General features: G+C 69.0%; 47 protein-coding genes (1 of these 47 running past the window's edge). 23 read left to right on the top strand and 24 right to left on the bottom strand.

Annotated elements, in window-relative coordinates; all coding sequences use genetic code 11:
- Together ASE35_RS15055 and ASE35_RS15050 are read right to left on the bottom strand one after the other, a co-directional pair.
- A protein-coding gene (locus tag ASE35_RS15055; protein ID WP_057164365.1) for a beta-ketoacyl synthase chain length factor crosses the window boundary here: on the bottom strand, window positions 1-584 show its 5' portion. 196 nt of this gene lie to the left of the window's left edge; 584 of the gene's 780 nt are visible here — the first part of the coding sequence; it begins with the start codon at window positions 582-584; its stop codon lies beyond the left edge, outside the window.
- Entirely contained in the window at window positions 581-1762 is a 1182-nt protein-coding gene (locus ASE35_RS15050) for a beta-ketoacyl-[acyl-carrier-protein] synthase family protein (protein WP_057164364.1), read from the bottom strand. The genes ASE35_RS15055 and ASE35_RS15050 overlap by 4 nt, the downstream gene beginning before the upstream one ends.
- A 200-nt stretch (window positions 1763-1962) precedes the next feature.
- On the opposite strand from ASE35_RS15050, the gene ASE35_RS15045 reads away from it, so the two are divergent.
- A complete protein-coding gene (locus ASE35_RS15045) occupies window positions 1963-2646 on the top strand; it encodes a YdcF family protein (RefSeq protein WP_056177808.1) in 684 nt (227 codons plus the stop codon).
- A 188-nt stretch (window positions 2647-2834) separates the two neighbouring features.
- On the opposite strand, the gene ASE35_RS15040 is transcribed toward ASE35_RS15045, so the two are convergent.
- Window positions 2835-3578, bottom strand: a complete 744-nt coding sequence (locus ASE35_RS15040; protein ID WP_235570081.1) for an XRE family transcriptional regulator — start codon at window positions 3576-3578, stop codon at window positions 2835-2837.
- Between the two features lie 172 nt (window positions 3579-3750).
- Here ASE35_RS15040 and ASE35_RS15035 point away from each other — a divergent pair, with 172 nt between their 5' ends.
- Window positions 3751-6057 (top strand): serine hydrolase domain-containing protein, encoded by a 2307-nt coding sequence (locus ASE35_RS15035; protein WP_157489503.1) that lies wholly within the window; start codon window positions 3751-3753, stop codon window positions 6055-6057.
- Window positions 6058-6148: 91 nt separating this feature from the next.
- On the opposite strand, the gene ASE35_RS15030 is transcribed toward ASE35_RS15035, so the two are convergent.
- Entirely contained in the window at window positions 6149-7942 is a 1794-nt protein-coding gene (locus tag ASE35_RS15030; RefSeq protein WP_057164362.1) for a DUF885 domain-containing protein, read from the bottom strand.
- Window positions 7943-8025: 83 nt separating this feature from the next.
- Window positions 8026-8499 (bottom strand): cytochrome c oxidase assembly factor Coa1 family protein, encoded by a 474-nt coding sequence (locus ASE35_RS15025; RefSeq protein ID WP_057164361.1) that lies wholly within the window; start codon window positions 8497-8499, stop codon window positions 8026-8028.
- A 113-nt stretch (window positions 8500-8612) separates the two neighbouring features.
- Between ASE35_RS15025 and ASE35_RS15020 the strand changes: the two genes are divergently transcribed.
- Both ASE35_RS15020 and ASE35_RS15015 read left to right on the top strand, forming a co-directional pair.
- The gene (locus tag ASE35_RS15020) at window positions 8613-9155 is read left to right on the top strand and encodes a hypothetical protein (RefSeq protein WP_157489502.1); all 543 of its coding nucleotides are present in this window, start codon (window positions 8613-8615) and stop codon (window positions 9153-9155) included.
- A gap of 40 nt (window positions 9156-9195) precedes the next feature.
- Window positions 9196-9735: a hypothetical protein gene (locus tag ASE35_RS15015; protein ID WP_057164359.1), complete on the top strand. Its 540-nt coding sequence runs from the start codon at window positions 9196-9198 to the stop codon at window positions 9733-9735.
- Window positions 9736-9744: 9 nt separating this feature from the next.
- Here ASE35_RS15015 and ASE35_RS21775 read toward each other — a convergent pair whose 3' ends face one another.
- The 3 genes from ASE35_RS21775 to ASE35_RS15000 are packed head-to-tail and all read right to left on the bottom strand — an operon-like array spanning window position 9745 to window position 13528.
- Window positions 9745-10593 carry a transglutaminase-like domain-containing protein gene (locus ASE35_RS21775; protein ID WP_056177821.1) on the bottom strand — a complete coding sequence of 283 codons (849 nt, stop codon included), beginning with the start codon at window positions 10591-10593 and terminating at the stop codon, window positions 9745-9747.
- Entirely contained in the window at window positions 10590-12785 is a 2196-nt protein-coding gene (locus ASE35_RS15005) for a S9 family peptidase (protein ID WP_057164537.1), read from the bottom strand. Before ASE35_RS15005 ends, ASE35_RS21775 begins: the two co-directional genes overlap by 4 nt.
- 47 nt (window positions 12786-12832) lie before the next feature.
- Entirely contained in the window at window positions 12833-13528 is a 696-nt protein-coding gene (locus ASE35_RS15000; RefSeq protein ID WP_056177823.1) for a glutathione S-transferase N-terminal domain-containing protein, read from the bottom strand.
- Window positions 13529-13718: 190 nt separating this feature from the next.
- On the opposite strand from ASE35_RS15000, the gene ASE35_RS14995 reads away from it, so the two are divergent.
- A complete protein-coding gene (locus ASE35_RS14995) occupies window positions 13719-14357 on the top strand; it encodes a TIGR00645 family protein (protein ID WP_056177824.1) in 639 nt (212 codons plus the stop codon).
- Window positions 14358-14434: 77 nt separating this feature from the next.
- On the opposite strand, the gene ASE35_RS14990 is transcribed toward ASE35_RS14995, so the two are convergent.
- Both ASE35_RS14990 and ASE35_RS14985 read right to left on the bottom strand, forming a co-directional pair.
- Complete coding sequence (locus tag ASE35_RS14990) at window positions 14435-14665, bottom strand: hypothetical protein (protein WP_056177826.1); 231 nt, start codon at window positions 14663-14665, stop codon at window positions 14435-14437.
- 165 nt (window positions 14666-14830) lie between these two features.
- Complete coding sequence (locus ASE35_RS14985; protein ID WP_057164358.1) at window positions 14831-15805, bottom strand: hypothetical protein; 975 nt, start codon at window positions 15803-15805, stop codon at window positions 14831-14833.
- Between the two features lie 54 nt (window positions 15806-15859).
- Here ASE35_RS14985 and uvrD point away from each other — a divergent pair, with 54 nt between their 5' ends.
- Window positions 15860-18037 (top strand): DNA helicase II, encoded by a 2178-nt coding sequence (gene uvrD, locus ASE35_RS14980; protein WP_057164357.1) that lies wholly within the window; start codon window positions 15860-15862, stop codon window positions 18035-18037.
- Window positions 18038-18100: 63 nt separating this feature from the next.
- On the opposite strand, the gene ASE35_RS14975 is transcribed toward uvrD, so the two are convergent.
- From ASE35_RS14975 to ASE35_RS14965, 3 genes are all read right to left on the bottom strand, one after another.
- Window positions 18101-19828 carry a hypothetical protein gene (locus tag ASE35_RS14975; protein ID WP_057164356.1) on the bottom strand — a complete coding sequence of 576 codons (1728 nt, stop codon included), beginning with the start codon at window positions 19826-19828 and terminating at the stop codon, window positions 18101-18103.
- 343 nt (window positions 19829-20171) lie between these two features.
- Window positions 20172-20609, bottom strand: coding sequence for a GNAT family N-acetyltransferase (locus ASE35_RS14970; RefSeq protein ID WP_057164355.1), 438 nt, complete (start codon window positions 20607-20609; stop codon window positions 20172-20174).
- Between the two features lie 13 nt (window positions 20610-20622).
- The gene (locus tag ASE35_RS14965; protein ID WP_056177837.1) at window positions 20623-20922 is read right to left on the bottom strand and encodes a DUF2782 domain-containing protein; all 300 of its coding nucleotides are present in this window, start codon (window positions 20920-20922) and stop codon (window positions 20623-20625) included.
- Between the two features lie 228 nt (window positions 20923-21150).
- Between ASE35_RS14965 and polA the strand changes: the two genes are divergently transcribed.
- Both polA and ASE35_RS14955 read left to right on the top strand, forming a co-directional pair.
- Window positions 21151-23919, top strand: a complete 2769-nt coding sequence (gene polA / locus ASE35_RS14960) for a DNA polymerase I (protein ID WP_056177839.1) — start codon at window positions 21151-21153, stop codon at window positions 23917-23919.
- A gap of 413 nt (window positions 23920-24332) precedes the next feature.
- Window positions 24333-24827: a YetF domain-containing protein gene (locus ASE35_RS14955; RefSeq protein ID WP_056177841.1), complete on the top strand. Its 495-nt coding sequence runs from the start codon at window positions 24333-24335 to the stop codon at window positions 24825-24827.
- Window positions 24828-24911: 84 nt separating this feature from the next.
- On the opposite strand, the gene hemF is transcribed toward ASE35_RS14955, so the two are convergent.
- From hemF to ASE35_RS14935, 4 genes are all read right to left on the bottom strand, one after another.
- Window positions 24912-25808, bottom strand: a complete 897-nt coding sequence (hemF, locus tag ASE35_RS14950) for an oxygen-dependent coproporphyrinogen oxidase (protein WP_057164354.1) — start codon at window positions 25806-25808, stop codon at window positions 24912-24914.
- A 69-nt stretch (window positions 25809-25877) separates the two neighbouring features.
- Window positions 25878-26558, bottom strand: a complete 681-nt coding sequence (locus tag ASE35_RS14945; protein ID WP_057160128.1) for a hypothetical protein — start codon at window positions 26556-26558, stop codon at window positions 25878-25880.
- Window positions 26555-27679 (bottom strand): hypothetical protein, encoded by a 1125-nt coding sequence (locus ASE35_RS14940; RefSeq protein ID WP_057164353.1) that lies wholly within the window; start codon window positions 27677-27679, stop codon window positions 26555-26557. The genes ASE35_RS14945 and ASE35_RS14940 overlap by 4 nt, the downstream gene beginning before the upstream one ends.
- Window positions 27680-27779: 100 nt before the next feature.
- Complete coding sequence (locus tag ASE35_RS14935) at window positions 27780-30170, bottom strand: S9 family peptidase (protein ID WP_057164352.1); 2391 nt, start codon at window positions 30168-30170, stop codon at window positions 27780-27782.
- A gap of 174 nt (window positions 30171-30344) precedes the next feature.
- On the opposite strand from ASE35_RS14935, the gene ASE35_RS14930 reads away from it, so the two are divergent.
- Together ASE35_RS14930 and cydB are read left to right on the top strand one after the other, a co-directional pair.
- The gene (locus ASE35_RS14930; RefSeq protein ID WP_057164351.1) at window positions 30345-31757 is read left to right on the top strand and encodes a cytochrome ubiquinol oxidase subunit I; all 1413 of its coding nucleotides are present in this window, start codon (window positions 30345-30347) and stop codon (window positions 31755-31757) included.
- Between the two features lie 70 nt (window positions 31758-31827).
- Window positions 31828-32835, top strand: a complete 1008-nt coding sequence (gene cydB / locus ASE35_RS14925; protein WP_056177853.1) for a cytochrome d ubiquinol oxidase subunit II — start codon at window positions 31828-31830, stop codon at window positions 32833-32835.
- A 438-nt stretch (window positions 32836-33273) separates the two neighbouring features.
- Here the strand turns inward: cydB and ASE35_RS22215 are convergent, their stop codons facing one another.
- Complete coding sequence (locus ASE35_RS22215) at window positions 33274-33396, bottom strand: hypothetical protein (RefSeq protein ID WP_255357145.1); 123 nt, start codon at window positions 33394-33396, stop codon at window positions 33274-33276.
- A gap of 289 nt (window positions 33397-33685) precedes the next feature.
- Between ASE35_RS22215 and ASE35_RS14920 the strand changes: the two genes are divergently transcribed.
- The 4 genes from ASE35_RS14920 to ASE35_RS21275 all read left to right on the top strand — a co-directional run bounded on the left by ASE35_RS14920 (window position 33686) and on the right by ASE35_RS21275 (window position 38712).
- Window positions 33686-33940, top strand: a complete 255-nt coding sequence (locus ASE35_RS14920) for a YcgL domain-containing protein (RefSeq protein ID WP_056177855.1) — start codon at window positions 33686-33688, stop codon at window positions 33938-33940.
- Complete coding sequence (locus tag ASE35_RS14915) at window positions 33933-37250, top strand: ankyrin repeat domain-containing protein (protein WP_057164350.1); 3318 nt, start codon at window positions 33933-33935, stop codon at window positions 37248-37250. Before ASE35_RS14920 ends, ASE35_RS14915 begins: the two co-directional genes overlap by 8 nt.
- A gap of 147 nt (window positions 37251-37397) precedes the next feature.
- Complete coding sequence (locus ASE35_RS14910; protein ID WP_157489501.1) at window positions 37398-38165, top strand: hypothetical protein; 768 nt, start codon at window positions 37398-37400, stop codon at window positions 38163-38165.
- Between the two features lie 52 nt (window positions 38166-38217).
- The gene (locus tag ASE35_RS21275) at window positions 38218-38712 is read left to right on the top strand and encodes a hypothetical protein (RefSeq protein ID WP_157489500.1); all 495 of its coding nucleotides are present in this window, start codon (window positions 38218-38220) and stop codon (window positions 38710-38712) included.
- 63 nt (window positions 38713-38775) lie between these two features.
- Here the strand turns inward: ASE35_RS21275 and ASE35_RS14905 are convergent, their stop codons facing one another.
- On the bottom strand, window positions 38776-40611 hold the full coding sequence (locus tag ASE35_RS14905) for a monovalent cation:proton antiporter-2 (CPA2) family protein (RefSeq protein WP_056177861.1): 1836 nt from the start codon (window positions 40609-40611) through the stop codon (window positions 38776-38778).
- A gap of 293 nt (window positions 40612-40904) precedes the next feature.
- On the opposite strand from ASE35_RS14905, the gene ASE35_RS14900 reads away from it, so the two are divergent.
- Window positions 40905-41804 (top strand): hypothetical protein, encoded by a 900-nt coding sequence (locus ASE35_RS14900; protein WP_157489499.1) that lies wholly within the window; start codon window positions 40905-40907, stop codon window positions 41802-41804.
- A 246-nt stretch (window positions 41805-42050) separates the two neighbouring features.
- On the opposite strand, the gene ASE35_RS14895 is transcribed toward ASE35_RS14900, so the two are convergent.
- A complete protein-coding gene (locus tag ASE35_RS14895) occupies window positions 42051-42248 on the bottom strand; it encodes a response regulator (protein WP_057164347.1) in 198 nt (65 codons plus the stop codon).
- A gap of 97 nt (window positions 42249-42345) precedes the next feature.
- Here ASE35_RS14895 and ASE35_RS14890 point away from each other — a divergent pair, with 97 nt between their 5' ends.
- Window positions 42346-43191, top strand: a complete 846-nt coding sequence (locus ASE35_RS14890; protein WP_057164346.1) for a hypothetical protein — start codon at window positions 42346-42348, stop codon at window positions 43189-43191.
- A 250-nt stretch (window positions 43192-43441) separates the two neighbouring features.
- Window positions 43442-45247: an XVIPCD domain-containing protein gene (locus tag ASE35_RS14885; protein ID WP_057160137.1), complete on the top strand. Its 1806-nt coding sequence runs from the start codon at window positions 43442-43444 to the stop codon at window positions 45245-45247.
- Window positions 45248-45371: 124 nt separating this feature from the next.
- Here ASE35_RS14885 and rho read toward each other — a convergent pair whose 3' ends face one another.
- Together rho and trxA are read right to left on the bottom strand one after the other, a co-directional pair.
- A complete protein-coding gene (rho, locus tag ASE35_RS14880) occupies window positions 45372-47075 on the bottom strand; it encodes a transcription termination factor Rho (protein ID WP_056177870.1) in 1704 nt (567 codons plus the stop codon).
- Between the two features lie 237 nt (window positions 47076-47312).
- Window positions 47313-47645, bottom strand: coding sequence for a thioredoxin (trxA, locus tag ASE35_RS14875; RefSeq protein ID WP_056177872.1), 333 nt, complete (start codon window positions 47643-47645; stop codon window positions 47313-47315).
- Between the two features lie 249 nt (window positions 47646-47894).
- Between trxA and rhlB the strand changes: the two genes are divergently transcribed.
- The gene (rhlB, locus tag ASE35_RS14870) at window positions 47895-49646 is read left to right on the top strand and encodes an ATP-dependent RNA helicase RhlB (RefSeq protein WP_057164345.1); all 1752 of its coding nucleotides are present in this window, start codon (window positions 47895-47897) and stop codon (window positions 49644-49646) included.
- Window positions 49647-49768: 122 nt separating this feature from the next.
- Here the strand turns inward: rhlB and ASE35_RS14865 are convergent, their stop codons facing one another.
- Window positions 49769-50206 (bottom strand): hypothetical protein, encoded by a 438-nt coding sequence (locus tag ASE35_RS14865; RefSeq protein ID WP_057164344.1) that lies wholly within the window; start codon window positions 50204-50206, stop codon window positions 49769-49771.
- 360 nt (window positions 50207-50566) lie between these two features.
- Between ASE35_RS14865 and ftsE the strand changes: the two genes are divergently transcribed.
- From ftsE to ung, 4 genes are all read left to right on the top strand, one after another.
- A complete protein-coding gene (ftsE, locus tag ASE35_RS14860; RefSeq protein ID WP_057160140.1) occupies window positions 50567-51253 on the top strand; it encodes a cell division ATP-binding protein FtsE in 687 nt (228 codons plus the stop codon).
- Window positions 51250-52194, top strand: a complete 945-nt coding sequence (gene ftsX, locus ASE35_RS14855; RefSeq protein ID WP_057164343.1) for a permease-like cell division protein FtsX — start codon at window positions 51250-51252, stop codon at window positions 52192-52194. The genes ftsE and ftsX overlap by 4 nt, the downstream gene beginning before the upstream one ends.
- 121 nt (window positions 52195-52315) lie before the next feature.
- Window positions 52316-53152 (top strand): response regulator, encoded by an 837-nt coding sequence (locus ASE35_RS14850; RefSeq protein WP_056177881.1) that lies wholly within the window; start codon window positions 52316-52318, stop codon window positions 53150-53152.
- Window positions 53149-53856 carry a uracil-DNA glycosylase gene (ung, locus tag ASE35_RS14845; RefSeq protein ID WP_057164342.1) on the top strand — a complete coding sequence of 236 codons (708 nt, stop codon included), beginning with the start codon at window positions 53149-53151 and terminating at the stop codon, window positions 53854-53856. The genes ASE35_RS14850 and ung overlap by 4 nt, the downstream gene beginning before the upstream one ends.
- A 367-nt stretch (window positions 53857-54223) precedes the next feature.
- On the opposite strand, the gene ASE35_RS14840 is transcribed toward ung, so the two are convergent.
- Window positions 54224-54844, bottom strand: a complete 621-nt coding sequence (locus ASE35_RS14840) for an XRE family transcriptional regulator (RefSeq protein ID WP_056177885.1) — start codon at window positions 54842-54844, stop codon at window positions 54224-54226.
- A gap of 870 nt (window positions 54845-55714) precedes the next feature.
- Here ASE35_RS14840 and ASE35_RS14830 point away from each other — a divergent pair.
- The coding region (locus ASE35_RS14830; protein WP_157489498.1) for a hypothetical protein at window positions 55715-57671 on the top strand (1957 nt) is incomplete at its 3' end.

The raw sequence follows: 57671 nt of genomic DNA, 5'->3' as shown, positions 1-57671 counted from the left end.
CGCGGCGTGCGCGACAGCACCAGCGCGCCGCCGATCAGGCCGGTGCTGGGCGCGACCGTGGCCAGCGCGCCGCCGGCTTCGCCGTCGTAGCCGACCAGCAACACCGCCTCGGCGTTGTCGCCCAACTGCGCCAGCGCCTCGATCAGGCCTTGGGCGAAGCTGGCCTGTCCGGCGCCGATCGCGGTCGCTGCGCGCATGCAGCCGGCGCCGATGGTCCAGTAGCCGGCCGCGGCGTTGTGCACCGAGTTGTGGAAGCGCGTGGGCGAGATCGCGCGCGGATCCTCGGCCAGGGTCGCGCACATGTAGTCGGTGATCGCCAGGTCGCCGTGCGCGGACGCGAACACCGAGGCCAGCGTGGCCGGGTCGCGTCCCGCCGCCTGGCAGGCCGCAAGCGCCACTTCCAGCGCCACCGCCACGGTTTCCGGCGCGCGCCGGCGCTCGTTGGCCGGCAGCAACTGCGGCGAAGGCCGCACGGGCGCGTCGGCGACCGCCTCGGCGCCGCCGGCGTAGTCGCGCGCGGCGGTCCACGAGGGCAGGCCGCGGCTCCAATAGGCGATGCCTTCGATGTAGGCGATGGCGGTCATGCGCGTCCGAACACCAGCGAGCAGTTGTTGCCGCCGAAACCGAAGGAATTGTTCATCGCGTAACGGATCGGCTTGTGCGCATTGTCGAAACGGATCTGCGGACCGCACACCGGGTCGGGCGCGGTGCTGTTGAGAATGCCGGGCAGCTCGCCGCGCTCCAGCGCGAGCAGCGCGACCGTCGATTCGACGATGCCGGCCGCGCCCAGGGTGTGGCCGGTCCAGCCCTTGGTCGAGCTGGCGTGCAGGCCGTCGGGGAACATTGCGGCCACCGCGATCGCCTCGGCCTGATCGTTGGCCGGCGTGGCGGTGCCGTGCAGATTGAGATAGCCGACCTGGGCCGCGTCGATGCCCGCGCGCGCGAGCGCGTCGCGCATCGCCAGCTGCGCGCCCAGGCCTTGCGGGTGCGGCGCGGACATGTGGTGGGCGTCGCTGGATTCGCCATAGCCGCGCAGTTGCAGCGCGCCGGCATCATCGCCGTCGATACGTTCGATCAGGGCGTAACCGCCCGCCTCGCCCAGCGACAGGCCCACGCGCGCGGCATCGAACGGCTTGCAGGGTTCGCTGGCGACCAACTGCAGCGAGTTGAATCCGAACAGCACGCTGCCGCACAAGGTATCGACGCCGCCGACCAGGGCCGCGTCGGCGTAACCGGCGGCGATCAGGCGTGCGGCTTGGGCGAATACCTTGGCGCTGGACGAGCAGGCGGTGGCCACGGTCACGCAGGGGCCGCGCAGGCCGGTCGCGCGTTGCACGAAGCCGCCCAGGGAATGCGGCTGATGGATTTCGCCGCGCGCGAGGTCGGCCGGAAAGCGGCCGTCGGTCAGGCGCGTATAGGCTTCCTCGGTGGCGCCGATGCTGGCCGTGGAGGTGCCCAGCACCAGCGCCACGCGCTCGGCGCCGCGGCGCGCGACCAGCGCGGTCAGGGCCTCGGGCAGGCCGTCCTGGTTCAGCGCCAGCCAGGCCAGGCGGTTGTTGCGGCAGTCCCAGTCGGCCAGCTCGGCCGGCAGCGCCAGGCTTTCCAGGCCGTCGACGCGGCCGATCCAGCAGTCCAGCGGGTCGTGGCCGAAGTCGTTGCGGCGCAGCCCGCCGCGGCGTTCGCGCAGGGCCTGGGCCTGGGCCTCGCGGCCGCGGCCCAGGGCGGTGGTCGCGGTGTACGCGCGGATCGCCAGCGCGGGCATGGGCGGGGGCGGCAACGACTCAAGCGACACGCAGGACTCCGGGCGAGACGAGGCCGGAGTATAGCCAGCGCGGCGTGGAGCGATTAGGCCGCGGCGTTCAGCTTGCTGTCGCTTGCGCCAGGGCGGGCCCGCGGCATGCGGCGCGGCGCTGGCGCAGGCGTAGACTGCGCATCCCACCGCCATTCCGTCCACCTGCGCGCATGTCCAGCCGTACCGCCCACCGCCTTGCCTTGTTCGGCGATCGCGACGTGCTGCACGCCTGCGCGGTCGCCGCCACGGTATGCGCCCTGAGCGCGGGCCTGGTCTATGTCGGCTACTTCGTGCACGTGCTGCGGGTGGCGCGCAACGCGCCTTGCCAGCCCGAGCGCGGCGAATGCGTGCTGCTGTTCGGCAAGCACGCGCCGCGCGGGCGCATCGACCGCGATTTCGAAGCGCGCCTGGACCGCGCGGTGTCGCTGTGGCGCGCGCGTCCGCCGGCCAGCGTGGTGCTGTTGGGCGGCGGCGCGCCGGACGAGCCCAGCGAAGCCGAGGTCGCGCGCGGCGGCCTGTTCGCGCGCGGTTTGTCGCCGGATGCGCCCTTGCGCCTGGAAGCCGAATCGCGCGACACCCTGCAGAACCTGCGCAACGCCCGCCATCTGCTGGGCGATGGCATGCGCTCGCGCGTGACCTTGCTCAGCAGCCGCTATCACCTCGCGCGCTGCGCCCTGTTCGCCCGTCAGCTGGGTTTCGATTGGGAGCTGTGCGCGGCCGAACCGCGGCTGCAGCTGGGCCCGCGCATGCTGCTGCGCCTGGCCGGCGAAGCGGCCTACGTGTGCATGAGCGACATCGGCGCGCGCTGGGCGCGCCTGATCGGCCATCGCCGCATGCTGTCGCGGGTGAGCTGAACCCGGCCGCGTCGGCGTTTTTGCGGAGGCGGTCGCGCCCTGGCAGGTAGGGGGGCGCGGCGCGGATTTACGCTACGGCGGCTGTTTTCCGATCAAGAAAGCGTCCCGACGCAACGCCGGTGCGCGCGCGATCCGGCGCTGTTTTCCAGCGCGAATCGGCTTGTGGCGGCGTGCGCGAGCGCGCCGGTTCAGCCGGCGGCGCGGCGCCGGGGCGGGGCGGGGCGGCTTGCGGCGGGAGCGGTCGCGCCGCGCGCGGAGCTCGCGCCGGCCTGATAGCTCGCGCGCAGGCTTTCGGGCGGTTCGGATTCGGTGCACACCGACAGCACCCGGCAGGTCGCATCGCCGACCGCGATATAGGCGTGGCCCATGTTGCTGTCGAAATAAATCGAGTCGCCCACTTCCAGGCGCGCGGGCGCATACAGATCGGTGTGCAGCTCCAGCGAACCTTCCAGCACCAGCGCGAATTCCTCGCCCGGGTGGCGGATCAGTTCGCCGAACTCCTGCAGCGAACGCGCACGGATCTCGGCCACGATCGGGGTGAAGCGCTTCTGGCGCAGCTCCGAGGCCGGAAAACGCTGGCCGTAGTTGTCGGTGTCGATCGCATAACCTTCGTTGGCGCGGGTGATGCTGCGCCGTCCGGTCGGCACCTGCTGCGGCGCCGCGGCTTGCGATGACGAGCCGAACAGGTCGGCGATATCGATCTCCAGCCCGCGGCTGATGCGGGTCAGCTTGTCGTAGGTCAGCGACATGCGGTTGTTCTCGACCTTGGACAGGGTCGAGATCGGCAGTCCGGTGCGATCGCTGAGTTCCGACAAGGTCCAGCCGCGCTGGGTACGCAAGGCGCGCAGCGTGTCGCCCGGTTGCGAGGCGATGCCGGAGACGCTGCCTTTCGGGTCACGCTTGGGGCGCACTGCGCGTGTGTTCGAGGTCATGGTCGAACTTTAGGGCCTAGACGAGAGGCCTGCCAAGCGATCATGGAGCGGTCCTTTTTAGAAAACGTTTGTCCGTAATGGCAAAATCCTACCGCAATCGCGGTCGCGACGGGTCCTGGCGCTTAGGATGTGGCGCGCCGCCGATCGCGTCGGCCGCACAGGGGGAGTCGTGGTGTCCAAATCGCTGCAGTCGCTGATGGGCCGGGTCGGCCTGTGTTCGCTGGTGCTGGTGCTGGCGACCGCCGGGCTGCGGCCGCCGCCGGCGCTGGCGGCCCCGCCGGCCGCCGCCGCGCCCGCCGCGTCGCCGCAGACCGGCGTCGCGCCGCCGGCGGACGCGTCCGTGCCCGCCGAGCCGGTGCCGGCCGCGGCCGATCCCGCCGCGGTGGTGTTCGAGCAGGAGACCCCGCGTCCCGGCGTGGCGCCCAGCCGCAGCTCCAGTACCGACGTGATTCCGCTCGCGCCGCCCGCCGCGCCCGAGCCCGCCAGCGCCGATCCGGCCGGCGCCCAAGACGGCGCCGCGGCGCTCGCGGTCATGCCCGTCCAGGACGAGGCGCCGGCGATCGCCTTGCCCGAGTTCCTGCCGGATCCGGCCGCGTTCGCGCCCGGCGCCGCGATCGCGCTGCAAGCCGATGCCGCGCCGCAACTGGAGGCCGCCGACGCCCTGGCCTATTTCGACGGCGTGATCGGCAGCGCGCTCGCACGCAGCGACATCGCCGGCGTGACCCTGTCCGTGGTCAAGGACGGTCGCCTGCTGTTGAGCAAGGGCTATGGCTACGCCGATGTCGCGCGCCGCACCCCGGTCGATCCGGCGCGCACCCTGTTCCGCCCGGGCTCGGTGTCCAAACTGTTCACCTGGACCGCGGTGATGCAGCAGGTCGAGCGCGGCCGCATCGACCTGGACGCCGACCTCAACCGCTACCTGGATTTCAAGATTCCGCCCTATCGCGGCCGGCCGGCGACCATGCGCCAGCTGATGACGCACACCGCCGGTTTCGAGGAATCGCTGAAGCATCTGTTCGCGGCCGACGCCCGCGCCCTGCGCGGCAACGCGCGCTATCTCAAGTCGGTGCAACCCGAGCGCGTGTTCGCGCCCGGCGAAGTGCCGGCCTATTCCAACTACGGCGCCGCGCTGGCCGGTTATGTGGTCGAGCGCGTGACCCGTCAGCGCTACGAGGATTACATCGAGGCCGAAATACTGCGGCCGCTGGGCATGTACCGCGCCAGCTTCCGCCAGCCGCTGCCCAAGGCGCTGGCGGCGGACCTGGCCGGCGCCTACCGCGACGGACGCGGTGCGCCGCCGCACGCGTTCGAACTGGTCAATCCGGCGCCCGCCGGCGGCCTGTCGGCCTCGGCCGAGGACATGGCGCGCTTCATGCTGATGCAGCTGGGCGAAGGCCGATTGGGCGAGGCGGTGCTGCTGCAGCCCGACACCGCGCGTCGCATGCACGCGCCGGCGTATCGCGCGTTCCCGGCCTTGAACGCGATGGCGCTGGGCTATTTCCGCAACGATCACAACGGCGTGCTCACGATCGGCCACGACGGCGCCACCGAGGCTTTCCAAAGCAGCTTGCTGCTGTTCCCGCAGTCGCAGGTCGGCCTGTTCGTATCGGTGGACGGGCCCACCGCGAGCGCGGCGGCGCTGCGCCGCGAAGTGGTGCGCGGTTTCAAGCAGCGTTATTTCCCGCGCGCGGGCAAACCCGAGCCGACCCTGGCCAGCGCCGCGACCCACGGCCGCCAACTGGTCGGCCGTTACGAAAGCAGCCGCGCCTCGTTCGACAACGTCTTCGTGCTCGCGCGTTACCTGTCGCAGACCAAGATAGCGCTGCACCCCGACGGCAGCCTCACGGTCTCGTCGCTGCGCGGCGCGGACGACAAGCCGCGGCGTTGGCGCGAGGTGCGGCCCTACGTCTGGCGCGAGATCGACGGCGACGCGCTGTTGGCGGCGAAGCTGGATCGCGGCCGGGTGGTTGCGGTCGCCAGCGACGCGCATCCGCCGGCGGTGTGGCTGCAGCCGGTGCCGGCCTGGCGTTCGGCGGGCTGGTCGCTGCCCTTGTTATTGGCCGTGTTGGCGCTGCACGCGCTGATGCTGTCGCTGTGGCCGGTGGCGGCCCTGGTGCGGCGTCACTACGGCCGGCGCCTGGTCCTGGATCGCCGCGCAGGCCGTCTGCGCCTGGCGACGCGGCTGGGCCTGCTTTCGAACCTGGCCATGGCCGGTCTATGGCTATGGCTGCTGGCGCGCGCCGACGCCGACATCGCCCTGCTCGACGGCGGCCTGGACGGCTGGATCCGCCTCGCCCAGTGCCTGGCCCTGCTGTCGCTGCCGATCGCCGCGCTCGCGATCGCCAACGCGATCCAGGTCTGGCGCGCGCCGCGCGACCGCTGGCATCGCCTCGGCGCCAGCCTGATCGCGCTGGCCTGCACGCTCCTGGTCGGCCTCGTGTTCGCCTTGCATGTGCTGACGCCGACGCTGAATTACTGAGACGGCGCGCAAGCGCATGCAATCGTGCGCGCCACCCTGAAAAAAACAGGCCGCGGGAGACGGGCTCCCGCGGCCTGCGCATCGCGGCCGATCAGCGCTTGCGTTGCGCCGGCACGAAGTTCTCGCGCACCGCCTTGGCCAGCTGGTCCGGCGGCAGCAGGCCCTGGTCGAGCAGGAAGTTGTTGAACGCCAGGCGGTCGAACTTGTCGCCCAGCGCCAGCTCGGTTTCCATGCGCAGCTCGAGGATGCGGCTGTAGCCGTAGAAGTAGCTGCCGGCCTGACCGGGTGCGTTGAAGGTGTAGCGGTCCAGTTCCTGCTTGGTCATCGCCGGCGACAGGCCGACCTGCTCGCGCAGCACCTTGCCCGCGCTTTCGCGGTCTGTCAGGCCCAGGTTGAGCATGGGGTCCAGCATCGCGCGCGCGGCGCGCATCAGGCGGAACTGCAGCGCGATCAGCTGGCCGTCCAACGGCTCGTACGGCACCATCTCGGCTTCGGCGTACAGCGCCCAGCCTTCGACGTTGACCGAGTTGAACGCGAACATGGTGCGCGCCAGCGAGATGCCGCGTTCGACCATGGCGGTGAACTGCAGTTCGTGGCCGGGGCGGCCTTCGTGCGCCGACAGGGTCCAGGCAACGGAGTCGAAGTTGAAATCGTCGTAGTGCAGGGTGCTGCCGTCGGGATTCGGAACGGCGATCGGCAATACGAACTGGCCCTGCTGGCCGGTGTTGCCGATCAGCGGCGCCGGCAGGAAGTGCGGCGCCGGCTGCGCCGCCGATTCGGCCTCGCTGCCCAGACGCATCACCATCGGGCGCTGCGGCACGTCGACGATCTTCTCCTTGCGGATGATCGGATCGATCGCGTCGATCACCGTGCGGTAGCGCGCTTCCAACTGATCGTTGGGGATGCTGTTCTTCTTCAGCGCATTGATGACGGCGACGTAGTCGTGGCTGTCGATGCCGGTGATGCCCTTGGCCTGGGCGACCAGCGGCGCGAGCTGGCGCATCGCCGCGCGGGTTTCCATGAACTCGACCTGGGCGCGGCGGATCAGCAGCTGCGGGTCGACGTCGATGCCGTACTGCTTGAGCCCGAATGCGTATAGCTCCGGCGGCAGGCGGTTGTCGGTGCGCGCCTGCGGCAGCACCGTGGCGCGCGCCCAGGTCGCGTAATCCTTGAATTGCTGCTCCATCGCCTTCAGTGCCGGCTCGGCGTCGGCGATCTTGTACTTCTCGAACAGCTTGCGGATGCCGGCCGCGTAGGTCTCGACGTTACCCAGGGCCTGTTCGACCTCAAGCTTGGTCGGACGCAGCTTGGCGGCATCGGTCGCGCGCTCTTCGTAGCGCTGGCGCGCGAGCACGGTGATCGGCGTGGCATCGGCGCCCTGGCCGACGTAGTTCTTCAGGCGCGCCAGCGCGCGTGCGCGACGCTCCGGCGGGGTCTGGTCGGACAGCAGGCCCTGCATGCCCTGGAACACCATCTGCGGGGCGTCGTTCCACGGCAGGGTCAGGCGTTCGTTGAGCTCGCTGCCGGCGATGCTCTGGTCGGCGGCGGCGATCATGATCTCCAGGTCCTGGCGCACGTCCGGGTTGCGCTCGAGCTGGAGCTTGCCGCGCAGTTCGTCGCGCGCCTTGGCGATGGTGGCGCGGTAGCGCGCGCCGGTGTCGGGCTTGAGGTCGGCGACGCGCTCGTCGAAGCCGGGCACGCCGAAGAACGACATCTGCTCCGGCGCGAACTCGCCTTGCGCCTTGAGCAGGATCTGGGCGTAGCCGTTGCTGGTGGTGACCCAGGCCGGTACCGGCTTGGTGGCGGCAGCGGCGGGTTTGGCGGCTGCCTGCGCGGCGGTCGGCGCGAGCAGCGCCAGGGAAATCGCGAGAGCGAGGGTCTTCATGGGCGACGGAGGGCCGGTGGGAGGTCCGCCGACCATAGGCCCAGACCGCGGCGCGGGCATGCGCCGTAGGTCACGAGCCTGAGTCAGGTGCCGTCCGGATCGTCCGAAGGCTCGCTGAAGGTGGCCGGCGGGGCCGTAAGCAGGGAGATTTCCTCGCCATTGCCCAGGCGCACCGTCATGTTGGCGTACTCCCAGCCCGAGCCCTCGCCCTGATTGCGGGCGGCCACCGACAGCTTGGCCTGCTGCTTGGGACCGGTCAGCGGGATCTCCAGGAAGGCATGGCCGCGGCCGTTGTTGGTGCTGACGTTGCCCATGACGAACCAACCGGCCTCGATCGGCTGGCCCAACGCGGCGACCACCTGCGGATTCGCGCGCGCCCGCGCCATCGACTCGACATAGGCGGGGTGGGAGGTCATCTGGCCGCGCACCATCGAGAAGATGCCGAACATCGCGCCGCCGACCAGGGACAGCCCCAGCACCACCAGCAAGGGCAGGAACCACAGGCGGTTGCGTTGCGCCCAATCGCGCTTGGGCAGGGGCGGCGGAGCGATGGACATGCGGGCGTTCCCTAGTGCGTATGGACGCAGTATCCGCAGTCGCGGGCTTCGCGCCAAGGCGGTGCGCCGGGGCGCTGGCGCCGTGGTAAAACGCAGGAAAAGAGGGGGATGCCATGGCTCAGGTACCGAAGATCGACTCGCCGTGTCCGTTGGGGATCGACGAGCAACGCCGGCTGGACGGGCATTGCGGGCGCTGCGACAAGCAGGTGCATCGCCTGGATGCCTTGAGCGATGGCGAACGGCGTGCGCTGCTGAGCGCCGCCGACGGGCCGATCTGCGTGGCCTACCGCGCCGAACGCCCGCGTGCGACCCGGCGCAGCGCGGGCTTCGGTATCGCGATCGCGGCGACCCTGGTCTCGAGCGGCGCGTTCGCCGCCGACTCGCCTACGTCGCTGATCTCGCCCGTGAAGGGGCCGCCGGTGTTGCTGGTGCCGCAGGACGAGACGAAGGACTGCGCCGATGAGGCTGAGGTCACGAGTATCGAGAGAATCGAAATGGTGGGCGGGGTCAACGACCCGGCCGACGCGCACTGGGTCGACGACAGCGACCTGCCCGAACTGCCGATGCGCGAGGCCACCGCGCTGGACGACGGGATGGCCGGGCCAGATCGCGCCGGCGCCGTTGAACCCAACGCAAACCCCGATTCCACGCGTTAGCCGTTAACGACGGTATCCCATCCTCGCAGGAACGCTCGCCATGGCCCTGGTACCCAAGATCGACCAGCCTTGTCCGCTCGGCATCGACGAACTGCGCCGCTTGAACGGCTATTGCGGCCACTGCAAGACCCAGGTGCACGCCCTGGACGGCTTGAGCGAGGCGGAGCGACGCGCCTTGCTGCAGGCCGCCTCCGGGCCGATCTGCGTGTCCTACCGGGTGCCCAGGCCGGCGCCCGCACGCCGCGGCGCCGGTTTCGGCCTCGCGATCGCCGCGACCCTGGTGTCGGGCGGCGCGTTCGCGGCCGATCCGCCGTCGCTGTTGGCGCCGGCCGCGACCGAGCCCGCCGCCACGCCGGTCGCCGCCACGCCTTTGCTGCCGGCCGCCGACGCCGTCGAATGCGAGTCGACCGAGCTCGATTTCGTCATCATCACCGGCGGTGGCGTCAGCGATCCGCAAGACGCGCAATGGGTCGACGACAGCGACTTGCCCGAACTGCCGATGCGCGATGCCGCCCATCTGGATGGCGCTTCGGCGTTGGCCGATCTCGACGACGAGAGCGTCGCGCGCCCCGAGCGTTGAATGCCGCGCTCAGCGCGCGTCTTCGATCACGCCGCTGGCTTCGATCACCTTGAGGCGGCCGATCGCCGCCAACACGCCGGCGCCGTCCTCGGGCAGGCCGTCGCCGATGCGCAAGGCGATATGGCCGCTGTCGAAACGGCCCAGGCCGGCGTCGTAGCTGATCCAGCGCCGGCCGTCCCAGGCCTGCACCCACACGTGCGGACCGAACACATGGCTTTGGCCGGTGAAGCGGCTGGCGTACGCGACGCCGTAGGCGACGCGGGTCGGGATGCCTTGCGCGCGCCCTAGCGCGGCCAGCAGCACGGCGAACTCGGTGCAGTCGCCGCCGCGCGAGGCCAGCGCCTGCGAGGCGCTGAGATAATCGCGGTAAGCGATAGGGCCGTTCATGTGCTGCTGCACGGCCTTGACCAGCGATTGCATACGGCGTTCGACGCCCTGGCCGCGCGCGTGCTGGCGTGCGAACGCACGCACGCTGCGCTGGTCGCTGTCGATCCAGGCGTTGGGCGCGAGATAGCGTCGCAGTTCGGCCGGGTCGGGCGCCGCTTCATCGCCGCAGTCGGCGCAGACGTCGATCAGCGCGGTCGCGGCGGCGGCATCGCGCACGCGCACGCGTTGTTCGCCGGTGGCCGGCCAGGGCCAGACCAGGGCGGGCTCGAACGCGAGTGCGTAACGGATGCGGCCGCTGCGCGCGCGCTCGGACATCTTGTAAGGCGAGGCGACCAGGCGCGCCTGGATCAGTGCGCGCGCCTGCGACTCGCTCGCCCCCAGCGTCGGCGCCTGCGCCTGGGCGACGGCGCAGGCCAGCAGGGCCGCCGCGCTCAGCGGCCCGCGCCAGGCGCGTAGCGCGGCCGCGATCACGGCTTCAGACAGCGCGCGAAGAAGTTTTCGGTGATGCGCATCCGGTGCAGATTGTCCTTGCCCTTGAGGCCGTGTTTGGCGCCGGGGTAGGTCATCAGTTCGAAGGGCTGGCCGCGTTGCTGCAGCGCGCTCATCAGCACGGTGGAATTGCTGAACAGCACGTTGTCGTCGGCCATGCCGTGGATCAGCAGCAGCGGCGACTTCAGCCCGTCGATGTGCTCGAGCACGCGCGCTTCGCGATAGCCGGCGACGTTCTGGTCGGGCAAGCCCATGTAGCGCTCGGTGTAGTGACTGTCGTACAGCGCCCAGTCGGTGACCGGCGCGCCGGCGACGCCGCAGGCGTAGGCATCGCTGGCCTTGGCCAGCAGCATCAGGGTCATGTAGCCGCCGTTGGACCAGCCGTAGACGCCGATGCGTTCGCCGTCCACCCAGGGCTGCGACTTCAGCCAGGCCACGCCCTTGAGCTGGTCGGCGACTTCCACCGTGCCCTGCTTGGCGTACAGCGCGCCGCCGAAGGCCGCGCCGCGGCGCGGCGTGCCGCGGTTGTCGATCGAGAACACCACATAGCCGTGCTGGGCCAGGTACTGGTTGAAGTCGGGCGCCCAGGTGCGCTTGACCGTCTGCGCGGCCGGACCGCCGTAGACGTTGACCACCACCGGATAGCGCTTGGCCGGGTCGAAGCCGCTGGGCTTGAGCACGCTGTATTGCAGTCGGGTCTTGCCGTCGGCCGCGGTCAGGCTGCCGAACTCGATTTCGCGATGGGCCTGGCGGTAGCGCGCATAGGGATGCTTGGCGTCGGCGGGATCGTTGTCGATCAGCGCGGCGATGCGGCTGCCGTCGTTGCGGTACAGCTCCAACTGCGGCGGAGTCAGCGGGTTGGACCAGTTGTCGACATAGACGCTGGCGTTGCGGGCGAAGCTGGCGCTGTGGATGCCGTCGGTCTTGGACAGGCGTTCGATCGCGCCGCCGCTCAGGGCCACGCGGTAGATCTGCACGTCCAGCGGCGAGTCCTTGCCGGCGGCGAAGTAGACCTGGCCGGCGTCCTCGTCCACCGCCAGCACGCTGTCCACCGGCCAGTCGCCCGAGGTCAGCGCGGTGGCCTTGCGGCCGTCGGCGGACAGCAGATAAAGGTGCTCATAGCCGCTGCGCTCGCTGTTCCACAGGATGCGGCCGTCCTGGAGGAAATGCAGATCGTTGTTGAGCGGCACCCAGGTCTGGGCGCGCTCGCTCGCCAGGGTGCGCTGCTTACCGCTGTCCAGGTCGGCTTCGATCAGTTCCAGCAGGTGCTGATCGCGCGATTGGCGCTGGAAAGTCAGGTGCCGCGGATCGCGCCAGTCGACGCGGGCCAGGTAGATGTCGGGGTTCTTGCCCAGGTCCACCCAGCGCGCAGCGCCGCCGCTGGGCGCGATCACGCCCAGCTGGATCAGCACGTTGCGGTCGCCCGCGGCCGGATAGCGCTGTTCGACCACGTCGGTGCGGTCGGGATAGACCTCGTAGCGCTTCTGCACCGGCACCGGGCTTTCGTCGATGCGCGCGAACGCGATCGCCGAATCGTCCGGCGCCCACCAGTAGCCGGTGTGGCGGTCCATTTCCTCGTCGGCGACGAACTCGGCGATGCCGTTGCCGATCGTGTCGCTGCCGTCGCGGGTCAGCTGGGTGGCCTTGCCGTCGGCCAGGTCGATCACCCACAGGTTGCGGTCGCGCACGAAACTCACGTAACCGCCCTTGGGCGAGAGCTTGGGGTCGGTGGCGAAACCTTCGCCATGGGTGAGCTTGCGCACCGCGGCCTTGCCGGTCTTGCTCAGGTCGTAGAGGTAGAGCTCGCCGCCGAGCGGGAACAGCAGGGTCTTGGCGTCGGGCGACCACTGGTAATCGACGATCCCCGACAGCGCGGCGATGCGCTGGCGCTCGCGGCGCGCCTTCTCGGCGTCGCTGAGCACTTCCGCGCCCGGCAGCACGTCGTCGGAATCGACCAGCAGCTTGGATTTGCCGCTGGCGATGTCGTAGGCCCACAGGTCCAGGCGGTTCTTGTCGCGCTCCTTGCCGCGCAGGAAGCCGACCCGGCTGCCGTCGGGCGCGATGCGCGGCTTGGTCAGGCTGGGGCCCGACAGCGGGGCGTCGCCGGCCAGGGCTTCCAGCGTGAGTTTTTCGGGAGCGTTCTGCGATAGCGCGGGGATGGCGGTGAGCGACATGGCGAGCAACAGGCAGGCGGCGAGGCCGCGGCGGGCGAAGGGAGTGTTCATGCGGTGCGGGCCGGGGTTCCGAACAGGTGTTTGCGCGCCTCGTCGGTCATCTCGCGAGACGGGCGGTAGGTTTGCTCCAACGCATACGCGCGCTGGAACGCGGGGCGGGCGGCGAGGGCGTCGTGCCAGCGCTGGACCTGGGGATAGTCGGCCAGGTCGATGTAGTGCCAGGCATGCGCATGCGCCCAGGGGTGGCAGGCGAAATCGGCGATGCTGAGGGCGTCGCCGGCGATGTACTCGCGCCCGGCCAGGCGGCGGTCGAGCACGCCGTACAGGCGCTGGGTCTCGCGCTCGTAGCGTTCGATCGCGTAGGGAATCTTGTCCGGCGCGTAGCGGTTGAAGTGATGGTTCTGACCCAGCATGGGGCCGTAGCCGCCGACCTGCCAGAACAGCCACTCGTCGACCTCGACCCGGCCGCGCGGTTCGGCGGGCAGGTATGTGCCGATCTTGGCGGCCAGGTAATGCAGGATCGCGCCGGACTCGAACACGCTGATCGGCGCGCCGCCGTCCGCGGGCGCGTGGTCGACGATCGCGGGCATGCGGTTGTTGGGCGAAATCGCCAGGAATTCGGGCTTGAACTGGTCGCCGGCGCCGATGTCGACCGGGCGGATGCGGTAGTCCAGCCCCGCTTCTTCCAACAACAGGGTGATCTTGTGGCCGTTGGGCGTGGGCCAGTAGTACAGGTCGATCATGGGCGGGCCGAGCGGGGACGAAGGGCGAGTGTAAGCGCAGCGCCGGGCGGCGGTCCCGGCCGGCGGGGAACGCCGCGTTCCGGCCGCGCGGGCCCTGAAGCGGCGCGCTTCGTTCAGCCGCCGACTTGGCGCGGTCATGGGCGCGCCGTTACCCTGGACGACCTTTGACACCAGCCCGCCAGGCCCTCGCATGACCGTCGAGCGTACCGAACGCCTCAATCCGCTGCCCGCGCTGATCTTCAGCTCGCGCTGGCTGCAGCTGCCGTTGTACCTGGGCCTGATCGTCGCCCAAGGCGTCTACGTGTTCTTGTTCATCAAGGAACTGTGGCACCTGATCCACGGCGCCAACACCCTGAACGAGCAGGGGATCATGCTGATCGTGCTGGGCCTGATCGACGTGGTGATGATCTCCAACCTGCTGGTGATGGTGATCGTCGGCGGCTACGAAACCTTCGTTTCGCGCCTGCGCCTGGAAGGGCACCCGGACCAGCCGGAGTGGCTGAGCCACGTCAACGCCTCGGTGCTCAAGGTCAAGCTGGCGATGGCGATCATCGGCATCTCCTCGATCCACCTGCTCAAGACCTTCATCGCCGCAGGCGACCTGGGCCTGCCGATGTGCAACACGCTGGAGGCGATCAACGCCAGCCGTGCGGCCGCCGACGCGGTCGCCGCCGGCATGAAGGACGTGGTGGCCAAGTGCACCACCTCGACCTCGACCGGCGTGATGTGGCAGACCATCATCCACATGGTCTTCATCGTCTCGGCGATCGGCATCGCGATGACCGACAAGCTGATGGCGCACGCGCCCAAGGCCAAGCCGGCGCACTGAGCCTGTCGGGCGCTTCTAGAGGCGCGCGACGGGATGGAAGACGCAGAGGCGCTCGCCTCTGCGTCCGGCGCCCGGGATCAGAGCGGTATGCAGTTGTTGCCGTTCCAGTCGCAGACGTACTGCAGCATGAAATTCCACTGGCTGCCGTCGCATTCCCAGACGATGTAGCCTGAACCGAACTGAGTGGCGGTTTGCGCACCCGCGTTGGAGGCGTTGCAGGTGTCGGTCGGCGGCGGCCACGCGTTCGCGCTGGAGCTCATTCCCAGGCCGATCAGCGCGATCGTCGCGCCTAACAAGATCTTGTGCATCTGTAAGACTCCTTGTCCGATGCCGCTATGCGAGTGGTGGGTACCGGCAGCCAGCGGCGTCTCTGCCGATTCCATGGCCTAACGCGTCACCGTCGCAATCTATCATCTGGTATCCAGGCCTCGGCGGGACCGGTCGCGCCCATGCGCCGAACCGGGTCGATGCGTTCAAGGCGCCGCGTCGTGCGCGCGTGGACCCATGATCGCAGTGCGCAATTTTTGCGCATCGGCGCGCGGCGAATAGCCCAGTCCGCTGCCGCCATCTGGCTCCAGGCCCAACGCGGCGTAGGTCGCGCTCAGATCCGGAAACTCGCGCGAACGCGCATAGCGCCGGTACAGCCGCGCGAACACGCCGTCGCCGCCCAGGCGATCCAACTCGGCCGCGAAGTCCTGCGGCGATACCGCATCCATGTCGTCCGCGGTCGCGTCCAGACAACAGCGGGCGTAGCGCGACAGCACCGTGTCCAGGTCCAGTCCGCGCTCGCGGCGCAGGGCCAGGTCCGCTTCCAGCCAATACGCCGCGCCGGCCCAATACACGCGCATGGTCCCGCCGCGCCCCAATTCGGCCAGGGCGGGGCCTGGGCCGAGCCGACGGCCGCGGCCGAAACCGGCGTCCAGCGCGCGCCAGGCCTGGTCCTGGCTGAGCAGGCCCGCACGCGCGCGCAACACGTTCTGGTAATAGCTGGCCAGGCCTTCGGCCATCCAGCGGCCCTCGCGGCCCAGATAGGGATGAAACAGGTGCGACAACTCGTGCACCGCGGTCCAGTCGGCGCGCAGCTGGGCCAGGCTGGCGTCGCGGCGCACGAACAGCAGCACCGCCACGCCATCGCCGCGCCGGGTCTGGCCCCAAGGCACCGGGCTGGGGTCGCGGCTGTCGATCTCGCGCACCCGCACCTGCGCCGTGCGCAGCGGGTAGCGCCCGAACGCGGTCAGGGCCGCGTCCGCGCATTCGGCGACCCAGGCTTGCAGCAAGGCCGCGCGTTCCGGGTCGGCCACGCCCTCCACGCGTACCTGCAGCGCATTGCCGCCGCCGCTGCGCAGGGTGCGCGCGACGCCCGCGTCGTCGTCGGCGCGCGCGGGCGGGCTGGCCAGGGCCAGAGCGCAGACGGTCAGCAGCAGACAGGGCATGAGGCGCATGCGCATTGGATATCCAGGCCCGAGCAAGGTTCCCGCGGGTGCGGCCGCTACAATACGACGATGGACGTATCGCACCTGCTCGACGCACTCAATCCCGCTCAACGCGAAGCCGTATCGGCCGCCCCCGGCCACTATCTGGTCCTGGCCGGCGCCGGCTCGGGCAAAACCCGCGTCCTCACCCACCGCATCGCCTGGCTCAACGAAGTCTTCGGCGTGCCCACCCACGGCATCCTCGCGGTCACCTTCACCAACAAGGCCGCCGGCGAGATGCGCAACCGCGTCGAGCTGCAGCTGCGCAACGGCGCGCGCGGCATGTGGATCGGCACCTTCCACGGCCTGGCCCACCGCCTGCTGCGCCTGCACTGGCAGGACGCCAAGCTGCCGGAAGGCTTCCAGGTCCTGGACAGCGACGACCAGCTGCGCCTGGTCAAGCGCGTGGTGCAGTCGCTGGAACTGGACGAGGCGCGTTTCCCGCCGCGCCAGATCGCCTGGTGGATCAACGCCCAGAAGGACGAAGGCCGCCGCCCCGAGCACATCCAGCCGGCCGCCGATCCCTGGGCCGACGCGATGCGGCGCGCCTACGAGGCCTACCAGGAACGCTGCGAGCGCGCCGGTCTGGTCGACTTCGCCGAGTTGCTGCTGCGCGCGCACGAACTGCTGCGCGACAACCCGGCCCTGCTGGCGCACTACCGCCACCGCTTCCGCGAGATCCTGGTCGACGAGTTCCAGGACACCAACGCCATCCAGTACGCCTTCGTGCGCGTGCTGGCCGGCGACAGCGGCCGCGTGTTCGTGGTCGGCGACGACGACCAGGCCATCTACGGCTGGCGCGGCGCCAAGGTCGAAAACGTGCAGCGCTTCCTGCGCGATTTCCCCGGCGCCCAGACCATCCGCCTGGAGCAGAACTACCGCTCCAGCGCCAACATCCTGGAAGCCGCCAACGCGGTGATCGCGCACAACCCGGACCGCCTGGGCAAGAAGCTGTGGACCGACACCGGCCAGGGCGAGCCGATCGATCTGTACGCGGCCTACAACGAAATGGACGAGGCCCGCTTCGTGGTCGAGCGCCTGCGCCAGTGGGTGCGCGACGGCGGCAGCCACGGCGACGTCGCCATCCTCTATCGCAGCAACGCGCAGTCTCGCGCCTACGAAGAAGCCTTGCTGTCCGAACAGGTGCCTTACCGCGTCTACGGCGGCCAGCGCTTCTTCGAGCGCGCCGAGATCAAGGACACCCTGGCTTATCTGCGGCTGGTCGCCAACCGCGCCGACGACGCCGCCTTCGAACGCGCGGTCAACACGCCCACGCGCGGCATCGGCGAACGCACCCTGGACGAAGTGCGCAAGCGCGCGCGCGCCGACGGCGCGCCGCTGTGGGTGGCCGCGCGCTGGATGGCCGGCGAGAGCCTGCTGGCCGCGCGCGCGCGCAACGCGCTGGCCGGCTTCGTCAAGCTGATCGACGAGCTTGAAGCCGAGCTGGTGTCGATGCCGCTGCCGGAGAAGATCGATCACGTCCTGCAGCGCTCGGGCCTGCGCGAGCACTACGCCAACGAATCGCGCGGCCAACTCGATTCGCGCACCGACAACCTGGACGAACTGGTCTCGGTGGCCTCGCGCTTCACCCGCAGCGACGAAGACGACGCCGCGGCCATGCCGGAGCTGATCGCCTTCCTCAGCTACGCCGCGCTGGAGGCCGGCGAAGGTCAGGCCCAGGCCGGCGACGACGGCGTGCAGCTGATGACCCTGCACAGCGCCAAGGGCCTGGAATTTCCGCTGGTGTTCCTGGGCGGCCTGGAAGAGGGCCTGTTTCCCAGCAACCGTTCCACCGAGGAGTCCGGACGCCTGGAAGAGGAGCGCCGCCTGGCCTACGTGGGCATCACCCGCGCGCGTCAGAAGCTGGTGCTCAGCTACGCCGAGACCCGGCGCATCCACGGCATGGACATGTACGGGGTGCCCTCGCGCTTCCTGCGCGAGATCCCGCCGTCGCTGCTGCACGAGGTGCGGCCCAAGGTGCAGGTCTCGCGGCCGGTGTTCGGCAACCAGCCGCGCCGCGACTACGGCCACGTCGCGATCGAAGCGCCGCCGGTCAAGCTGGGCGCGCAGGTGCGCCACGCCAGTTTCGGCGTCGGCACCGTGACCGACTACGAAGGCAGCGGCGCGCACGCGCGCGTGCAGATCAACTTCGACGACGCCGGCAGCAAATGGCTGGTGCTGGCCTACGCCAACCTGCAACCCGCTTGAGCCAGATGCGATGCGCCGGGCCCTAGCCCGGCGCATCGACGATGAAACTAGCGCTTCAAAGCATCACTGCGCCGGCCTGGCGTCGTCCGGAACGCCGTTGCGGTCCTCGTCCTTGGACACGCCGGTGCGGATGTCGATCAGATCGTCCTGGCCGTTGCGGTTGAGGTCCGGCACCACGCCGCCCACCTGGTAGTAGATGGTGTTCTGCTGCGGCCCCTGCACGAACTTGCGCAGACGCGGATCCCAATAGGTCGCATTGGGCTGGATCACGTTCGCGACCAGGTAGGTGTAGGTGTTCGGGAACAGGCTCAGCGCGTTGCCCTTGTGGCAATACTTGATCTCGCCGCTGGCATGGTCGCCGGGCCCCTGCCTGGACGCGCCCTTGGCGCCTTGCGGGCAGTCCTCGGGCTTGTAGACGATGTCCACGGTGCGCGGATCGGTGAGCTTGCCCAGCGGGATCTGCAGGCGGTCGGCCACGATCTGCTTGCGGATGATGCTGCTGGAGTGGAACTCCACCGGTTGCCCGCGCACGTCGACCGGGCGGCCGTCGCGCATCATCGCCGAGATATCCAGCATGCGCGGCGAACGGAAGATCTGCACCTCCGACAACTCCAGCGCGCCCGCGGCGGGGTTGGTGTTGAAGAAGTTCAGATTGAACGCGCCGCTGGCGACGTCGATGTCGCCGGCGTCGTAGCCGGCCAGGCGCGGCGCCAGCGGCAACAGGGTGGCGCCGTTGAACAACTGCACGTCGAACACGATCACGCTGGCGCTGCCGGCGAAGCTGGCGCCGGTATGGAACGGCGCGGCCGGCATCACCACGCCCGCGGTCGGCCCGCTCCAGGGCTTGGCGGTGACGAAGTCCAGGTTGTGCACGTAGTAGACGTTGCCCTGGAAGTTCTGGGTGCCGCCGGTGTAGGTCACCGTCGGGTTCTGCCAGGGGCTTTCCGAGCCGTTGTACCACCAGTTGATGCTCAAGCTGTTGCTGGTGCTGAGCAGCTTGATGCGCATCTTGTTGGCGTTGGTGTTGTTGGGATTGACGAAGTCCCAGTTGTGCAGGGTCTTGGTGTTGAGACCGACGTTGTGGCCCAGGATTTCGTACTCGGTATCGCTGAAATGGCGATTGCGCGCGGCCCGCATCTCGCCGGTCAGGCCGGTCGAGCCGGTCGCCATGATGTGCCAGTTCTGCGCGTCCTCGGTCGGTCGTGGCGCGGAGTGACCGTGCGCGGCGCCGTAGTTGTGCGCGGCTTCGTGCGAGGTGGTGGTGCCGATCGCGGTGGACCAGCGCTCCAGGGTGGAGCCGATGCCGTTGAGCGGCTGGCCGGCGGCGCCGTAGGTGTCCTTGAAGGATTTGGCCCACACGCGCGCGTAGTCCTGCGGGTCGGCGTCGTTGGTATCCACGGCCTGGGCCTGGCCGAACAGGCTGCCGGCGGTGTCGGAGCCGACCGCCACGATCTGCCAGCGCGGTTCCGTCGGGCTGGGCAGCGCGGTGACCGGATTGATCTTGACGTTGAACTCGCAGTAATCGTCGACGATGAAATCGGTGATGCGATTGCGCAGCGTCGTGGTGCTGCCCACCACCGGGTCCAGGTCGGCGACGTTGAACGGCGCCGCCGAGGTGGACGGGCCGATCGACGGGAACGGCGTGGTGACGGTGGGATACAGCACGTACAGCTGATTGGTCTTCGGCTGGGCGAGGACGTTGGCGGGACAGGTGGGGGCCGCATTGGCGGCCGGTGCGATCAGCGCAAGGGCGATCAGCGCAGACAGGCTGCGCGGCTTCAGACTAAGCATCGATGAACCTCCATGTTGAGCATCGGAACCGGCCTTCAAGGCCGGACCGGCGCGAGCGATTCCACGCCGGCGCCTAGATTTAACGCGGGCGCGTGCGCCGAAATCACTGTTTCGGCAAAGTCGTTTGTGCGCGCTGTCGCAGATCGGCGCCAATGCGGCGACGAACGGCAGCCGCGCGGGCGCATGCGCGCGCTAACGCGTTGCGCGCCGCCGCCGAGCGCGGCGATCGCGCCCAGCCAACTTGCAATCGGCTTGAGCTAGGCGCGCGCCGTGGAGCCACGCAGGCCCGGAAACGCCAGGCCATGGGATGCGATGAACGCGGCGAACCGCATCGCCGCGCCGGCTACTCGCCCAGCGCGATCCCGAAATGAAAGGCTTCGATGCGCAGGCCTTCGCGCAGATAGAACGCATGCGCGTCGCGGCGCTGAGTGCCCGAATCCAACTGCAGGCGCGCGCAGCCCAGGCGCAGCGCCTCGGCCTTGAGCCAATCCAGCATGGCCTTGCCGTAGCCGCGGCTGCGCACGGTCTGGTCGGTGACCAGGTCGTCGATGTAGACGTGCAGGCCGACCGCCAGCATCTCCATCACCCGCCAGCACGCGAACGCGCGCGGCGCGCCGCCGTCGTCGAACAGCACCGTGACGCGGCAGCCCTGGGCGATCTGGCGTTGGATCTGGGCGAGGAAGCGCGCTTCGTCGAACTCCGGGCGCAGCTGCGACACCAGCGGCCAGATCGCGCGCAGTTCGTCTTCGCCGCTGAGGATGCGGATGTCATGTCCGGACATGGGGCCGCCGTGCTTACCAGCTGAACAGCTTGTACTGCACCGGCGAGATCGGACCCTCGCCCTTGCTGCTGTCCAGGGTGCCGTCGCCGTCGCTGTCGACCAGGTAATAGACCGGTCCGCGCAGCGGCGTGATCTTGACTACGCGCAGCTGGCCGGCGACGCGGTATTCCTCGACGTTGTCGCCGTCGGGGGTGGCGCGGCGGGTGACCTCGGGGTTGCTGAGGTCGGCGGTGGGGTCGCCGCCGCCCATCGTGGCGCAGCCGGCCAGGGGAGCGAGCAGCAGCAGGGCGAGCGATGCGGTGAGGGTGCGCATGGCGGTTCTCCGGAATCCAGGCCCTCAGAATACCCCCGCCCGCTGTGAAGCGGCCGCATCGAAGCAGCGGAACAAGAGCCCGCTTAAGTTACGGGGGCGGCCTTCCGGAGGAGGCCGGGGTTGTGGGATGCAATCCGAATCGCCACGAAGCGAGGATTTCCGCGCTGCTTTCCGACCCCAGCCTCCGCATTCGCGGCAGGCGCGACCGGCCGGCGTAGAATCCGGGGCATGAAACGACTCGTCCTGATCGATGGCTCCAGCTATCTCTACCGTGCCTTCCATGCGTTGCCGCCGCTGAGCAACGACGCGGGCGAACCCACCGGCGCGCTGTTCGGCGTGGTCAACATGTTGCGCGCGACCTTGAACGAACGCCCGGACTACGTGGCCTTCGTGGTCGACGCGCCCGGCAAGACCTTCCGCGACGATCTGGACCCGCAGTACAAGGCCAATCGCCCGCCGATGCCAGAGGATCTGCGCGCGCAGGTGCTGCCGATGTGCGAGATCGTCGAGGCGCTGGGCATTCCGATCCTGCGCATCGACGGCGTCGAGGCCGACGACGTGATCGGCACCCTGGCGCTGCGCGCCGCCGGCGACGGCATCGACGTCACCATCTCCACCGGCGATAAGGACTTCGCTCAGCTGGTGCGCCCGGGCGTGGCCCTGGTCAACACCATGACCGGCAGCCGCATGGACTCCGACGACAGCGTGATCGCCAAGTTCGGCGTGCGTCCGAACCAGGTCATCGACCTGCTGTCGCTGATGGGCGACAGCGTCGACAACATCCCCGGGGTCGAGAAGTGCGGCCCCAAGACCGCGGCCAAGTGGCTGGCCGAGTACGACAGCCTGGACGGCGTGATCGCGCATGCCGATCAGATCAAGGGCAAGATCGGCGAGAACCTGCGCGCGGCGCTGGCGCGGCTGCCGCTGAACCGCCAGCTGGCCACGATCAAGACCGACGTGGGCCTGGAGCGCGGCCCGACCGAGCTGGCGCTGCGCGAGCGCCACGCCGAGGACCTGCGCCGGCTGTACGCGCGCTACGGCTTCAAACAGGCGCTGCGCGAGCTCGAGGGCGCCACCGGCAACGCCGACAACGAACTTGCCGCCGACCGCGCCGGCCTGCGCGCCACCGCGGCCGGCCACGCGCGCTCGTCCGCGCCCGCCGAAGCGCCCGACGCCGCGCTGGCGGCCAAGGGCGAGTACGAGACGGTGGTCGAGCCGGCGCAACTGCAAGCCCTGGTCGCGGCCCTGCAGAACTCGCAGGAGTTCGCTTTCGACTGCGAGACCGATTCGCTGGATCCGATGCGCGCGCGCCTGGTCGGCCTGAGCTTCGCGGTCGAACCCGGCCGCGCCTGGTACATCCCGCTGGGCCACGACTACCCGGGCGTGCCGGCGCAGCTGGCCATGGACGCGGTGTTGGGCGCGCTGCGCCCGGTGTTCGCCGATCCGGCCCGGCGCAAGCTGGGCCAGCACGGCAAGTACGATCTGCACGTGCTGCGCCGCCACGGCGTCGAGGTGGCCGGTTACGCCGACGACACCATGCTGGAGAGCTTCGTCTACAACGCCACCGGCAGCCGCCACGACATGGATTCGCTGGCCAAGCGTTACCTGGGCTACGACACCATCAAGTACTCGGACGTGACCGGCAAGGGCGCCAAGGCGATCTCGTTCTCGCAGGTCGCCCTGGACGACGCCACCCGCTACGCCGCCGAGGACGCCGACGTGACCCTGCGCCTGCACCGCGTGCTGGGCCCCAAGCTCGCGGCCGAGCCGGCGCTGGAGCGCGTCTACCGCGAGATCGAGATCCCGCTGGTGCCGGTGCTGGAGCGCATCGAGGCCAACGGCGTGATGATCGACGCCGACGAGCTGCGCCGGCAGTCGCAGGACTTGGGCAAGCGCATGCTCGCGGCCCAGCAGAAGGCCACCGAGCTGGCCGGGCGCACCTTCAACCTGGATTCGCCCAAGCAGCTGCAGGCGCTGCTGTTCGACGAGCTCAAGCTGCCGGCGCTGATCAAGACGCCCACCGGCCAGCCCAGCACCAACGAGGAAGCGCTGGAGGCGATCGCCGACCAGCACGAGCTGCCGCGCATCATCCTGGAGTACCGCGGCCTGGCCAAGCTGCGCAGCACCTACACCGACAAGCTGTCGGAGATCGTCAATCCCGACACCGGCCGCGTCCACACCAGCTACCACCAGGCCGGCGCCGCGACCGGGCGCCTGGCCTCCAGCGATCCCAACCTGCAGAACATTCCGATCCGCACCGAGGACGGCCGCCGCATCCGCCGCGCCTTCGTCGCGCCGGCGGGCTGCAAGCTGGTGGCCTGCGACTATTCGCAGATCGAGCTGCGGATCATGGCCCACCTGTCCGAGGACGAGGGCCTGCTGCGCGCGTTCGCGTCCGGCGCCGACATCCACCGCGCCACCGCCGCGGAAGTGTTCGGCAAGGCCATGGACGAGGTCAGCGGCAACGAGCGCCGCGCCGCCAAGGCGATCAACTTCGGCCTGATGTACGGCATGAGCGCGTTCGGCCTGGCGCGCCAGCTCGGCATCGGCCGTGGCGAGGCCCAGGATTACATCGCGCTCTACTTCAGCCGCTACCCCGGCGTGCGCGACTTCATGGAGCGCACCCGCCAGGACGCGCGCGAGCGGGGCTACGTCGAGACCGTATTCGGCCGTCGCCTGTACCTGGAGAACATCAAGGCCTCCAACCAGGGCCTGCGCGCGGGCGCCGAGCGCGCCGCGATCAACGCGCCCATGCAGGGCACCGCCGCCGACATCATCAAGCGCGCCATGATCGCCATCGACGCCTGGCTGGCCGGGCAGGGCGGTCAGGCCCGGATGATCCTGCAGGTGCACGACGAACTGGTATTCGAGGTCCAGGCCGGGTTCGTGGACACCCTGCTCGCCCAGGCCGGGGCGATGATGTCCGGGGCAGCCGAACTAAAGGTGCCGCTCGTCGTCGACAGCGGGGTCGGTGATAATTGGGACGAAGCGCATTAATAATCGGGAAAGCCCGTCGTTGCTGGGTTTGGCAGAATGAATCGGTCCTGAATCCAACAAATTATTAACTTCGATCTTCACGAACTATCCATGTGCCAGGTGGTCATATAGGTCGCGACAGATGCAACGTCTGTCGCTGATCTCTCCCTCCCCTGGAGTGATCCCGGAGCGAAGGCCCCTCCCCAGGTCCCGCTCCACCAGCCCCGCCGGCCCCCCCTGCCTGCGGGGCTTTTTATTTGTGCCGTCAGAACCGCGGCGCCCCGCATGCGATCCGATGGCCGGCGCCGACCGCGTCGCGCCTTGCCCGCGGTCGTGCATGTCGCCGGCCCCGGTCCGCGCGCGGGCCATACGCGTTGCGCACGCGGACCGGCCACAATCCCCGCCAACGCCATCGCCCAGCAGGAGCCGCCTCCATGTCCGACGCCTTCGATCTGTCGATGCCGTGGTGGCAATACGTACTGCGCGCCTGCGTCGTCTACTTCGTGCTGCTGGCGATGATCCGTCTGTCGGGCAAGCGCACGATGGGGCAGTTCACCTCGTTCGACATGCTGCTGATCGTGCTGCTGGGCAACGCGGTACAGAACGCGCTGCTGGGCACCGACACCACCGTCGGCGGCGGCCTGATCCTGGCCGCGACGCTGATGCTGTTGAACTGGGGCGTCGGCTACCTGACCTCGCGCAGCGATCGCTTCGAACGCGCGCTGGAAGGCGTGCCGGTGGTGCTGGCGCGCGACGGCCACGTCTACCGCGAGGTATTGCGGCGCGAACTGGTCAGCCGCGCCGATTTCCACAAGGCCATGCGCGAGAACGACTGCGCCGAGGTCGACGAGATCGGCCTGGCGATGCTGGAAACCAATGGCCACATCACGATTTTGAGTCGCGAGAAGGGGCACGCGCCGCCGCGGTGAAGAGCGAGAAGCGAGCGTAGAGGAGTGAGCAGTGAGTAAGGGCGGCTTTCGCTCTCTTCTCACTCCTCTACGCTCGCTCCTGCTTCAAAGCCAGTCGCGCGGCACCAGGTACTGCGCCAGGCGCGCCTCGGCGCTGTCCGGCTCCGGCGCGTAGCCGTACTCCCAGCGCACCAGCGGCGGCAGGCTCATCAGGATCGACTCGGTGCGCCCGCCCGACTGCAGGCCGAACAGGGTGCCGCGGTCCAGGACCAGGTTGAATTCGACGTAGCGGCCGCGCCGATAGAGCTGGAACTGGCGCTCGCGGTCGCCGTAGGGCGTGTCGCGGCGGCGCTCGACCAGGGGCAGGTAGGCGTCGAGGAAACCGTCGCCGACCGCGCGCTGATAGGCGAAGTCGCGCTCGAAGTCCTCGTGCAGGTCGTCGAAGAACAGGCCGCCGACGCCGCGGGTCTCGTTGCGGTGCTTGAGGAAGAAGTATTCGTCGCACCAGCGCTTGTGCGCGGGGTAGCGCTGTTCGCCGTAGGGCGCGCACAGCGCCTGCGCGGTGCGGTGCCAGTGCTGCACGTCTTCGTCGAAGGGATAGAACGGGGTCAGGTCGAAGCCGCCGCCGAACCACCAGGCCACGGTTTCGCCGTCGCGCACCGCGCGGAAGTGGCGCACGTTGGCGTGGGTGGTGGGCAGGTAGGGGTTGTGCGGGTGGAACACCAGCGACACCCCGACCGCGCGCCAGGACGCGCCGGCCAGTTCCGGGCGCGCCGCGGTCGCCGACGGCGGCAGTTGGGTGCCGGAGACGTCGGAGAAGCCGATCCCGGCCTGTTCGAACACCTTGCCGCCGCGCAGGATGCGGGTGCGTCCGCCGCCGCCCTCGGCGCGTTGCCAGACGTCCTCGACGAAGCGCGCGCCGCCGTCGGCCTGTTCGATGGCGGCGCAGATGCGGTCCTGCAGGCCGGTGAGATAGTCGCGTACTCGTTCGAAATCGCTCATGGCGCGCATTCTACCGGGCCGCGTGCGCGCGCTCGACGCCGCCCGGCGAAGCGCCCGGCGCGGTACGGCTCAGGGCTGGGCGGTGGGCGCGACCGAGATGACGAAGTCGGAACCGCCGTTGGCCGCGGGCTGGTGCTTGACCGTCAGCGCGATCTGGGTGCCGCAGCCCTTGAGCAGCCAGCGCTCGGTGGCGCCGGTGCCGGCCTTGGCGGTTTCCAGCACGCTGCCTTCGATGCTGTCGAACTCCGGGCAGCCGTTGGCCGCGCTGCCGGCCACGATGGCCTGCTTGTAGATGTCGAAGCGCAGCTCCTGCGAGGTGCGGGTGTCGCCGCTGAACGGAATCGGCAGGCCGCTGATGAAGGTCGACAGCGCCGCCGAACAGGCCTCGGCGGGATTGGCCTCGATGCCCGGCTTCAGGCTTTTGTCGAACTGCTTGCGGAAGTTGCTGCGCTGCGCGGCGGCGCTGCCGCCCAGGTCCGGGTAGCGAGTGAGCGCGGCGACCTGTCCGGTGGCGATGGAGACTTCGCGCGGCGTGCGCCATTGCAAGTAAGCCGTCTGCAGCTGATCGATGCCGGCATAGCCCTTGGCGCGACACTCGGCGACGATGGCCTCGCGCATCAGCGAGGTGGTGAAGTTGCGCAGCGCGATCTGCTCCTGGTAGCCGGGCTTGGCGGCGCGACCGTCCTGGGCGATGGCCAAGGCGGGAAGCAACAGAGCGCTGAGCGCGCAGCGGAACAGACGGTTCTTCATGGCGATTCTTTCCGGATCGCGGGCGATGCTAGCACCGCGCTATCCGCATTGGTCTGCGCGGCGGCTGCGTTTTCGACCTGCATCAGGCTGCGCGCGCTGGCGACCAAGACCAGCCATGGGACCAGCAGGCCCAGGACGCTCCACCAATATTGCATTATCGCGTCGCCGAACCAGGCCCAGGCCGTAAAGGCGCTGGGCCGGGCGACCAGATGCGTGTCGAGCATATGTGCGATCGAGGGAAGAAAGAAGGTCGCGTCCAAAGCGACGGCGAGCAGCGGCGGCGCGAGGACGAACACGAGCAGGCCCGCGACCAGCCACTGCACCGCGAACCCGCGCCGCAGACGGACCCAGCGCAGCGCGTCGCGCAGGTTCGCCGGCATCCGCGCCCAGCGCGTATGCCGCAACCACAGCAGTACCCCGACCGTCAGCACGACCGATTGCAGCAACCAGCCGACCAGCGCTGCCGGCCAGTCCAAGGCCGGCAATGCCGATACCAAGGCCGCCTCGGCGTGCATGGCCATGGCCGCCAGAAAGCCGCAGGCTATGGCCGCGCCGATCACCGGCCACCCGGGCCAACCGGGTCGCCAGGCCAGCGGCGGCGCTGCGCGCGCGATGATGTCGCGGCGCAGACAAAACAGCGGGAAGGACAACATGTAAGCAATGGGCAGCAGCAGGATGGCCAAGAGGTCATCGGTGTGCAGGAGCATCGACAACAGCATCGCCACCCCGAGCACGGCCGCCAGCCCCAGGATCCACAGCACCAGCATCGGCAAGGTACGCAGGCACCAGCGCAGCGAGGCGCGCGCAGCTTCATCGCGATCGAGCCAGTGCAGCACCAGCAGCCAAACCAAGGCCAGGGCCGCGACTGCGACGAAGGCGCTCAGCGCCAGCGTCAGCCAGGGCGGCCATGCGGACAGCGAAAGCAACCGCGCCACGGCCCGGCCGGGCATGTCCATCAGCGCGAGCGCTTGCCGGCGTACCGGTTCGTCCAGCAGCGCATAGCCCAATCGCGGCAGCGACAGGCACAGCGCGGCCCACGCGCCCGCAAGCGCGGCCCAGGCCGCGCTACGGCCGGCGCGCCAGGAGGATGAGCCGGATGGGATGGCGTCGGTATCGATCATGGTGGCGACGATATCGATTTCGCGCCTGCCGTACGAGAGCCGGTACTCGGCACCGGCCGGCCGGAGCGCACAGTGTTGGCCGTGCGCTCCGTATGCCGTCTTACTTGAGATTGCGCTCGAACAACTCGTAGATCCGCCGGTACTCGTCGTACCAGCTGTCCGGATGGGTGAAGCCGTGGCGCTCCATCGGGTAGGGCGCCAGTTCCCACTTGTCCTTGCGCAGCTCGATCAGGCGTTGCGACAGCATCACCGAGTCCTTGAAGAACACGTTGTCGTCGATCATGCCGTGCGCGATCAGCAGGTGATCCTGCAAGCCTTGCGCGTACTCGATCGGCGAGGACTTCTTGTAGGCCTCCGGATCCAGCTCGGGCGTGTTGAGGATGTTGGAGGTGTACTCGTGGTTGTACTGCGACCAGTCGGTGACCGGGCGCAGCGCGGCGCCGGCCTTGAACTTGCCGGGTTCGCGGAACAGCGCCATGAAGGTCATGAAGCCGCCGTAGGAGCCGCCGTAGATGCCGGCGCGATCGCCGTCGCCCTGCTTGTTCGCGATCAGCCAGTCGCGGCCGTCCAGGTAGTCCTCGAGCTCCGGATGGCCCATCTGGCGGTAGATCGCGGTGCGCCAGTCGCGGCCCAGGCCGGCGCTGGCGCGGTAGTCCAGGTCCAGCACCACATAGCCCTGCTGCACCAGCAGGTTGTGGAACATCTGCTCGCGGAAGTAGTTCGGGTAACGCTCGGTGACGTTCTGCAGGTAGCCGGCGCCGTGCACGAACATCACGATCGGGTACTTCTTGCCCGGCTCGTAGTTCTTCGGCCCGTAGAACTTGCCCCAGATCGTGCCGGCGCCGTGCTTGGACGGCACCTGCACGTACTCGGGCTGGATCCACTCGCGGTTCTTGAATTCGGGCTTGCGGGTGTCGGTGAGCCGGGTCAGGCCTTCGCCGTCGCTGCCGATCACCGCCAGCTGCGCGGGCATGTAGCTGGACGAGTAGCGCAGCAGCAGGCGCTTGCCGTCGGGCGAGAGGGTGAAATCCTCGATGCCGTTCAGGGCGGTGACTTCGCGCACCGCGCCGCCGCTGCGGTCGACCGCACAGACTTCGTAGTCGCCGGGCCACTTGCGGTTGCAGACGAAGTAGAAGCTGCGGCCGTCGGCGCTTACTTGCGGCGAGGACACTTCCCAGCGTCCGGAGGTGAGCGCGCGTCCGGCGCCGTTGCCTTCGCCTACATAAAGATGGGCGTAGCCGCTCTGCTCGGAGACCCACCACAACGCAGCCGCGCCGTTGCCGGTGGCCGGCAGCCAACCGAAGTCGCTGGTGTTCCAGCCGACCCAGGCGGGGTCGTTGCTGCGGTTGCGCACCACCAGCGCGGCCTGGGCCAGATCCACCGTGGTCAGCCAGCGGTCCTTGTTGTCGATCGCGCGCACCAGCACCGCGACCTGGCGGCCGTCGTCGCTCCAGCGGATCGCCGGGCCGCTGCCGTCTCCGTCGGTTTCGACGCGCACGGCGCGGTCGCCCTTGAGCGGATCCTTCTTGGCGGCCTTGCGCATCGCCGCCAGCGGATCCTCGCCGATGCCGGGCAGGCGGTCGAACTTGAGTTCGGTGGCTTTGCCGGCGGCCACGTCGATCAGCCACAGCTTCTGCGGCAGCGGCGCGTTGCGGCCGACGCGGGTGCGCACTTCCTCGAATTCCTCGTAACCCGATTCGGTCACGTACTTGGGCATCTTGCCGCCCTGGCCGGCGTCGGCGCCCTTGGCCTGGGTGACGGCGAGCATCCAGCGGCCGTCGGGCGACAGCGCGCTATCGGAGATCTCGACATCGCTGCCCAGATAGACAGGCGCCGGCGCACGGCTGTTGTCGGCGCGCCGCCAGACTTCGTCCTGCTCGCGCGCGGCCTCGCGCTTGTCGCGATCGTCCTTGAGCGTGCGGATGGTCGCCAGCTGACGCTCGCGCAAGTCGTCGGCCTTGGGCGGCTTGGCCGGGTCGTTCTCGGCCTTGAGTTGCGCGGCCTGGCTCACGCCCTGGCCCGCGCGCCACGCATACCAATTGTTGTCGACGCGGAACACGAGCTGGCCGTCGTGGCTCCACTGCGGGCGCGATTCCTTGTCGTTGCTGCGCGTGACCTGGGTCAGCGCGCCGCTGCGCAGATCGCGCACGAACACATCGCCGTTGCGCACATAGGCCATGCGCGCGTGCTGCGCGTCGTAGACCGGCTGCGCGGCGTCGAGATCGGCACGCGCGGCGCCGTCGATCTTGGCAGCCACCGCGTTCGCGCCGGTGCCTTGCTGCCAGGTGTCCCGTACCGTCGCGCCCTCGCGTTTGAGCTGGTACTGCACGCGCTGCCCATCCCAGGCCCACCAGGCCTGTTCGACCGGCGGCCCGATCCAGTCGGGATCGGCCATGGTCTGGGCGAGCGTGATCGGCGTTTGGGCATGGACGCTGGGGGCCAGCAACAGCACGGCCAGCGACAGGGTCAGAGCGTTCGGAACTAGGCGCATCGGCGGACCTGGTTGGAAGTCTAGGGTGGGCAAATTGACGCAGGTTAGCAGCCTCAATGGTTTGCGTGATTGGGCCATGGGTCACGGTGCTTTACCGGCCCGATGACGCGGCGCACAATGGCCTTGCGAATCTGAAGCCCCGTTGCAATTGCGGGACATGACAGGAGTCGTGCCGTGGATGCTCTGATGCTGTCGCGTATCCAGTTCGGGTTCGTGATTTCGTTCCACATCCTGTTCCCAGCCTTCACGATCGGACTGGCGAGCTGGCTCGCGTTCCTGGAATGGCGCTGGCTGCGCACGCGCGACACCGTCTGGCGCGACCTGTTCTTCTTCTGGACCAAGATCTTCGCCGTGTCCTTCGGCATGGGCGTGGTGTCCGGCATCGTCATGAGCTTCCAGTTCGGCACCAATTGGGCCGTGCTGAGCGAGCAAGCCGGCAATATCCTCGGCCCGCTGCTGTCCTACGAAGTGCTCACCGCCTTTTTCCTGGAAGCGACCTTCCTGGGCGTGATGCTGTTCGGCTGGAATCGGGTCGAGGAGAAGATGCATTTCCTTGCGACCTGCATGGTCGCGCTGGGCACCTTGATCTCCACGTTCTGGATCATCTCGGCCAACAGCTGGATGCAGACGCCGGCCGGTTACAAGATCGTCGAGGGCGTGTTCGAACCCGACAGCTGGTGGGCGATCGTTTTCAATCCGTCCTTCCCCTACCGCCTCGCGCACATGGTGCTGGCGGCGTTCATCACCACCTGCTTCCTGATCGGCGGCGTCAGCGCGGGTTATCTGCGCCGCGGCGTGCACGTCGATGCCGCTAAGCGCATGTTGAAGGCGGCGGTGGTGTTCGCCGCGATCACGGTGCCGACCCAGGTCTACGTGGGCGATCTGCACGGCCTCAACGCGCGCGAGCATCAGCCGATCAAGGTCGCGGCGATGGAAGCGCATTGGGAGGCCAAGCCCCAGGGCGAGGGCGTGCCGCTGGTGTTGTTCGCGGTGCCCAACGAGCGTGCCGAGCGTAACGACTACGAAATCGCGATCCCCAAACTCGGCAGCCTGATCCTCACCCACACCCTGGACGGCGAGATCCAGCCGCTGAAGTCGGTGCCGCCGGAGGAACGTCCGCCGGTGAAGCCGGTGTTCTACGCCTTCCGCATCATGGTCGGCCTGGGCGTGGCCATGCTGCTGCTGGTGCTGGCCTCGCTGTGGGCGTGGAAGCGCAAGCAGCTCTACGAAGGCCGCGGCTTCGGTCGCTGGGTCTTGAACGGCTGGCGCGCGATGACCCTGAGCGGCTTCGTGGCGATCCTGGCCGGCTGGTACGTGGTCGAGATCGGGCGCCAGCCGTACGTGATCTACGGCTTGTTGCGCACGGCCGATGCGGTCAGCGCGATCAATGCGGGCAGCGTGTTGACCTCGTTGATCGTATTCGCGGTGGTCTACCTGACCGTGTTCGGCGCGGGCATCGGTTATCTGGTCAAGTTGATTCGCAAGGGGCCGCATCCACACGAGCCCGCGCCGCGCCAAGGCCAGGGCGAGAAGACCCCGGCGCGGCCGTTGTCGGTGCCGGACGAGCCGTCCGAAAGCAAGGCGTGATCGCCAGCGCGCAGCATGCGCGCTTCATGAAGTCCCGCCGCGGCGGGAGCGACGCAGAAGGTGGTGGACGATGGAATACTGGCTGCCAATCGTATGGTTCGGCGTGATCGGTTTCGGCGTGCTGATGTACGTGCTGCTGGACGGCTTCGTGCTCGGTCTGGGCATCCTGGCGCCGTTCGCCGAGGACGAGGGCCAGCTCGATCACATGATGAACACCGCCGCGCCGATCTGGGACGGCAACGAGACCTGGCTGGTGCTGGGCGGGGCGGGTTTGCTGGCGGCGTTTCCGAAGGCATACGCGGTGGTGCTGTCGGCGTTGTATCTGCCGGTGTTGCTGATGCTGATCGCGCTGGTGTTCCGCGGCGTGGCGTTCGAGTTCCGTTTCAAGGCGCAGCGCGCCAAGCCGGCCTGGGGCGCGGCGTTCGCGCTGGGGTCGCTGCTGTGCGCATTCGCGCAAGGCGTGATCCTGGGCGCGCTGGTGGAGGGCATGCCGCTGCAGGGCGGCAAGTACATCGGCGGTGCGTTCGAGTGGTTCAGTCCGTTTTCGATGCTGACCGGCGCGGCGGTGGTGTTCGGCTATGCGTTGCTGGGTTCGACCTGGCTGATCCTCAAGACCGAGGGGCGCATGCAGGAGGTCGCGCGCACGCTCACGCGGCCGTTGGTGCTGGTGGTGGTGGTGTTCATGGGGCTGGTCAGCGCGTGGTTGCCGTTCCTGGACTCGCGGATCATGGCGCGCTGGTTCGAGGGCGCGAATTTCCTGTGGTTGTCGCCGGTGCCGCTGTTGGTGTTGGCCAATGCGTTCGCGCTGTGGCGCGCGGCGATGCGCGAGGGGCGCGATGTGGCGCCGTTCGTGTTGACGCTGTGTTTCTTCGTGCTCGGTTTCGCGGGGTTGGTGCTGGGTATTTGGCCGAACATCGTGCCGCCGGGTTTGACGATCTGGGAGGCGGCGTCGCCGCCTTCGTCGCAGGGCTTCGTCTTGGTGGGGCTGGTGGTGTTGTTGCCGGCGATCCTGGGCTACACGTATTGGTCGTATAGCGTGTTCAAGGGGAAGATCGCGGCGGATGCGGGGTATCACTGAGTCCTTGGCTTGTTTATGGCCGGCTGCATCCGACTGGTGCGCGGGATTGGCGCTGACTCATCATCGGCTTTCGTCTGTTGCGCATGCGAGTTGCTTTCTCTCGCTTCTGGCTCCCTCCTTCGAAGAGGGTGAAGCCCCGCGGCTTACGAACCGCAGGTTCGTGCACGGCTGAACGTCAGCAGGCCCTTGCTGCTAGCTCCCTCCTTCCTGCTGCGCATGCGGGTCACTTTCTCTTGCTAGCCCAAGAGTCCGTCTGGATTCCCTTCGGTCAAAAGTAACCAAAGAGAAGGGCTAGCGTGACCAACCCTCCCCTGCGAGTTCGGGGCTTTCGCCGGGATTTTTCGAATGGACATCCCTGTCCATTCGAAAAACGGCGCGCGTCCTGCGCGCCGCCCTTCGGGTCTACGGTTGGTCGTGTGAGTGCGCTGCTTTTGGACTTCAATGCCGCAGCAACAGCAACAGCAACGGCAACTGCAACTGCAACGGCAACTGCAACTGCAACTGCAACTGCAACTGCAACTGCAACTGCACCAGCACCAGCACCGGCAACAGCAACAGCAACGGCGGCAGCAGGCGTCACCACAGCCGCGGCGACGGGCGGGCTGGAGGGGGCGCTAGAGAGCTGAGGGGCCGGCGGCGCGGTTGGCTTGAAAGGGGAGGGGCCGGGTCTCCCGAGCGGCCGGGCAGGCCGTCACCCGGACGTGAGCTGCGTCACGCCGGCCCGCCCGCTAGCAGCCGCTCCCGCGCCTGACGCTGAACGTCAGAGTTCGCGTGACGCGGATGGGCAGGTATGCTGTGCGTCACATAAACCCGCACCGAAAATCCGACCGGGAGCCGAGCCGTCCAGCGCATGCAAGCCTACGTCTACAAGAGCCTTCGCAAGGACGAAACCTACGTCTTCCTGGCCGCGCGCGACGACTTCGAGCGCGTGCCGGAACCGCTGCGCGCCCAGTTGGGCGCGCTGCAGTTCGTGCTTGAGGTGGCGTTGACGCCCGAGCGCCAGCTGGCCCGGGGCGACAGCGCGGTGGTGCGCGAGAACCTGGCCAGTCGTGGGTTCCATATCCAGTTCCCGCCGCGACACGACGAAGTGCGGTCCGATGCCTGAGCGCCGCAGTCCCTGGTCCGACCCCAAGCATGCCCGGCTGCGACTGGCCGCGACCGCGGCGGCGGGGCTGGTATTGGCGCTGCTGACCGGCTTTGGCGGCGTCGTCGCCGCGCTGGCCGGCACCCTCGCGCAGCCGGCCTACGCGCTGGCGGCGCGGTTCTGGCGCGACGACGCCGAGCAGCCGCGCCCGGTCTGGCTGCGCGATGGTGGCACCCTGGTGCTGTTGTGGGGCGCGGGCGTGGCCGCCCTGGCCCTGGTCGTGGCCTGGCCACTGTCCTCGCTGCTGCAGACCGGCTCGCTGATGGCGGCGCTGGGCCTGAGCATGGTCGGCGGCATCGCCCTGCTGGGCCTGTGGCGGGTCTGGCCGCTGTGGCATGAACTCGAACGCGACGGCGGTGGCCTGCGCGAGTACTGGCAGGCGCTGAGCGAACTCGAACTCGGGGCCTGGCGCGGGCTGGGCGTGGCCGCGATCGTTTCGGCGCTGGCCGCGGCGGTGGTGGCGCTGGCCTGGCCGAACCTGCTGTCGCAGGGCGGGCGCTGGGGTCTGGCGATCGCGCTGGCGCTGGGCTCGCCGCTGCTGCACTGGCTGCTGCAGGGGATCGAAGCGGCGGACCCGCTGCCGGGGCTGGATTTCGTCGCCGACGACGAGCCGCTGGATATCGCGCAGGCGCCGCTGCTCAGCGGCGAGCCGCTGGAGCCGGCGCTGTACGCGGCCGCGCGCGGCGGCCGGGTCGAACGCGCGTTGGAACTGATCGAGCTGGGCGCCGACGTCAACGCCGCGCCGCCCACCGACGAACGCGACCAGCGCAGCCTGGCGGTGCTGGCCGCGGTGCTGCCGGACTTGCGCCTGTTGCGCGCGCTGATCGCCCACGGCGTCGACCTCAACGCCGCCACCGCCGGCATGACGCCGTTGCTGGCCGCGACCCGCGACAGCTGGCACGGCCGCCCCGACGCGGTCATGACCCTGCTGGCCAACGGCGCCGACCCGCGCCTGGCCGACGGCGACGGCAACACCCCGCTGCATCACGCCGCGCGTAGCTCCGACCCCGGCGTGGCCGCGCTGCTGCGCGACGCCCAGGCCGAGCTGGATCCGCTCAACCGCGACGGCCAATCGCCGTTGGGCGTGGCCTGCGCGAGCGGCAACTGGCGCCTGGCCAAGTTCCTGCTCGAACGCGGCGCGCGTCCCGAGCCCGCCGGCGGTCAGCCCGTGCTGTTGGCCGCGGCCGGCACCGAGGAAGACGACCCGGCCGGCGTCAGTCTGCTGCTCAAGCAGAAGGCCAAGATCGACGCGCGCGACGCGCACGGCCGTAGTGCCCTGCACGAAGCCGCCTACGCTGGCCATCTGGATATCGTGACCGTGCTGTTGGCCGCGGGCGCCGATCCGAACGCGATCGACGCGCGCAGCCGTACACCGCTGCTGGAAGCCGCGCGTGGCGCGCGCCTGGGCGTGCTCGACCGCCTGCTCGAACACCTGCCGCGCGGCGGCGCCGCCGAGGCGGCGATGACCGACGCCGAGGGCCGCAACGCACTGGCCCTGGCCTGCATGGCCGACAACGCCACGCCGCAACTGGTGCAGCGCCTGCTCGACCTGGGCGTGGACCCGGAACAGCGCGACGCGATCGGCAAGCGCGCGGTGGATCGCGCCGCCGAGGCCGGCCGCTGGTCGCTGGTGGCCGCGCTGGATCGCGCCTATCCCTTGCCGGCCGCGGTCAGCGACGACGACGGCGGCGACGCGCCGTTGCCCGACCGCATGCCCGCCAGCCTGCTGCGCGACGGCCTGCGCGAAGGCCGCGCCGCCGAGCTCGGTGGCCTGGCCAAGCTGCTCACGCCGGCCGAGTTGGGCGCGCAGCTGCACGACGAAGACAACGCACTTTCGCCCGAGCGCATCGCCTGGCTGCTGTCGCAAGGCGCCGACGCCGAAACCCGCGACGCCCACGGCGACACCCCGATGTTCGCCCTGCTGGGCCGCGGCCCAACCGCGGTGCCGGCCTTGCAGGCGCTGCTGCGGCGCGGCGTTTCGCCGGCCGGCGCCGGCGGTCTGGCGCGCTTTCTCGCCGCCTGCGCCAGCGCCGAACAGGCCGCGCGCGGGCTGGAGCAGTTCGCGCTGGACCTGATCGAACGCGGCGCCGATCCGTTCGCGCATTCGCGCAACGGCGACCCGACCCTCGCGCTGTCGGTGCGTCTGGGCTGGACGCGTCTGGTCGACCGCCTGGTCGCGATCGGCGTGGCCCTGGACACCCGCGACAGCCACGGCATGAGCGCGCTGCACCTGGCCGCCGCGCTCGGTCGCGAGACCATGCTCAAGCGCCTGGTCGCGCAGGGCGCTTCGCCCGATCTGCTGGCCGCCGACGGCCAGACCCCGCTGGGCGTGGCGCTGTCGTCCGGCCGCCGCGACCTCGCCGACTGGCTGGATTGGCGCGGCTGGCCGCTGCCCAAGCGCCCGCTGCAGGCCTACGACGTGCCGGCCGCCGCGATCGTCGGCGATGCCGATGCGGTGCGTCGCCTGCTCGACCTCGGCCTGGCGGTGGACGCGCTCGATCGCCAGGGCTGTAGCGCGCTGCTGCGCGCGGCCGGCGGGGGCCATCGCGCCGTGGTCGACCTGCTGCTGGCGCGCGGCGCCGATCCGCAGCTGCCCGCGCATTCCGGCGCGACCCCGCTCTCGGCCGCGGTCAGCATGCGCCACGGCGACATCGTCGATCGCCTGGTCTCGGCCGGCGCTTCGCTGGAACAGCGTCTGCCGGGCGGCCTGACCGTGCTGATGGTGGCTTGCGCGCTGGGCCTGACCGATCTGGCCGCGCGCCTGCTCGCCGCCGGCGCCGACGTCCACGCGCAAGACGCACAAGGGCGCATGGCCCTGCATTGCGCGGCGATGTACGGCTTCACCGCCCGCGAGCGCAGCCGCCTGGTGGCGCTGTTCGACACCTTGCTGCTGGCCGGCGTCGACGCCGACGAGTCCGCCGCCGGCGCCACCCCGCTGCTGCTACTGCTGGGCGCGCGCGCCGAGCCGGGCACCGCCGCCGACGAGGAAGTGCTGGTCGCCGGCCTCGATCTGCTGCTGGATCACGACGCCGCGCTCGACGCCCAGGACCCGCGCGGCTTCGGCCCGCTGCATCTGGCCGCTTTGCACGGTCTGCTGCGTGTGGTCCAGCGCCTGCTGCGCGCGGGCGCCGACCCGGACCTGCGCGATGCCCTCAACCGCACCCCGCGCGAGATCGCGGTGATGCGCGGCTTCGTCGATATCGCGGCCGAATTCGCCCCGCCCGCACCGGGCAACGGCGTGTCGATGGCGCGTTTCCTGCGCGAGCGTTGAGCGCCTCCCACTGCAAGAAAGTGGATTGAAGGTGTAAGGACTGTGAGCTTCTAAAAGCGAGCGTTGACGCGCTCGCTTTTTTGCTTGTACAAACGCAAGCAATGGCGGAGCAAAGCGCGCCATTGCAACCACATGGAGTGAGTGGCGGTGGGAAAGAAGGCGATCTTGGTTATTGCCATGTTTGCGCTGGCGGCGGGTGGCTTCCTGGCGCTGCGACAAGTCGGTGGCGTCCGGCCGAATGCGGGGCTTAGCCCTTGGGAAAATCCAGCTTCCGTTTTCCGGGAGCCAGCGAACAATAGTTCCGCAGGCAGCGATCAGGTGGCGCGCTGGGCGAAGCAGCACTACGTCTTCGACAAACGGCAATCGAGCGAAAGCATCAAGGTTGGCGATGTGTTCTTGGGCGTGGAAACGCAGGAACAGGCGGATTGGTTGAACCGCAATATGTTTCCAACGCAAGAGCAACGACTGGCGATGAGCGCTCGCGACGGAAACATCGTTATGCCGAAAGATCTCGTTCCCAAGTCCGTGCAAGACCTGTTGGATGCGGAACATGTCGCGCATCTAAATGCAGCGAGTCGGGCCGATGCCAAGGCCGTATTGAATCACGGTGCCATGATGGGCTCGGTATATGCCCTGCACGCGCTAGCAAGCGTCTCAGAGAATCAGGGCGAGCACACGTTGGCAGCTGCCTATCGTCGTGCGGCCTATCTAAGGGGCGACTGGATGCCTGGATTTTCAGCGATTCCCAGCCAGAACAGCCCGATGCAGATCACGGCAACGGATGCATTGGGATATCAGATCGTAGTGAATGCGAATGCTTGGAGAGCCGCGCGCGGGCTGCCGCCGTTGAAGCCGGATGTTCGTCCGGGTTTGAACGAGACTATAAAGCGCCTTTCCGAGATGAAGTGGCAGTAAGCAGTACCCGCACCCCGTAAATGGGAGGCTTCCATCCAGTCAAGGAGAGGTTATGAAAGCGCGTGGGGGAATGTTGTTGTTCTTTGTTTCGTTGGCAGCTATTGCCGGTGCCTGTGTATATGCCCGGGCTCAGGTGCCCGCCACGATTAGTGTTTCAGCCTGGCAAAGTTTGAGCGGGGAGCGTACTTGGCGTGCCGTTGCGGAGGGGGTGGAGAAGTTTGGGGACTTATTCAAGGATGTAGAGGGGCCCGTTTCGGTCTACATCAAATACCCCCATTTGCCGCAGGCAATTTTGACCGAAATGGGGCCTAAGACTTGCGGCGAGACATTGAAAGATCGGGCTAATCGCACAGCGGATGCTGCTGCCCTGGCAAGCACAGGGGGAGGTGGCGGCGGTATTGATGGCGGTGGCGAGTTCGGCGGCGTTGGAGACGACCCTTGGGGGAATTGCTTTTCCCAGCCTGGCGGCGGCGGCTGCGTATCGGTAGGCGGCGGCGAGTACCACTGCGAAGCGCGAACTACCGAGCTGGTTTGTCCCGGCGCCTAAGCTGAAGGATCGAGCCGCAAGCACATCGCCCCGAGGTCGGGACGATGTCGTTTTTATGCTCGCCTAATGCAACGACCGCTGCGCGGCCGCGTCGGCGTCGGCGGTGATCTCGCCCAGGAGGCCTTCGCCCTGGTCGGCCTCGAACAGTTCCTCCAGCTCCTTGCGCGCGTCCTTGGCCGATTGCAGCAGCGCGGCCTCGTCGTCGTGGACCAGGTACTGGGCGTTGAGCATGCGCTCGTCGTGTTCGCGGAAACGCTCGGTGTGATCGCGCGCGACTTCCGGCGCCACGCCCAATGAGGTCAGCACGTGTTCGCCCAGCTTGAGGCTGGAATGGAAGGTCTCGCGGATCGGTTCGGCGCCCAGGTCCATCAGCTGCCAGGCATGCCGGCGATCGCGTGCGCGCGCGAACACCTTGGCGCGCGGGTACAGACGGCGCAGGGTACGCACGGTGCGGATGTTGCCGTCGTGGTCGTCGATGGCGATCACGAACACATCGACCTGGGCGGCGCCGGCAGAACGCAGCAGCTCCGGGCGCGCCGGGTCGCCGTAATAGACCATGTTGCCGAAGCGGCGCATGAAGTCGACCTGGTCGGCGCTGTTCTCGATCGCGATGAACGGCACTTTGTGGGCCAGCAGCAGGCGCGCCACGATCTGGCCGAAGCGGCCCATGCCCGCGATCAGGACCTTGGGGTGGTTGTCGGGAATCTGGTCGAATTCGCGCTTGGGCTTGGCCTTGGGCGCGGCCGACAAGGCGCGCGAGATCGCGATCAGCAGCAACGGCGTCAACGCCATCGACACGCCGACCGCGGCGATCAAACGGTCGCGCGAAGGGTCGTCGAGCAGACCGGCGTTGACCGCTTCGTTGAACACGATGAAGGCGAACTCGCCGCCTAGCGACATCACCGCGGCCAGTTGCACCGATTCGCGACGGTCCAGGCCGCCCGGGTGCAGGCCGACGCCGAACAGCAGGGCGAACTTGACCAGCATCAGCACCGCCACCATCGCCGCGATCATCGCCGGCTCGGAGACCACGCGCTGCAGGTCGATGCTCATGCCCACGGCCATGAAGAACAGACCCAGCAGCAGGCCCTTGAACGGGTCGATCTGCGATTCGAGCTCGTGGCGGAATTCCGAATCGGCCAGCAGCACACCGGCGATGAAGGCACCCAGGCCCGCGGACAGGCCGGCGATCTGCATCACCCAGGCCGCGCCCAGCACCGTCAACAGCGCCGCGCCGGTGAACACTTCCGGCATCTGGGTGCGCGCGACGATCCGGAACACGTGCCGCAGCAACACGCGGCCGCCGAAAATCACCGCACCGATCGCGCCGACCGCCTTGGCGATCGCGACCCATTCCATGCCGCCGCCCTGGACCGACGCGGCCTTGCCCAGCAGCGGAATCGCCGCCAGCAGCGGGATCGCGGCCAGGTCCTGGAACAGCAGGATCGCGAACGCGAGCCGGCCGTAGTCGCTGGTCAGTTCCTTGCGCTCGGACATCAGCTGCAGGCAGACCGCGGTCGAGGACAGGGCCAGGCCCACGCCCACCACCACCGCCGCCTTCCAGCCCAGGCCGCCGCCGAACATCGCGATCGCGCCCAGGGCCAGGCCGCTGAGCAGCACCTGCAGGCCGCCGGCGCCGAACACCGGCTTGCGCATCACCCGCAGACGCGAGGGCGACAGCTCCAGGCCGATCACGAACAACATCATCACCACGCCGATTTCCGACGCGGCCAGCACCGGTTCGGCGTTGCGGATCACCTTGACCCCGTAGGGGCCCAGCACCACGCCGGCGGCCAGGTAGCCCAGCACCGCGCCCAGTCCGAACTTGCGGAACACCGGCACCGCGATCACCGCGGCCAGCAGGAAGACCAGCGCAAGTTCCAGACCGCCGCTATGCATGCATCACCCTCGTCGCCCGCCAGATCGCCGCCATCCGCGACGCCTTCATCTTACCGACCGCGGCGGACGCGGTGGTGGCGCGTGGACGGGAAACAGCTTCCGCTCCAGCGGTCCAATCGGCGCGCCGCGATGGCGCGTCGCAGCAGGCTCGCGTCCGCGCGTTCTTGCGGCGAAACGGTGAACCCGATGCGCTAGAGGCCGCCCAGGCATTGCTAAGCTCACAAGGCGCGCGGCCGCCACGGGCAGGAGCCCGGGCCGCGACGCATCCACGCTACATCCACAGGAGCTACACGATGCAAGGAAACTCCCTCCGGCGGACCGCGCTCGCGCTGTCCGCCCTGAGCCTGGCCGCGTCGGCCTGGGCCCAATCCCCACCGGCACCGCCCAAACCGCCGGTGGACTCGATCATGACCACGCGCGTCGACAGCGAGATCGCGATCGACCCCAGCGGCGCCCTGATCGACTACCGCAGCGAGACCCCGCTGCCCGACGACGTCAAGACCAGCCTGGAACGCCAGGTGCGCGCCTGGCGCTTCGAGCCGGTGCTGGTGCAGGGCAAGCCGGTCACCGCCAAGGCGCGCATGCGCGTGACCCTGGCCGCGCGCCAACTCGGCGAGGAGCGCTACGCGGTCACCGTCGACAACGTGACCTTCCCGGCCACCGGCTACGGCGTACTGCCCGATGCGCCGCCGGCCGTCGTCACGATCAGCAGCCGCAAGATCGTGGCGCCGTCCTATCCCGAAGGTCTGGCGCGCGCACGCGTGGGCGGTGTGGTGCTGCTTTACCTGCGCCTGTCCGCGGACGGTCGCGTGCTCGAAGCGGCGCCGGTGCAGACCAGCCTGCTCAACGTCTACGGCAGCGACAAGGCCCTGGCCAAGGGCGTGGCGGCGCTGGAGCAGGCCACCGCGCGGGCCGCGCGCAGCTGGCAGTTCAACGTGCAGTTGCACACCGACCATCCCAGCGCGCGCGATCTCACCGTGAGCATGCCGGTGGAGTTCCAGGCCCCGGGCATGCGCGAGACCCGTCCGGGCCAGTGGCGCACCGAAGTGCGCGGCGCGCGCCGCGAACCGGCCTGGCTGCAAAGCGACACCGGCAATCAGCGCATCGGCGTATCCGATGTCGATGCCGGCGACGTGGTGCCCTTGGCCAGTGCGATCAAGCTGGCCAGCGAAGTGAAGGGCGTCGCGCTGTAAGCCATTGCGGCCGCCGGGCAGTGCGCCCGGCGGCCGTTTTCATGCGGCGGTGGCGGCCCGGCGACACGGGGATTTTCAATCCCCTGCTCCGCGACCGATCAACCCCGCCAGTCGCGGCAGGCCATGAGGGCGCGCGCGGACCCGCGCCTTAGCGTGCCGCGGGCTGCTGCTGGGTCACGCAATGCACCATGCCGCCCCATCGCGCGCGGTCAGGAACAGCGCCGGGGTGGCGATACCGCGCTCGCGTCATTGCCGCAGCACGGTCAGCGTATCGCCATCGGGCAGTCCGCGATCGAGCACGAAGGCGTCGTAGGCGTGGGAGCGCACGAAGGACTCCGCGGGCGCCAGATCCGCAACCTCGTCCACCGCATGCCCATGCGCGCGCAGGCGGCCGGCGACGGTTGCGCGCAGATCGGCTTGGTCTTCGAGTACGAGCAATCGCATGCGCGCAGCTCACCGCCGCCGCCGCGATCGCCGCGCTGTCCGCCGCCGCCGTGCTATTACGTGCGCCTAATTGGGACAGCCGCAAAGGACAGCCTCGATGAGCGCCACGCACGCCTTGCGCCGCCGCCTGCGCGCGCTCGCGCTGACGGCCGGATGGATCGCCGCCGGCGCCGCCGAGGCCCAGACCGGCTCCGGCTATTTCCGTTACGGCGACGCACGCCTGAGCCTGGCGCATGCGATCGCGGTGATCGAGGAGCCGTCCGATCAGGCCGAGGAGCGCCGCACCCTGGTGTTCCTCAGCGCCAAGCCGCTGGACGCGGCCGCGGTCGCCGCCGCGTTCGACGCCATGGACGCGGTGCGCGAACAGGCGCCCGCGGGCGGCTACGTGCGCCTGTGCATCGCCGCCGACGGCAGCGAGTGCGGTTTGTTCTATTCGCCCGAAGGCTTCAACAGCGGCGGCTACGGCGAACTCGCTCTGCAACGCAACGAGGCCGTGCGCATCGCCGGCCGCTGGCAGCTGGCCGAGGGCGATTTCCTCGGCACGCCCTACGATTTCGATCTGCGCTTCGACACGCCGATCGCGCCCGCGCCCGGCAGCGCCTTGCCGGCCGGCGGCGGCGCGCCCGGCGCGGCCTACAACGCCTGGCTGGACGCCCTGGCCAAAGGCGACGTCGCCGCCCTGCGCCGCATGGGCGGCGAGGACGCGCGCTGGCGCTTCCCCGAGGACGATGCCGGCACGGTCAAGGAATCGCTGAAGTCCCTGCGCGACGGCGAGCCGTTGCAGGCGCGGATCGCGCGCGGCCGCCAGCACGGCGACCAGGCCGTGCTCTGGGTCGAGGGCGTGGATCGCGACGACATCCGCAGCCGCGGCCGCGTGCTGATGCGCCGCACCGCCGCCGGCTGGCAGCACGCCGAATCCGACCTCAGCAGCGTCGACGAGTAGGGCGGCCACGCCCCGATACGTCGGCCCAGGCCGGCGCCAGGCCCGACGTCGCCCCGCCCCGTGGGCGTTTTCCTTTCCGGACCGGATCGGCCGGATGCGGCGAACCCGCCCGGACCGCCCGGGCGCCCACCACACGCCCCCGAATTGCCCCGGTCATTCGACGGGCGCATGATTCAGCTTCGACCCTGGGCCGGAGTGCCCGAGGGTTGGTTCACCAGGAGCTAGTTCACCGGACAAGGAGTAAGTGCTAATGAATGCAGTAGTCGATTCGATTTCGGACGACAGCGGCACACGCGGCGGCAACGCCACGGTGGCCCGTCGTTGGTACGCGGGACAGGGTGCGCCGCAGGACCGCGCCCTCAACTACACGGCGCTGCTGCCCGCCGACGACGAATGGTCGCGCGATACCGTGCTGCGTGCGGTCGTCGCCGACGCCTTGCAGCGCAACGGCCAGGTCGTGGACGAGGACACCCTCGAAGCCACGGTGGCCTCGGTCTCGGGGCCTGGCGGCGCGCTCGCCCAGACCGCCCTGACCTGGAAGCTGTACCCCGGCGAGACCCGCGCCGACGGCCGCGTGTCACCGCCGTTCCACGGTTACGCGGTGGAATTGCCGGCCACCCTGCAGACCTCGCTGGTCGGTTACGCCAAGAGCTGGTCGGCGCAACGCGACGCCAGCCCCGACGCGCCCGTCGATAAGCCGCTGGCCGAGCTCCAGCAGCTCGCCCAAAGCGGTGGGCACGCCGACGTCGCCCAGACCTTGGCCGCGCTGGAAGCCGCGATCAAGGCCGGCACCGCCGCCAGCCAGGCCGGACAGCCGGTGGACGCGGTGGCGATGGCGGCGGTGCTGCAGTTCGCCACCAGCACCGGGCGCGAACGCGAGGCGGCCAAGATCCTGGAGCGCTACAGCGCGATCAAGGGCGTGGCCAACGACGCCAAGGCCATCGGCCAGGACGCCGAGCGTGTGTTCAACGGCCGCGATCCGATCACCCGCAAGCCGCTGGACACCGACCGCCGCGTCGATGCCGCGTTCGACCTGCTCGGCAACGGCTTCAAGCTGGCCGGCGACGTCGGCCAGACCGCGCTGCTGCTGGGCGCGCGCAACTCCGGCCTGGTCGGCGGCCTGATCGGCGTCGCCCCCGTGGGCGTGGCCATCGTCGCCTTCGCCGCCGGCGCGTATCAATTGATCAAGCACATCCGCGAAGAGATCCTCGCGCCACGCTGGGACGAGTTCCGCGAACGCTTCCCGTTCGCCGAAGGCCTGGAGCCGCGCAAGGCGATCAGCGGCGTGATGCGCCAGATCTCGGGCATGCCCACCGACGCCGGCAACGCCCTGTCCACCGCCACCCGCGTGCTCGATGCGATGGGCGAAAACCCGGAAACGCGCGAGCGCTTCCTGGCCTTCCTCAAGCAGAAGGTGCAGCCCGAGTCGCTGGTCGACATCCTCGCCTCCGGCCAGGGCCTGGAGCGCCTGAGCGCGCAGCAGGCGGTCGATCTGGCCAAGGCCGCGAAGGGTTCGTCCAAGGAGTTCCTGGAACTGGAGCTGCAGGACGTCAAACGCTACGTGCGCGATCGCGACGGCGACCGCGAGCGCGGCACCTACCTGTTGCCCGCGGCCCAGCAGGAAGCGGCCAACCGCAACACCAACAAGGTCGGCGGCGCGGTCGATGAAGGCCTGCGCGTGGCCGGCGTGCTGACCAGCGGCGCGAACGCTTTGAACGGCATGTACAAGGACATGCTGGACAAGCTCAAGGGCGTCGATCCCGCGCAGGTCAAGCTCAACCCGCAACAGCAGCAGAACCTGGCCGCCGCGCTGGTGCCGGCCACCCGCGACGGCGGCCTGACCCAGGTCGATCACCTGTTCGCCAGCAAGGACGGCAGCAAGCTGTTCGCGGTCCAGGGCGATCCGGCCTCGGCCAACCGGCGCATGGTCTCGATCGACGTCGCGGCCGGCTCCAGCCAAAGCCTGGAAGTGAGCAGCCAGCTCGCCGCGCGCAACATGGCGGCCGGCGAAACCACCGCGCAGCAGACCACGCAGGGCGGCGGTCGCGGGCTGTAAGCGCGACGATCGGGCAATACGACGACGGCCCCGCACACGCGGGGCCGTTTTCTTTGTGGGGCAGGCATCAGATACGAAAACGCCCCGCGGTGCGGGGCGTTTCGTTGACGGTTCGGGTCGCGCCTCAGCGCTTCATCGAACTGAAGAACTCGTCGTTGGACTTGGTGGTCTTCATCTTGTCCAGCAGGAACTCCATCGCGCCGATCTCGTCCATGCCGTGCAGCAGTTTGCGCAGGATCCAGATCTTCTGCAGCAGCTCCGGCTCGATCAGCAGGTCCTCGCGGCGGGTGCCGGAGCGGTTGATGTTGATCGCGGGGTAGACGCGCTTTTCGGCGATGCGGCGGTCCAGGTGCACTTCCGAGTTGCCGGTGCCCTTGAACTCTTCGTAGATCACCTCGTCCATCTTGCTGCCGGTGTCGATCAAGGCGGTCGCGATGATGGTCAGCGAGCCGCCTTCCTCGACGTTGCGCGCCGCGCCGAAGAAGCGCTTCGGGCGGTGCAGGGCGTTGGCGTCGACGCCGCCGGTCAGGACCTTGCCCGAGCTCGGCACGACGTTGTTGTAGGCGCGGGCCAGGCGGGTGATCGAGTCGAGCAGGATCACCACGTCCTTCTTGTGTTCGACCAGGCGCTTGGCGCGCTCGATCACCATCTCGGCGACCTGGACGTGGCGGCCGGCGGGCTCGTCGAAGGTCGAGGAGACCACTTCGCCGCGCACGGTGCGCTGCATTTCGGTCACTTCTTCCGGACGCTCGTCCACCAGCAGCACGATCAGGTGCACGTCGGGGTGGTTGTGCGTGATCGCGGTGGCGACCTGCTGCATCAGCATGGTCTTACCGGCCTTGGGCGGCGACACGATCAGGGCGCGCTGGCCCTTACCCTGCGGCGCCATCAGGTCGAGGATGCGGCCGGTGATGTCTTCGGTCGAACCGTCGCCGCGCTCGAGGCGGAACTTGCGGCGCGGGAACAGCGGGGTCAGGTTCTCGAACAGGACCTTGTTCTTGGACGCTTCCAGCGGCTCGCCGTTGATGGTGTCGACGATGGACAGGGCGAAATAGCGTTCGCCGTCCTTGGGGAAGCGGATGCGGCCGGACAGGTGGTCGCCGGTGCGCAGGTTGAAGCGGCGGATCTGGCTGGGCGAGATATAGGTGTCGTCCGGGCCGGCCAGGTAGCTGGCCTCGGCCGCGCGCAGGAAGCCGAAGCCGTCGGGCAGGATTTCCAGCACGCCGTCGGCGGCGACGCCTTCGCCGTGGCGGGTCAGCACCTTGAGCAGGGCGAAAATCACGTCCTGCTTGCGGGCGCGGGCCACGCCTTCCTGAATGCTCAGCTGGTCGGCGATTTCGAGCAGCTTGGGCGCCGGCATGCGCTTGAGGTCGCCCAAGGAGTACTGCGGGAAGCCTTCCGGCACCTGCGGGTGCGGACGCGGGACGAAGTTCTCGCCGTTGCCGCCGTCGTTGGACATGCCTTCGTCGCGCGGACGGCCGCCACGGTCGCGATCGCGGTCGCGGCGGTTGCGGAAGCGGTCGCGGCGGTTGTTGTTGCCGCCTCGATCGTTGTTGTAGCCGCCTTCGCCGCGTTGGGCGTTGCCGCCGTCGTTGCCGCCCTGCGGCGCGCCATCTGCGCCGGACGAGGCCGGTGCGGAGTCGCCAGAGTAGGGGGCAGAAGCGGCGGGGGCGGCCGGCGCGGGCGCCGGAGCGGCCGGCGGTGCGCTGGGCGCAGGAGCGGGAGCGGACGGGCTGGCGGCTGCGGGAGCGGCGTCGGCTTTGGCGACACGCGGCTTACGCACGCGCTTTTCGGCGATATCGCCAGCGTCGGGGGTGTTATCGGACAAGCAGGGATTCCTCGCTAAGGGCGAGCGCTCGCAGGCAGCGAGCGGGACGTCGGGGACGTGGGTGGATGATGGTTTTGCGAGAGGGGGTGCGGCGCTGCCAGTGCTACGGTTCGGCGCCGGGTGCTGCGAAACTAGCACTGCTGTTGCGCGGCGGCAAGCGTTATGGGGCCTGCCGTTCACGTTGCCGGGCGAGCCGGCGACCTACGCCCGGCGTGGGCGGGCGTAGGCGGGGGGCGATCAGATCGCCTTGTCGATCATCTGGGTCAGCAGCGACTTGATGTTCGGCGGGGCGCCGAGCTGGCTGGAATGGACCTGGCCGTCCTTGAACATCAGCAGCATCGGGATGCTGCGCACGTTGTAGCGAACCCCCAGCGACGGGAACTCCTGCACGTCGACCTTCACGACCTTGGCCTTGCCTTCGTACTGGTCGGCGAGCTGTTCGACGATCGGCCCGATCGCCTTGCAGGGGCCGCACCAGGGGGCCCAGAAGTCGACCAGGACGGGTTCGGACGACTGCAGCACGGTGGCATCGAAGTCGGAATCGCCAGCATGCAGAACTTTTTCGCTCACGGGGATGATCTCCTGCGGGGGTACGCGCCCGTACGGAACGGGCTCATATTGAATGGTATCCCCGGGCGGGCCGTGCCGGGCGGGGGCTTACTGTAAACTGGGGCGTTTCGCGGCACCTTCAAGGGCTGCGCCACGGCCTCTTCCAGAGGCAGAACGTCGGGTCGGCCATGGGGTCTGCCCGGCCCCGGCAGTCTGCTTCGCCGACGCCACCCACGCAAGCGCAGTTCTGCGCGCGGACCCTTAAGACGCATGAGCGACAAGCCTTTAACCGATATCACGTTTTCCTCGTTCGAACTGCATCCCAGCCTGCTCGCCGGCCTCGAAGCCGCCGGCTTCTCGCGCTGCACGCCGATCCAGGCGCTGACCCTGCCGATCACGCTGACCGGGCGCGACGTCGCCGGCCAGGCCCAGACCGGTACCGGCAAGACGCTGGCCTTCCTGGTCACCGTCATCAACCGCCTGTTGACCAGCCCGGCCCTGGCCGAGCGCAAGCCCGAGGATCCGCGCGCGCTGATCCTGGCCCCGACCCGCGAACTGGCGATCCAGATCCATAAGGACGCGGTCAAGTTCGGTTCCGAGCTGGGCCTGAAGTTCGCCCTGGTCTACGGCGGCGTCGACTACGACAAGCAGCGCGAGCTGCTGCAGAAGGGCGCCGACGTCATCATCGCCACGCCCGGCCGCCTGATCGACTACGTCAAGCAGCACAAGGTCGTGTCGCTGCATGCCTGCGAAATGTGCGTGCTCGACGAAGCCGACCGCATGTTCGACCTGGGCTTCATCAAGGACATCCGCTTCCTGCTGCGTCGCATGCCGATCCGCACCGAGCGCCAGACCTTGCTGTTCTCGGCCACCTTGAGCCACCGCGTGCTCGAGCTGGCCTACGAGCACATGAACGAGCCCGAGAAGATCGTCGTCGAGACCGAGTTCATCACCGCGGCCAAGGTGCGCCAGAAGGTGTACTTCCCGTCCGACGAGGAAAAGATCCCGCTGCTGCTGGGCCTGCTGTCGCGCTCCGAGGGCGCGCGCACCATGGTGTTCGTCAACACCAAGGTCTGGGTCGAGCGCGTGGCGCGTTCGCTGGAGCGCGGCGGCTACCGGGTCGGCGTGCTGTCGGGCGACGTGCCGCAGAAGAAGCGCGAGTCGCTGCTCAACAAGTTCCAGAAGGGCCAGCTCGAGATCCTGGTCGCCACCGACGTGGCCGCCCGCGGCCTGCACATCGACGGCGTCAGCCACGTCTACAACTACGACCTGCCGTTCGATGCCGAGGACTACGTCCACCGCATCGGCCGCACCGCGCGCCTGGGCGCCGAGGGCGACGCGATCAGCTTCGCCTGCGAGCGCTACGCGATGAGCCTGCCGGACATCGAAAGCTACATCGAGCAGAAGCTGCCGGTGGCCACGGTCGACGCCGACCTGCTGGTCGCGCTGCCGCGCAAGCCGCGCGAAGTGCCGGCGGGCGAGGAAGGCGAGGAGAACGAAAGCATCGGCGCGATCTTCAAGGAAGCGCGCGAGCAGCGCGCCGCCGACGAAGAACGCCGCGGCGGCGGTCGCAGCGGCAGCCGCAGCGGCGGTTCGCGCGACGGTGGCCGTCGCGAGGGAGGCCCGCGCCGCGAAGGTTCGCGCAGCGAGCGTCCGCGTCGCGAGCCCAGCGCCGCCGCACCAGCGGCCGAAGGCGCCGCACCGCGTCCGCCGCGTCCCGAGCGCAAGCCGCGTCCGGAAACCGAGGCCGCTGCGGTCGCCACCGCTCCGGCGGCGGTCGAGGGCGAGCACGCCCCGCGCAAGCGGCGTCGCCGTCGCGGCGGTCGCCGCATCGAGGGCGCCGAGGGCGCGACGGCCCAGACCGCCCCGGTCGCCGCGACCAAGGCGGCACCGGCGGCGAAGTCCGGCCCCGCCAAGCCGGCTCCGGCAGGCGAGGGCGAGGCCAAGCCCGGCGGTTTGCTCAGCCGCATCGGCCGCGGCCTGAAGTCGCTGGTCACGCGCGCGCCGCGTTCGCAGCACTGAGGCGGACGGGCCGCAGGCCCGTGCCGTCGAACGATACGGGCGCCCTGGGGCGCCCGTTTTCGTTGCGTCCGAGCGTGCCGCGATCGGTCGCGATGACCTAAGCGGGCTGGGCGCGCCCGGTTTCAGAGCGCCCGGTTGAGGAACACGGTCCAGGTGTTGGGCGCGGTTTCCAGCAGCTGGAACACGTCCAGATCGCCATCGCTGTCGACGTCGAGCAACTGGAATTGATTGCCGTAGTTCGGCGGCGGCGGCCAGCCGACCCCGAAGGCGCCGCCCAGGTTGGGCCAGGGCGCGAACACGCCGCCGCCGCCCGGTTCGAAGTGGGTGCGGCGGCCGGCGCCGGCGGCGCTGCACCAGATCGTCAGGCGCCAGTTCGGCGGCGCGCTGCCCCAGGATGGGAACACGATGAAGCGGGCGTTGCCGTAGCCGGTGGAGCCGGCCGGGCAACCGATGGTGCCGATGTTGAGCGGCGGGTCGTACTGCTCGGCGCGGGCGCTCTGGCTGTGCAGGCCCAAGGCCAGGGCCAGGGCGACCGCGATTTGTAGCCGGGTGGTTTGCATATTCTTCTCCTTAAGAATGAAAGCCGGAACCGAACGCCTGCCGGTGTCGACTGGCCGGCGACGGTGGTCGATCGTGGTGCCTTCCTTGTTGCACGACGTCAGGGCGCTGCCGGGCCGTTGCCGGGCATGAAGCGAGTGCTGCGGGAACGGTGCGCGCGCCGGCGTTGCGCCGGCGACCGCTGCGGCTGGCCGACCGGCGCGTTGCGCCCGCGGTGAGCCGGGAAGGTCGTGGGGCGGGGCGTCGACGACCCCGCCGTTGCGACCGAGTCGTCCCTGCCGACCGCAGGGCCACGCTAGTGCAAGCCCGCGCCGGGAAACGTGATGTGTTCTCGCGAATCGCGCATCTGCGATACTTCCGCCATGACCGTACTGCGCTTCGACAACGTCAGTAAACGCTACAGCAGCGGCCACGAGGCGCTGAGCGAAGTCAGCTTCGAGGTAGCCCCCGGCGAGATGCTGTTCGTGACCGGCCATTCCGGCGCCGGCAAGAGCACGCTGCTGAAGCTGATCCACCTCAGCGAGCGGCCCAGCCGCGGCGCGGTGCTGTTCGGCGAGAAGAACCTGCTCAAGGTGCGCGGCCGCCGCGTCGCCCTGCACCGGCGCGACATCGGCGTGGTCTACCAGGACCATCGCCTGCTCGCCGATCGCAGCGTCGCCGACAACGTCGGCCTGCCGCTGCTGCTACGCGGCCTGCGCCGCGGCGATATCGCCAAGCGCGTGCGCGCGGTGCTGGAAAAGGTCGGCCTGGCCACGCGCGAGCGTGCGCTGCCGGGCGAGCTGTCGGCCGGCGAGCAACAGCGCGTCGGCATCGCCCGCGCGATCGTCGGCGAACCGCGTCTGCTGGTGGCCGACGAACCCACCGGCAACCTCGACCCGACCCTGTCGGCCGAGATCCTGGCCCTGTTCGCCTCGCTGCCCGAGCGCGGCACCAGCGTGCTCGTCGCCAGCCACGACCTCAGCCTGGTCAAGCGCATGCGCAAGCGCGTGCTGGTCTTGAATCAGGGGCGCCTGGTCGACGACATCTCGCCGGAGGATCTGGCCGAATGAACGCCAAAGCCGCCGCGCCCTCCGATTCGCGTTCGCGCCTGGGCACCTGGGTCGATCACCACGTCTACAGTCTGGTCGCCAGCCTGGGCCGCATGCTGCGCAAGCCCTGGTCGACCGCGCTCACCGTCGGTGTGATGGCGGTGGCGCTGGCCCTGCCGCTGGGCCTGTGGGCGGCGCTGGCCAACATCGAACGCTTCACCGGCGACGTCGAGCAATCGCGCCAGATCGCGCTGTTCCTCAAGCCCGGTCTCGCCGCCGAACGCGCCAGCGCGCTCGCCGACGAATTGCGCGCGCGTCGCGACATCGCCGCGATCGAATTGCGTACGCCCGAACAAGGCCTGGCCGAGCTGCGCGAAAAGAGCGGCCTGGGCGAGGCGATCGGCACTCTGGAAGGCAATCCGCTGCCCAGCCTGCTGCTGATCACCCCTAGGGGCGACGAGCTGCTGCTGGCCGAATCGCTCAAGGCCCTGCCCGACGCCGATCTGGTCCAGCACGATGCCGGGTGGCGACAGCGTCTGGACGGCTGGCTGCGCTTCGGCAGCCGCCTGGCCTGGGTGCTGGCGGCGCTGCTGGGTCTGGGCGCGCTGCTGGTGGTGGGCAACACCGTGCGGCTGGACATCCAGTCGCGGCGCGAGGAGATCGGCGTGCTACAACTGCTGGGCGCGACCGACGGATTCATCCGGCGCCCGTTCCTGTACCTGGGCGCGTGCTACGGCCTGGCCGCGGGCGCGCTGGCCTTGGCCCTGCTGACCGCCGCCGACTTCGCCCTGCGCGAGCCGCTGGCCGAACTCGCGCGCAGCTACGGCAGCGCATTCGCCCTGCACGGCTTCGACCTGCGCTACGCCGCGGCGATCGTCGTCGGCGCGGCGGTGCTGGGCTGGTTGGGCGCGGGGCTGGTGACCGGGCATTACCTGCGCCAGACCCGGCCCACCGACACCTGAGCGGCGCGGTCGCCGTAGACGATCTGGCCGGGACGGAACGCGAGACTCGGAATCCGTAGCCGTTCGCGCCTAAACTCGGACTCCCTTGCGCCGTCGTCGATAGCGACCCGATCCGTCCCGCATGCATAGCCACGATCTACGCCATTTCGACAACGCCGCCCCCCGGGTGATGGTGGTCGACGGTTCCAAACTGGTGCGCAAGCTCATCGGCGACGTGCTCGCGCGCGAGCTGCCCAATGTCGAGGTCGTGCCCTGCGGCAGCATCGCCGAGGCGCGCGCGGCGCTGGACGGCGGCGCGGTCGACCTGGTGACGACCTCGCTGGTGTTGCCCGATGGCGATGGCATCGGCCTGGCGCGCAGCGTGCGCGAAGCCGGCGGCCAGGCCTACGTGCCGGTGATCGTTGTCTCGGGCGATGCCCAGGCCCATCTGGAGTCGCGCAGCTTCACCGAGGACGTCACCGACTATTTCGACAAGGCATTGGGCCACAGCGCGCTCGCGGCCTTCATTCGCGGCTACGTGCAGCCCGAGCCGATCCCGGGCGCGCGCGTGCTCTACGTCGAGGACAGCCGCGTGGTCGCGGTGGCGACCAAGCGCATGCTCGAACGCCACGGCTTGCAGGTGCTGCATTTCATCGGCGTCGAAGAAGCGCTGGAGTATCTGGAAACCCACCGCGGCGCCGAGGACGTCGGCGCCGATCTGGTGCTGACCGACGTCTATCTGAAAGGCGCGCTCAGCGGCAACGACCTGCTCGAGCGCCTGCGCCAGGACTTCAAGTACGGCAAGCGCCGTCTGCCGGTGCTGGTGATGACCGGCGACGCCAACCGCCACAACCAGAGCGAGCTGCTGCGCGCCGGCGCCAACGACCTGGTGCTCAAGCCGATCGAAGAGCGCCTGCTGGTCACCAAGACCTTGTTCCAGCTGCGCCTGGCACGACTGCCCGAGCGCGCATCCTCATGAACGGCGACAGCGGCGAGCGGGTCAAGCTGGAGCCGTCGTGGAAAGCGCGCGTCGGCGATTGGTTCGAGCGCGAGGACATGCGCGCGCTGTCGGCGTTCCTGCGCGAACGCAAGGCGGCCGGCGCCCGTATCTATCCGCCGGGCCCGCAGATCTTCGCCGCCTTCGACGCCACTCCGTTCGATCAGGTCAAGGTGGTCGTGCTCGGCCAGGATCCGTACCACGGGCCGGGCCAGGCCCACGGCCTGTGCTTCTCGGTGCAGCCGGGCGTGACGGTGCCGCCGTCGCTGGAGAACATCTACAAGGAAATCCACCGCGACCTGGGCCTGGCGCGTCCCGACCACGGTTACCTGATGGCGTGGGCACGCCAGGGCGTGCTGTTGCTCAACGCGGTGCTGACGGTCGAGGAGGGTCGCGCCGGCAGCCATCAGGGCAAGGGCTGGGAAGGCTTCACCGACCACGTCGTGGATACCCTCAACCGCGAACGCGAAGGGCTGGTGTTCCTGCTCTGGGGCAGCTACGCCCAGGCCAAGGGCAAGGTGATCGACGCGCGCCGCCATCGCGTGCTCAAGGCGCCGCACCCCTCGCCGCTGTCGGCCCACCGCGGCTTCATGGGCTGCGGGCATTTCTCGGCCGTCAACGACTACCTGAGCCGGCAGGGCCTGGCCGCGATCGACTGGTCGTTGCCGCCGCGCAGCGCGCTCTGATCGCCTCGCCGCGCCGCAAAAAAATCGCCCCGACCTAGGCCGGGGCTCAAAAGACAGCTACTCAGCGTCGATACCGGCGGCGAGGCTCGCGTCTTACTGCGGCGGCGGCACCTAGGAAGTGCCACGAATTCCGCTCAGCTAGGCCGCGTGGCCTGGATGTGTCGTTCGCTACGCTTGCGAGCGCCCGACCATGCCCGTGCCGATTGCAATCGGCACGCATAATTCTCACCGCAAGACTAATTGTCCAGATCGGAGAATTGCAAGCCGTTTCGACAAATATGTGAGGCTAAATTGTGCATTCCGTCAATAAACCGGGTCGGGCGGCAAGCGCGGCCGGGATCCGGGCGGCTCCGCACCCGCCTCGGGTCTAGTCGTTCGTCGCCATCAGGGCTTCGATGACGCTCTGATCGTCGTCGGTCGCGGCCACCGCCATCACCGTGGCGGCGTCGGAATCGGGCCCGATCACATACGCGTGGCCCATGTTGGAGTCGATGTAGACCGACTCGCCTTCCTCCAGGGTCAGCGGATCGTAGAACTCGGTGTGCAGCACCACCGTGCCCTTCAGGACGTAGATGAATTCCTCGCCGGCATGGCGCAGGAACGGGCCGAACTCTTCCAGGCTACGCGCGCGCAGGTTCGCCACGCTCGGCACCATGCGCTTGCGGCGCAGTTCCGGGCATAGATAGAAGTATTCGTAGTTCTTGGAGTCGATGCGCACGGCATCGCTGACCCGGCCGATGCTGCGGCGTGCGGTCACCGCCGGCACGCTGGCGTCCTCGCTTTCGGCGAACAGTTCCGACATGCGGATGTTCAAGCGCTCGCTGAGCTGCTGCAGGCGGTCGTAGGTCAGCGACAGACGGTCGTGCTCGATCTTGGACAGGGTGGATAACGGAATCCCGGAGCGTTCGCTCATCTGCTTCAACGTCCATTTGTTGCGCGCGCGCAGCGAACGCAACAGGCCGCCGATGGTCGGGTGAGACGACTTCATGGGATGTGGGTCTCCGCAAGCATGGAAACGGTACCAATTGCCTTGAATCGAAGCGGGAGACGCAAACGCCGCGTCGGGACGGGCAAAAGGTTCAGCTTGTGAAAAATACACAAGACTGGTGCAAAAAGTCAGCCTAACTTGTTGCTGGACCGTGATTTTCCGATTTGGAACACGGTCTTCACATTGTTCGTCTTGTGCCTCGCAATCTCAAGTGCTTGCGTGCATTGCGTGTGCGCGGATGGAGAGCCCAGGCGCATGGTCGAGCCTCTGTACGCAGCCAAAAGCCATCAATTTAGAGCCTTCAGTGGGCATTAAGTGTGCCTGTTCGCGCCACGCGTCCGCCCCGATCGTGGCCCTGTCCCTGTAGCGGGCGTGCCCCGCGATGTCCTCTGTGGCCGCGCTTCCGCGATCCATATCAACGGACCCGGTCCGGATGCGGCGCGATTGGGCTGAGCAGGAGAAAGATTTGGTGGCTTAGATGTGCCGCCCCCGCCCAGCCGAAGCCCAGCGCCCCGGACATCGGTAGCCGCACCGCCGATGCGCCAGGTCCGCTGCTGCAACCGATGTACGCCGGTTTTGGCCAAGTCTTTACCGCTCCGGCGGGGGCGGAAGCCGTTCGGCACCTGCGCTGTTAAGGACGTTTTGAGTCACCAAGTGACGCTGAAGGTCCTAAAAATTGTGAAAGAACGCCCGAAATAAAACGGATCCGGGACTGGGACCGTTTTCTTATTGGCATGGTAATTGCCTATACAATCCTGATTGGGACAAAAAAATCCCATTAGGGGAACTGGCGCAGCTCGATGGCTCGGATGGCCGCTCGGGGGTGTTGGCGGTGGGTACGAGGCTGAAATGGTTCAGGGGGAGTGCAACGTGGCTGCAGACATCAATCGAGCGCTGACGGTAGTCGGTCGCTGCTTTCGCAAGTCGCTGCTGCTCCTGCTGCTGGGGGCGGTCTCGCTGCCCGCGTTGGCTCAGAACGCCGTCAACACCGCCACGGTCACGCCGCCCACCGGCGTGCAGAACCCAGGCACGTTGTGCACCAGCACCAATGGCGCGGCCAACTTCAACAGCACCACCGGCGTCTGCACCGCGACCGACAGCGATCCGATCCAGCGCAACATCACCCTGACCAAGGCCTGGACCAACGCGCTCGCCGGCGACGCGGTCAGCCTCACCATCACCGGCGCCAACGGCGCCGTCGCGGGTTCCTCCACCGCGCCGTCCACGACCACCAACGCCACGGCCACCGCCGGCGGTGGCGTCACCGTCACGCTGACCGAAGCCTTCACCACCGGCGCCGCGACCAACTACACCACCAGCCTGGCCTGCGTCCGCGCGCTCGACAGCGCCCCGGTCACCGTGACCGGCACCGGTCTGAGCCGCACCATCACCATGCCCGCCGATAGTGCGGTCACCTGTACCTACACCAATGCGCGYATCGCCCAGCAGCTGAACCTGGCCAAGAGCTGGGCGGCGGGCAGCGTGAGCGGCCACACCGCCTCRGCCACCACCACCGGCGGCACCAACAACCCGACCTTCAGCTCGACCGCGCCGACCAACACCACCGGCACGGCCGTGACCGTCTATGCGGGCGACGTCGTCACCCTGCCGGCCGAAACCTTCGGCGGCGGYGCCACCGCRTCCACCTACACCAGCACCGTGGCTTGCGCCGGCGGCAGTACCCTGGCCAGCGGCGCCACCGGTCGTACCCTCACGATCGGCGCCAGCGCCACCGCGACCACCTGTACCTACACCAATACGCCGAACAACTTCGGCGTGACGCTGTCCAAGACCTGGACCAACGCGATCGCCGGCAATGCGGTCAGCCTGACCGTCAGCGGCGCCAGCGTGACCGGCGCTACCGCCGGCACTTCGACCGCGCCGTCGACCACCACCAATGCGACCGCGCAGGCGACCATCGGCTCSACGGTGACCYTGRCCGAAGYCTTCACCACGGGCGCCGCCACCAACTACACCACCACCCTGGTGTGTACGGATGCGAGCAGCAGCCCGGTCGCAGTGACCGGTAGCGGCCTGAGCCGCACCATCACCATGCCGGGCAGCGCGGTCACCTGTACCTACACCAATGCGCGTATCGCCCAGCAGCTGAACCTGGCCAAGAGCTGGGCGGCGGGCAGCGTGAGCGGCCACACCGCMTCRGCCACCACCACCGGCGGCACCGCCAACCCGACCTTCAGCGCGACCGCGCCGACCAACGCCACCGGCACGGCCGTGACCGTGTTCGCGGGCGACGTCGTCACCCTGCCGGCCGAAACCTTCGGCGGCGGTGCCACCGCGGCCGGATACACCACTACCGTGGCTTGCGCCGGCGGCAGTACGCTGGCTAGCGGCGCTACTGGACGTAGCCTCACGATCGGCGCCAGCGCCACTGCGACCACGTGTACGTATGCCAACACGCCGGTTCCCGCGACGCTGACCCTGCAGAAGACCGTGGTGAACACCGGTGGCGGCACCGCCATCGACACCAACTGGACACTGACGGCGACGGGTCCGACCACGATCACCGGCACCGAAGGCGCCGCGACCGTCACCAATGCCCAGGTCAATCCGGGCAACTACCTCCTGACGGAAGCCGGTGGCCCCGCGGGTTACACCGCTTCGAGCTGGGTGTGCACGGGCGCCACCGTCACCGGTGGCAACCAGATCACCTTGGCGCTGGGCGATGCCGCCACTTGTACGATCACCAATACCTTCGCGCCTGCGCCTTCGCTGACGATCGATAAGGTCGCCGGTGCGCCTACGGGTGCGACGGCGGGCAGCACGATCCCGTACACGTTCACGGTGACGAACACGGGCAACGTGACGC

This window comes from Lysobacter sp. Root916 (genome assembly GCF_001429785.1).
In the GTDB taxonomy this organism is placed as follows: Bacteria; Pseudomonadota; Gammaproteobacteria; order Xanthomonadales; family Xanthomonadaceae; genus Lysobacter.
Note: the sequence above shows the minus strand (reverse complement) of the source record. Positions and strands in the feature narration are given on the sequence as shown.

Coding starts and splice junctions, on each gene's coding strand:
- ASE35_RS15050 (WP_057164364.1), bottom strand. CDS start 1,762: ATGCCCGCGCTGGCGATCCGCGCGTACACCGCGACCACCGCCCTGGGC.
- ASE35_RS15045 (WP_056177808.1), top strand. CDS start 1,963: ATGTCCAGCCGTACCGCCCACCGCCTTGCCTTGTTCGGCGATCGCGAC.
- ASE35_RS15040 (WP_235570081.1), bottom strand. CDS start 3,578: ATGACCTCGAACACACGCGCAGTGCGCCCCAAGCGTGACCCGAAAGGC.
- ASE35_RS15030 (WP_057164362.1), bottom strand. CDS start 7,942: ATGAAGACCCTCGCTCTCGCGATTTCCCTGGCGCTGCTCGCGCCGACC.
- ASE35_RS15025 (WP_057164361.1), bottom strand. CDS start 8,499: ATGTCCATCGCTCCGCCGCCCCTGCCCAAGCGCGATTGGGCGCAACGC.
- ASE35_RS15020 (WP_157489502.1), top strand. CDS start 8,613: ATGGCTCAGGTACCGAAGATCGACTCGCCGTGTCCGTTGGGGATCGAC.
- ASE35_RS15015 (WP_057164359.1), top strand. CDS start 9,196: ATGGCCCTGGTACCCAAGATCGACCAGCCTTGTCCGCTCGGCATCGAC.
- ASE35_RS15005 (WP_057164537.1), bottom strand. CDS start 12,785: ATGTCGCTCACCGCCATCCCCGCGCTATCGCAGAACGCTCCCGAAAAA.
- ASE35_RS15000 (WP_056177823.1), bottom strand. CDS start 13,528: ATGATCGACCTGTACTACTGGCCCACGCCCAACGGCCACAAGATCACC.
- ASE35_RS14995 (WP_056177824.1), top strand. CDS start 13,719: ATGACCGTCGAGCGTACCGAACGCCTCAATCCGCTGCCCGCGCTGATC.
- ASE35_RS14990 (WP_056177826.1), bottom strand. CDS start 14,665: ATGCACAAGATCTTGTTAGGCGCGACGATCGCGCTGATCGGCCTGGGA.
- ASE35_RS14985 (WP_057164358.1), bottom strand. CDS start 15,805: ATGCGCATGCGCCTCATGCCCTGTCTGCTGCTGACCGTCTGCGCTCTG.
- uvrD (WP_057164357.1), top strand. CDS start 15,860: ATGGACGTATCGCACCTGCTCGACGCACTCAATCCCGCTCAACGCGAA.
- ASE35_RS14975 (WP_057164356.1), bottom strand. CDS start 19,828: ATGCTTAGTCTGAAGCCGCGCAGCCTGTCTGCGCTGATCGCCCTTGCG.
- ASE35_RS14970 (WP_057164355.1), bottom strand. CDS start 20,609: ATGTCCGGACATGACATCCGCATCCTCAGCGGCGAAGACGAACTGCGC.
- ASE35_RS14965 (WP_056177837.1), bottom strand. CDS start 20,922: ATGCGCACCCTCACCGCATCGCTCGCCCTGCTGCTGCTCGCTCCCCTG.
- polA (WP_056177839.1), top strand. CDS start 21,151: ATGAAACGACTCGTCCTGATCGATGGCTCCAGCTATCTCTACCGTGCC.
- ASE35_RS14955 (WP_056177841.1), top strand. CDS start 24,333: ATGTCCGACGCCTTCGATCTGTCGATGCCGTGGTGGCAATACGTACTG.
- hemF (WP_057164354.1), bottom strand. CDS start 25,808: ATGAGCGATTTCGAACGAGTACGCGACTATCTCACCGGCCTGCAGGAC.
- ASE35_RS14945 (WP_057160128.1), bottom strand. CDS start 26,558: ATGAAGAACCGTCTGTTCCGCTGCGCGCTCAGCGCTCTGTTGCTTCCC.
- ASE35_RS14940 (WP_057164353.1), bottom strand. CDS start 27,679: ATGATCGATACCGACGCCATCCCATCCGGCTCATCCTCCTGGCGCGCC.
- ASE35_RS14935 (WP_057164352.1), bottom strand. CDS start 30,170: ATGCGCCTAGTTCCGAACGCTCTGACCCTGTCGCTGGCCGTGCTGTTG.
- cydB (WP_056177853.1), top strand. CDS start 31,828: ATGGAATACTGGCTGCCAATCGTATGGTTCGGCGTGATCGGTTTCGGC.
- ASE35_RS14920 (WP_056177855.1), top strand. CDS start 33,686: ATGCAAGCCTACGTCTACAAGAGCCTTCGCAAGGACGAAACCTACGTC.
- ASE35_RS14915 (WP_057164350.1), top strand. CDS start 33,933: ATGCCTGAGCGCCGCAGTCCCTGGTCCGACCCCAAGCATGCCCGGCTG.
- ASE35_RS21275 (WP_157489500.1), top strand. CDS start 38,218: ATGAAAGCGCGTGGGGGAATGTTGTTGTTCTTTGTTTCGTTGGCAGCT.
- ASE35_RS14905 (WP_056177861.1), bottom strand. CDS start 40,611: ATGCATAGCGGCGGTCTGGAACTTGCGCTGGTCTTCCTGCTGGCCGCG.
- ASE35_RS14900 (WP_157489499.1), top strand. CDS start 40,905: ATGCAAGGAAACTCCCTCCGGCGGACCGCGCTCGCGCTGTCCGCCCTG.
- ASE35_RS14895 (WP_057164347.1), bottom strand. CDS start 42,248: ATGCGATTGCTCGTACTCGAAGACCAAGCCGATCTGCGCGCAACCGTC.
- ASE35_RS14890 (WP_057164346.1), top strand. CDS start 42,346: ATGAGCGCCACGCACGCCTTGCGCCGCCGCCTGCGCGCGCTCGCGCTG.
- ASE35_RS14885 (WP_057160137.1), top strand. CDS start 43,442: ATGAATGCAGTAGTCGATTCGATTTCGGACGACAGCGGCACACGCGGC.
- rhlB (WP_057164345.1), top strand. CDS start 47,895: ATGAGCGACAAGCCTTTAACCGATATCACGTTTTCCTCGTTCGAACTG.
- ASE35_RS14865 (WP_057164344.1), bottom strand. CDS start 50,206: ATGCAAACCACCCGGCTACAAATCGCGGTCGCCCTGGCCCTGGCCTTG.
- ftsE (WP_057160140.1), top strand. CDS start 50,567: ATGACCGTACTGCGCTTCGACAACGTCAGTAAACGCTACAGCAGCGGC.
- ftsX (WP_057164343.1), top strand. CDS start 51,250: ATGAACGCCAAAGCCGCCGCGCCCTCCGATTCGCGTTCGCGCCTGGGC.
- ASE35_RS14850 (WP_056177881.1), top strand. CDS start 52,316: ATGCATAGCCACGATCTACGCCATTTCGACAACGCCGCCCCCCGGGTG.
- ung (WP_057164342.1), top strand. CDS start 53,149: ATGAACGGCGACAGCGGCGAGCGGGTCAAGCTGGAGCCGTCGTGGAAA.
- ASE35_RS14840 (WP_056177885.1), bottom strand. CDS start 54,844: ATGAAGTCGTCTCACCCGACCATCGGCGGCCTGTTGCGTTCGCTGCGC.